This window comes from Morganella psychrotolerans (assembly GCF_965118875.1).
GTDB classification, from domain to species: domain Bacteria; phylum Pseudomonadota; class Gammaproteobacteria; order Enterobacterales; family Enterobacteriaceae; genus Morganella; species Morganella psychrotolerans_C.
Genome location: NZ_CBCPJD010000007.1, coordinates 1 through 57,671 on the forward strand (window position 1 = coordinate 1; position 57,671 = coordinate 57,671).

Sequence of the window (57,671 nt, forward strand, 5' to 3'; positions counted from 1 at the left end):
TCCCCGGTTATCCTCCTCCTGACCTGATTCAGTAAATCCCGATACTTTTCATGAATGAAACAAGAGTTTCTGTTTGATGTCACTGGCAGTAAATTAAATATATGCGGGGTAATGATAGATCTAAGAATAGATAACTTATTGAATGAATAAGTATAATATTCATTTATTAATGTCCGGGGGATTGTATTTTAATGCGGATAAATATATGTATGTCTTTGTATGTATGAGCGGAGAAGATAAAAGAATATGGCACCGAAGTGCCATATCATTATGTAATTATATTACCATTTATAGGTGATCCCGAGCTGGCCACCGAGGTTACTGTAATCCATCTTTCCTTTTTCGCCCTGAATTTCAGCGCGGATTAAAATATTATCATTCATATTTGCCTGTAAACCTAAGCTCATCCCGACAGCCGATTTCGGCATTTTATCTTTAGCACGATCAGCGCCAAACTGTATTGTCTGACTGTCCGGATAGTGCAGATAATTCAGCTCTGTGAATGGACGGAATATCACACCGGATTCAGTTTTAATATCCCCCGCCAGACGCGCACCAATCCGGGTTGTAAACTGTGATTCATCATCCCAGACCACTTTATCCTTGTTCACGTTACGTGTGTAATCGCTGGTCGAGGATTTAGACCAGATAATCTGAGCTTGTGGTTGCACAGTCCAGCGAACATTCTCTGCCTCATAAATCGGCTGGCTGTAACCGGCTTCAACAGATAATGAGAGGTTGCCGGAATTGTATTTATCTTTGTCCTGACCGCTGCCGCTGACTTCGTTACGGCTCCATCCCTGAAGTAACCAGGTATCGACGTACGTACCGGCCGCACTTTGCGGATACTGCTGCCAGGTTGCATAAGTCCCTATATTATAACTGTTTACATCACCATTTCCGTTTCGTGTGGAGACGTTCCCTTTTGCGTCACGTGTACTGACTGTTATTTTATTGGAAGCCTTGCCGATGAGTGCCATTGCACCTAATGTGATGCGGCTGTTATTACTGAAGTTGTGGCGGTAAACATCACTGCCTAAATGCAGCACCTGTGTATTTGTTTTACGTTTGTCCCCGAATTCATCTTTAAACGAGCTGGTATCTGCAACAATCCGCGCCCAGCCTGCCGGTGTACCATCAGTATCATCTGCATTAAGACGGGAGCCGGCTCTGTCCTGCCACGTATGGCGTTGCATGTCCCGTGCCGCTTGTGCGTTGGCAAAATACATGCTGATTTCAGGTGGGCGTATTACTTTCGGCGGGAGAATCGGAGGTATAATTTCATCTTTCTTCTTGAGAGACGTCAGATACCAATTACTTTCATTTTTACTTATATCGGAACCACGGGTCAGTTTGTATTCATATGCACCCGATACAATAGTACCGTAGCCCTGACGATAGCCATCTGAGCCACCATCGATATGGAAAGCGTCTGTTGTGGTTGTTGCTTTCGGGCCGCCGTAACCGCTGTTGTCGGCGGCATCAACAATCAGTATTCCATTTTTTGTTAATGCTCCTTCGCCACCAGCTTTACGGAAACGCAGCCCTGTCTGACCAGTGGCAGATTCATTTACTAATACCTGATCAGATTTTGAATCATCACCGGCAAAAACCGTCCACAATTCAATCACCCCATTTTTTGAGGCAAGCGTATCAACTTCCAGCCGGTTAAATGTGTCATTAACGGGTTTCAGCATCCTGACCAGACTGTTATCGAGATGCAGTTCATTCATAGTGGAAAGTGCCCCGAATGACCAGATTGTGTTATTGGTTAGCGTAATATTCGAGTGACTGCTGCCCGGAAATCCACCCTGTGATTGTATCCGCCCGGATAATTGACTGTTATCGGCGGTGAAATTTACTTCCACATTCGGACCACCGCGCAGCAGCATGTTATCTGTGGCAAGGATAGAGTTTTTAATATTGATATTATTGGCGGGAGTATTTTCAATATTACCGATACTGATTATGTAGTCAGTGGCTTTGATGAGCGAATTATCAACATTCAGCGTGCCGGATAACATACCCACCGCAGAGGCGTTATTTCCGCTTATATCAAACTGGCTGTTTTTTAAATTAACGACTGTTTTTTTCTCATGTAACCGGATTCCTTCTCCTCCGGCTGAGTTGCTGGTTAATTTAACATTGTCAGCATTAACTTTTGCTCCGCTGTCAGCATAAATACCTATCATCCCGGATGGGGAATTATCAAGAGAGTCGTTAATTCTGACATTATTAAGCTCAGCAAGCGTCCCTTCTTCGCGCACGGCAACGGCGGCGAAACTAAATCCTGCACTGCCGTTGGGTCCGCCTTTTAAATTGATATCGACATCATTCGCTTCTATTATTCCGCCTTTGCGTGCCAGTAAGCCAAATCGGCTACTGTTACGGTTAATGATAGAATGGTTAAGCACTACTTTTGCGGGTTGTTTAGCGGAATCACCTGTGCCGATGGCTTCAACACCCGTTGATGACGAATTAATAATACTGTTTGATATTGTCAGTGTTGTATTTTCACCGGATGCTTCTATAGTCGGCTGATCAGTCTTTGTTGTGGTGATATTTAAAATATTAAAATTACCTTGCGCGCCTTTACCTATGACCAGAGCAAGATAGCGGCTGTCGATGGTTATATTTTTTCCGGTAACAGTTGTTTGTTTTGTTTTATCGGCACTGCTGTTTCCGATAATATCCAGACCAATACGTCCTTCTGTGCCCCCTACAGGGGTAGTGGTATAAAGATATTCTTTTAAGATATAATCGAAATCCTCGGGGGTATATTTTATAGTGATATCGGAAAGATCGACCTTACTTTGACCACCGGCAGAATTATCTATTACAATTGCGGTTTCCAGTGAAGAAATATGACTATCTTTTAGTGTGAGATTGCCGTTATTAACTTGTATACCATTCTGATTTGAATAAACACCTACACTATCAGCATTAAAATAAGGGTTGGCTGTACTATTTCCTGATCCTAATATAATTGAGGCTGTATCACTGTTGTTGGATGTGAATGCAAAAATGTTATTATACAGGATCTTATCTTCCCGGTTACCGTTATCACCAAGATCGATCCCGCCATTATCTGTAATAAATAATGCATAATTTTCATCAACAGCGGCTCGTTCATCATTGACAATCCACAGTTCAGTGCCTGAGGTAGTATTACTTACCTCAATGGGCATTCCGCTGAATACTTCATTAAATGAACCGAGCGGGCCGGTAATGCCGGAATATGCCTGGGTTGATATACCTAATCCAATAATGACGGATGCGGAAAGAAAACTGCGTTTTAGAATAAAGTTCTTCATACCGATATTCTCCAATATTTATGGCTGGCCATAAATCCATACAAGAAAGGTGGATAGAATTTAAAAAACACTAAAGGGATTATTAATTACATTTATAATGAGTTAGTTGCATACCATAAGGTAAATTCATTTAGCTGGATATACAGAATTCATATTTATTTTATCCGGGATATATTTAAAGATTGTGAAATAGAAATAAATATCAGGTAATGATTAATTGGATTTATTTTATTTCTAATGTGCTGTAATGAGATGATTAAATAAGTGAAAAAATAAGGGGTAGTACAGGGGGTTCGATAACTGTTACAGCAAATGATAAGAGTGAACAGAATAATGGTATCCGGTTCACTCAGTGTAAGGTTTATTCAGCCTGAAGTTGCTGAATACGCCATTCGGTCAGTTCAATCTGACATGCTTTCATAAAATCACCTGCACCACTGCCACCAAGCGCTGCATCATACCGGCGCTGACATTCTGTATCACGGAATGCGGTAAAGGCTGTTTGTGATGCATTCAGTGACTTAATCGCTTTTTTGCTTCCTGCTGATTTTAGTGATGCTAATTGGTTTTTTTCCTGCTTCACCACACTTTTCAATTGAATGTCAGCCGTATTGAATTTGGCCGTTAAGCAACCGGCAAGTTCTGTCACGGGGGCATCACCAATAGACTCATAGCACTGTTTCAGCGGGTTTGTTATTTTTTCACCGGCTACAGATGCGGCAGAAAACGTAAAACTTAAGCCGATGAAACCGGAGATAATAACGGCACGAAGGTATTTCATACGGATCCTTAATATAAGTGATGTAAAAAGACATTTTCAGCAGGAGAGTAGCATGTACAGCGTATTTAAATGTAAATGCTTACCTGAAACAGATGTTTTTCCTGTCCATAAAAAAAGCTGCCCGAAGGCAGCTTTCAGAGATAATCAGTTATCATCAGAAATTATAACGGACACCAATCTGACCATTAATTGGTGAATAAACTGCATCACCGGCAATGTGCTGTACTTCCATATACAGATTGACATTGTTATACAGCGCATTGAAGCCCAGCCCGAATTTGCCTGTGCTGCCGGATAAGTCCATATCGATAGTATTAAAGCGGTTGAATTCTACTTCATTACCGTTTTCATACTGATGGTTCCATGCCGCTTTCAGGTACGGAGAGAATTTCAGCCCGTTATTGAAGGCAAAATCTTTACCGACGTTAACCCCTAACTCACTGGTGAATGAACGCTGATTTTTGATTTCTGCATCCATCTCGTTGCTCAGGGTGATATTTTTGCTACCCATGGTGTTATAGGCTAACTGACCGTATGGCGTGATAAATGCCTGGTTACTGAAGCTGAAGGTATAGCCTGTTTCCAGCGCCATTCCCCAGACAGAGGTGGAGTAATTATCACTGCTCACGTCATAGCCGTTGGTGGATGTGGTATGCAGCTTGTTGTCGAAATGGTTATATTTCAGTAAACCGTCAGCATACCAGCCATTTGTATTCATATAAGTGGCGTAAGCACCGAAGGTATAGCTGTCTAAATCACTGGTACCTGCCCAATCATTTTTTACATTCCCTTTATCAAACCCGGTAAAGCCGCCCAGTACCAGTTTGCTGTCGCTGTTTAACGCTAACTGGTAATCTGCACCGAGTTCCAGGCCTGCATGGCTGAGTTTGTATTGGATCTGATCTTTATCGACTTTAGTATTGCTGCCGACACCCTGCATCCACAGACCGTTCTGAATAGCATCATTGGTGCGCAGCATTTGCAGACGGGCACGCATATGATCAACTTCGTTATTAAACATCAGTTGTGGTGCACCGGATAATGCAAGGACTGCACGCGCACTTGGTGTCAGACGATCTGTTGCGGTGAATGACCATGTGGTGTCATTGTGGTTGCCCTGACGGGTCTGAATATTATGAATGTAAGTCCCCGCATCCATCAGATCCAGAATTTTGCCGTCAGCATCTTTCATGCCAAAAACAGCATTACTGTCACCGGCTGAGTTATTTATATAGGCAAAGTCGGCAGACTGAGGACGCATCAGAACTGCTTCTTTACCGGTATCCCGCTCGATGATGGTGACATAATGCTGACCATATGCATTATCCATATTGATATAATCAGAATTACCATTGAGGATATTGCTGTTCATGGTGAAATTTAAGGTGGTATTGTCATACTGCGTCGGATCATTATTACTCAGAGTATTGATGTTCATCTGAGTGTGACCGGCAGGGTTTTTTGTATGGACAAACGCGACATCGCCTTTACCGTTTAAGGTGCCGACTGTCACAGCATCGTGCTCTTTTGTACCTTCAAAGATATCAATGGAGCTGTTGCCTTTGGTCTGGCTCAGTGCGAGATCTTCCACATACGCGCCATTGACGGTTGCCGCATACAGATCCAGGTTATTTTTGCCGTTAAACTGCGTTTTGCCGGTTGCTTTGCCGTTAACCTCAACAACCATATCAACACTGTCATTCAGGGTATTATTTTTAGCTTCACCGCCATTTTCAACGGTTAAATGTGAATTACCTGACAGGGTATTATCTGTTGCGAGCCCGCCATTTTTGATGACTTGCTTAACATTGGTCAGAATATTAGTGGTTGCTGTGCCATTGATGATTTGCTCACCCGGTTTAGCTGCATCAGTATTATTAATAGTGTTATTTTCTGCGAAACCATCAACATACTGATTACCATCAGTGATGTTATTTTTGACACTGGCAACGCCGTCTTTTGTCACTGTCTGATCAGTATTGGTCAGTGTGTTATTTTTAGCTGTACCACTGATTACCTGTTCACCGCGTTTAGTGGCACTGTTATCAATAGTGTTATTTTCAGCAAGACCTGCGACGTATTGATTACCATTGGTGATGTCATTTTTGACACCGGCAACGCCGGTTTTTGCCACTTTCTGGTCAGTATTGGTCAGTGTATTATTTTTCGCTGTACCAGTGATTACCTGCTCACCGCGTTTTACTGCACTGTTATCAATCGTATTATTTTCAGCAAGACCTTCGACGTATTGGTTACCATTGGTGATGTTATTATTAACCGCAGTTCCTTTAACATCCTGATAGCCATTTTTAATGATGTTATCTGTGGCTGTACCACCAATATCAATGTGCTGGTTTGAATCAGTCAGGTTATTGGTTGTTGCTGTGCCGCTGATATACTGATTTGAGCCACCACTCAATGTATTATTTTCTGCTGTACCGGCAACATATTGGCTGGATTTGTTTGTGAATGTATTACCTTTGGCAACACCACCGCTGTTTACATGTTGTTCTGCGTAATCAAATGTGGAGTCAATTGCCAGCCCGTTGTCACCAATGGTTTGTTTTGCCCGCTGGCCGGTTGCTTCGTCGCCGGTAAATACCGCATCAAGGGAGATAGCTTTGGCTCCGGATTTCCCTGCCAGAATTTGTTCACTGGCACCGTTGAATTTGGCATTCTGAGAAAGTGATTTTTCACCAACTACCTGTTTGGCTTGGTTGTTAAAGGTGTCACCGGTTGAAACCAGATATTCACCCCGATCAGCCGGGTCTAAACGGGCATCCTGAACGTCAGTTCCCTTAATTGTCAGTGTTGCTCCATTCGTATTATTTGTTTTTACATCACCGATATGAGAACCGTCCAGATACTGTTTGGACGCATCATTATACGTTCCGTTTGCAGTGCTGATAGTGACGTCATCTTTTCGGTTATTTTTATAGTTATTGCGGTGTAGCGGTAATGATGACTGAGGATTTGACGGATTCTCGTAGTCGGCACCGCGATAGTTATCGTAAGCATCACTTCCGGTAATAGTGACAATGGAGTCACCGCTGACAGTTAAATTATCAGCCTTACCATTGATACGAACGCTTGAATCGGTAATCGTTAAGTCTTTTACTTCGACAGGAGAGTAAAAATATTCATAATCATAGTTAACACCTACGGGGATATTATTACCTAAGTTATCTTTTCCATAAGTGGTATACAGATTACTTTCAGTTGCAGATTCTTTTCCGATAAACGTAGTCGTATTCGGACTGTTTTTTATTGAACCGGTATATTCAACTGTATTATTTTGTTGATTTGAACCCGTAAATTCAGTTTGAACAGTTCCTGTTCCGCCATTAACTTTATTACCAACAACATCAATGTTTGTTGCCGCCACAGCAGCAGATACAGAAAGGGCACTCACTACCAATATGGTAATTTGTGATAATTTGAATTTCATATTTTGACCTATATCCGGAATAGAATTAAAAAGAGAAAAAAGAAAATATAATGTTTATTATTATCAGGTTATTATGAGTTATTTACTACTCTCTAAATAAGTAAATTCCTATTGCAGGCAGGTAATGATATGAAAAACGTCCTTTTTTATTTTTAATTTAGGTGTTTGTAACTAGACATTTTATTTTCATTTAATAGAAGAAATCAAAAGGCATGTGTTTTATCTTTAACTGAAAATGAAAGTTGTATATTCATTATTATTTTATTTTTAAATGCTTATGGCTTATTTTATTTGTATTAGCGAGGGGGTTTATTGACTTTAAATATTTAAGGCTGATGCGGGTGTGTGTGTTTTTTATTTTTATTTTTATATTTAATTAGGTATTAATATGTAACAAAATAAGTTGATGTGAAAATATAATGTTCTTGCAATGATTCAGGCATCCCGGCTAAGTAACTATCCCCGTGCATCAGATTTTTATTTCAGCGATTGGTACAAACTGTAACCGGCAACGGCGCCGGCAACATCATACGCAAAATCTTTAACACTCCAGCCGGTGCCGGCAGGGCGGCTGTCATAAAATTCTTTCGCGGCACCCAATGCCACAGAGAACCCGATACCGAATTGCGCGCTTTGCCGGTGTGACCAATTCTGATGGTCACCATAAGCATTACCGGCGATGGCGGCTGCTGCGGAAAAGGCAAAATGCTGTGCTTTGTCCCGTCCGGTCCAGCTGTCATTTGCAAGATGCATGGTGCAACCACCTGAAAGCAATAAGATGGTAGTAAGAAGGATATGGGCAATATGTTTAAGCGGCATGATTAACTCCCTGTCAAATCCGCAAAAAAATCCCGGACAGTGCCGGGATTGGACGATATTATAAAATTCGGCTGATCAGGCGATCCAACCGGATGCGGCGCAGGCGCCGTAACAGTTTTTTGATCTTAACCGGATAGTCACTGATAATGTCCAGATCACGGAAGCTGTTGATAACCATCGTATTCGTACGGATATTAGTTAACTCTTCCTGACGCTGAGATTGCAGTTCCTGTTTAGGATCGTGAATCAAAATTGCATTTTCCAGATCCAATCCCCAGGCTCTCGGGTTCAGGTTGTTCCCGGTTATCAGCTGCCAGTTATTATCCACCCATATTCCTTTCAGGTGGTAAGTATTGTCGCTGTCTTTCCACAGGCGGACAGTCAACTGCTGACTGTCAATAAACCTTTGTAACCGCTGCATAAAGCGGCGAAGATTTATTTCATACAGGTAAGGCAGCCCGCCGATAATTTTAAACGGCTCTTCCGGCGGGATATAGAAATCGTTTGCCGTTTTATCACCGATAATAATTTCGACCTGTTTCCCGTCGCGAAGCAGGCGGCTGATAATACGTACCAGCGTTGACGGCAGATTAAAATAAGGTGTGCAGATAACCAGTTTTTCCTGTGTTACACACATCAGATGCTCAATGGTGTTATTGAGCATATTTTTCTTGCCCAGACCAATCAGTGGTGTAACAGCCAGTTGTTCAGCACCGGCAGCAGGTGCGGTAAGCCGGTATGCGGCATGGCGCAGTCCCATGCGGAATTCACGGATCTGATTTTTAATTTCCGGCGTCCGCACACGGGTTTCAGTATCCAGTTTTTGTACCGCAGCGTCAGAAAGCAGTGTTTCATCTATAAACTGCTTCATGGTGGCAGCCAGTGCCGGGTTACGCAGGAAGTGATAGCGGTCATAGCGGTATTTATCATGACGGTACAGATAAACGTCATTGATGCTGGCCCCGCTGTAGATGACGGTGTCATCAATAATAAAGCCTTTCAGATGCAGCACACCCAGGGCTTCGCGGGTATTGACCGGAACACCAAAAATCGGGACCGTGAGGTCAGGGTGCGTTTTTGCCAGTGAGTGATACCAGTCTGCATTAGTGGCATTTGCAGCCGCACCGATGCGCCCGCGCTGTGCGCGGTGCCAGTCAACAAACACCTTAATATCTAAGTCAGGATTCGCCTGTTTGGCAGCATAAAGTGCATCAAGAAAATCCCGGCCCGCATCATCATGTTCGACATATAACGCAGGGATATAGATGGATTTCTTTGCACCGGCGATTTCTTTTAACAGACGCCCTCTGAAGTCGCTCGTGTGAAACAGGGTTTCAACATCAGCCACTGACTGTGGCAACTTCGGCAGTAGTGCAAGCTGCTGTTGGTGTTTCGCGGATTTGAATTTTGACAACATCACAGTGCGAATAATCTCTTTAGTTATAGGCGGCGGTTATGAAATACTCTGCGCCGTGCCGGTAATGAAAAGATGAAAAGATCAGAGGATTATAACATCAGTTTGTCGGATTGTGCGCAGCAATTCACTTTCCGCTTAAGTGATACCTAAGTCTGTGCCGCATATCACGTTGTCCGGTTTTATACCCTTATACCCTTATTCATTCAAACTGCAGGTTCGTTGGCCGCACTCATCCAGCCGGGTCACATACTGATGTATGCTCCCCGTCTATCTTCCCTTGCCGACTGCCTGCATCCTGAATGACGTTGGGTATATTCATTCAGACTGCAGGTTCGTTGGCGGTAGTTTGAATGAATAAGGGTATAGAATCAGGTATTTTCGGACGTCAGATGCAAGGTCAGGTTAACTATCCCGTCTTCAAACTGTGTTTCCACATTAAATCCCAGTTTTTTTGCCAGTTGGATCATATTCCGGTTTTCCGGCATGGTGATGGCGGTCAGCTGTTGGATCCCGCGTGATTTTGTGTAGCTGAGCAGTTTACGCATCAACTGATACCCCAGGGTATTCCCTTTCAGATCAGAGCGCACCAGAACAGCAAATTCCGCTTCCCGGTTATCCGGGTCAGACATTGCACGGGCGACACCAATAATATCGCCGGTGGTATTAATCGCGACGAATGCCATCTCCCGGTCGTAGTCTATCTGGGTCATTTTTGCGAGGTCATCATGTGTGAACTCACTGATTTCACTGAAATAACGATAATAAAGATCTTCTTTGGTCACCCGGCTGATAAAGGCTTTCAGCAGGGGTTCATCTTCCGGCAGAATAGGGCGGACGAGCACGGCGGCACCATCTTTTAATTGCAGGCTCTCTTCCAGTGACGCCGGATAAGGGCGGATAGCTAACCGCTGCTCACCATCACCGGCAAACGGAGCTAATGTCATGGTGGCATCCAGTATGGTAAATTCCGGACCGGATGCCAGTAACGGATGAAGATCCAGTGCCGTTATCTGTGGGCAATCAATAATCAGATTAGAAACCTGAACCAGAACGCGGCTCAGCCCCGTGATATCCAACGGGCTGAGTGTACTGCCGCCTGCCAGTTTGCGGGTTTTGATTGCCTGAATAACCAGGTAGCGCGCCAGTGCCATATTCAGCGGCGGCAGTGCGGCAGCAGCAGGGGATTCATCACTCCACTCCCGGCTGGCATCACCCAACATGATCACCGGACCGAATACTGGATCCTGTACAACGGCTATCCGTAACTCTTGTGCTCCGGCACGGTTTGCCATGGATTGCACAATCAGCCCGCCTATCTGTGCATCGGGAAAATTTTGGCTGACGCGGTTCATTATTGCGGCAGCCGAGACTGCGACTTCCTGTTTATCGCGCAGGTAGAGCATAACGCCCTGAATTTCAGATTTATGAGCAATATCCGGCGAGCGCAGTTTCAGCGCGACAGGATAACCCAGAGTATCGGCAACGGTAACGGCATCCTCAGGTGAACGGGCAATCCGGGTCGGCAGAATATTCAGCCCGCAGGCTTTCAGCAGCGGCTCCACCTCATAAGTGTCCAGTACCGTATTCTGATGGCGCAGGGCGTTATCAATACAGAGATGTATCTGTTGGCGGTTAGTCATCAACCCCTCTGAGAGCGCGGGGGTTTCTGTTAACTGTTTCTGGTTGCGGCGGAACTCCACCATGTGCATAAAAGCTGTCACCGCACCTTCCGGCGTCCGGTAGGTCGGGATTCCTGCTTCGCTGAACAGACGGCGGGCATCTTGTGAGGAAAACTCACCGCACCAGTTAGTGAAAATTGTCAGCCAGCGGCTGCGCGGATGCTCACGGATGGCACTGATAATCCTGGCTGCCGTTTCCTGACCCGGCGCGGTTGCCGCCGGAGAATGGATTATCAGCAGAGCATCATGATCATGGCTGTCAAGCAAGGTGTTAAGTGTGGAGATGTAGCGATCAACCGTGGCATCATCACGCAGATCCAGCGGATTGTTTATCACGAAATCATCAGGCAGCACAGCAGTCAGCGCGCTGCGGGTTTCATCACTGAGCCCGGCAATTTTACCCTGACGGCGGAATAGCTCATCAAGTGCCATGGCAGCAGGTGCTGCGCCGTTACTTATCATTGCCAGGCGTTCACCGCGCAGCGGTTTCATAAAGGTGAGTGTTTCCACGGCTGAAAACATTTCGTGGGTATCCTGCACCCGTAGCAGTCCCGCCCGCTGGATAGCGGCATCATAAGCAATATCGAGACTTGGTGTTTCGCCTGTCAGCAACTGGGCGCGTTGTGTCCGTCCGCTTTTAACCACCAGAATCGGTTTATTGCGCGACGCACTGCGGGCGGCAGACATAAAGCGCCGGGCATCATGAATGTGTTCAAGATAAAGCAGGATCGCACTAGTTTTGCTGTCACGGGCCAGAAAATCAAGAATATCGTCGATGTCGATATCCGCACTGCTCCCGAGTGCAATAAAGTAAGAAAAGCCGATAGCCCGCTGCTGTGCCCAGTCCAGAATAGTGTTTGAGACAGCAGCAGATTGTGAAATAAAGGCGAGCTTTCCTTTCAGCACCGGAATGGGTGAAAAACTGGCATTCAGCCCCTGCCATGGTGCGAGGATACCCAGGCTGTTCGGTCCTAACAGACGGATATTATAATGCTGACAGGTCTGTTTCAGTTCCTCTGTCTGAGCGACGGGGGCCGAAAGAATAATCACGGTACGGCAACCCCGTTCACCTAAATCGCGGAGCAGGGCAATATTACGTTTGTAATGGGTACAGATGATGGCCAGATCCGGCACCAGAGGCAAATCAGCCACACAGGCATACGCGAGCACCCCCTGAACAGAACTGCGGGATGGAGTTACCGGCATGACCGGACCGGCAAAACCGCCTTTAAGCAGATTACTCATCATCCGGGAACCGGCACGGTGTGGTTTTTCAGACGCGCCGATAACGGCAATTGATTTAGGCCGGAGTAATGCCTCAAGGCTGCGCTGGCTCATGGTGTTTCCCTCAGTCAGGTTCCCGTGAGCTTTAATTTAGCCTAAAAGTTGTTCCTGCGCTGCAATTTGTGCCACCGGAAGATGTGACTTGCCCTTCAAATACTGATACCGGAAGTAGATAAAGTGATCCAGCAACTGTTTTCCGGCAGCCGTGTCGTCCGCCATCATTAATGCTGCTGCCGCCACTTCGGCAGTACAGTGCTGATCTTCCCGCGCCGCGACCCGCAGCAGATAATCCTTTTGCGCAATATCATTGATCGACAACAGCGGGATATCATTGAGATACGGGCTTTTGCGGAACATTTTACGCGCTTCGGGCCAGGTACCATCAAGCAGAATAAACAGAGGTGGTTTGGTATTTTCCGGCACATCTGTGAATACCCTGCGCGGTGGTGTGGCATACGCCTGCGGGAAAATCAGGTACGGCTGACGGGACGGGTCACGCAGAAGTGTCAGCAGAGACTCATCGGGATCGGTTCGTGACCACATAAAGGCTTGTGTGTCAGGCAATATATCGGCAATAAGTTTTCCGGTATTGCTGGGTTTGAGCGGCTCGGTATCATACATCAGCAGACAGAACTGACTGCGTGCCGGCTGTATTTTTATGGTGTCACACAAACAATTTTTTTCCGGTAACAGGCAATCATTACAACGTGTTACACGGCATCCCCGGGCGCGGAACGGGCGGGTGGATTGCATCAGGCGGCGCTGACGTAACTGGTGAACTGAATTGGTCTTCATCTTTATCGGCTGGTCTTCACAAAAAACAGTATGCATTGTACTGTTATCGCTGCACAATAGCATGATTTTTCGCGGAGGTGCCTGAGTTCAGCGCCTCCGGCGGGGGCGGCCGGTTATGATAACTGGTAAGTCCGGCTGACATCGGGTAATCTTCGCCCCCGGAATGGCGTGGGAGAGAGACATGAACGATTCTTATAGTGGTAAAAACGGCAAAGTTAAAGTGATGTATGTCCGCAGTGAGGACAAACCGGATAGTCAGAAAAAATCTGACGGACGTGGCGGCAGAGGATCTGACCGTGGCGATCGTAATAACCGGGGTCAGCGCAATGACCGTAATGATCGCGGTGACCGCAATGATCGTGGTGATCGCAGAGGGCAGAGTGCCTATTCTGAAGATGAACGCTCACCATGGAAAACGGTTTCCCGTCAGCCTAAAGAGGGTGAAGAGGGACTGGTTCCGGATCACGGTGGTATCAGTGGTAAAAGCCAGATAGACCCGGCTCAGCTGCGTCGCCAGCGTCAGGAAGAAACCCGGATCTACGGTGAAAATGCTTGTCAGGCTATGTTCCGCAGCCGCCCTGAGCGCATTGTCCGAGCCTGGTTTGAGCAATCCGTTACGCCGCGTTTTCGCGATGCACTGATATGGATGGCAGCAAACCGCAAAGCCTATCATGTGGTTGAAGAAGATGAACTGGCGAAAGCATCCGGTACAGAACATCACGGCGGCGTTTGCTTCCTGATTAAAAAACGCAGCGGTGTGAGCGCAGAAACTTATCTGCAAACCGCCGGTGAACAGGATTGCGTGCTGGCACTGGAAAATGTTGCTAATCCGCATAACCTCGGCGGGATCATGCGCAGCTGTGCGCATTTCGGTGTTAACGGCGTGATTTTACAGGACTCGTCATTGCTGGAGTCCGGTGCGGCTGTCCGTACTGCTGAAGGCGGCGCTGAACATCTGGTCGGGATTGATGCTGATGGTTTAACCGGCACATTGGATACTTTCCGCAAGCAGGGTTACGCCATCATTACCACCTCCAGCCATAAAGGCAGCACTGATCTGGCGAAAGCCGACCTGCCTGCAAAAATGGTACTGGTTCTGGGCGAAGAGAGTGACGGCCTGAGCGATTCCGTCTGGGAAGGCGGTGATATGCGTCTGTCCGTCGGCGGTACAGGTAATGTGGAAAGCCTGAACGTCTCTGTTGCGACCGGTATTATTCTGGCGCGCTGGTGGCAGCAAAATAAAGTCTGTTAATGTCATATTACGGACTATCAGCCCGGTCATTATGACCGGGTTTTTTAATTGATTAAATGCACGGTAAGCAGATTTTTAACCGCACCTGAATCCAGCGCCTTATGATACGTATATGAATTTTCAGAATAAATATCAAGAGGACGCCATTTTCTGATTCGCCCGTCATCCAGCGTGATTTTTCCTGCCATCAAAATTCGGTGTTGACGATCAATTAATCGTTCAAATACCTTTTCCGGAATGTAATGTTGCAGGTTATTGGTCGGTAACGACGGCAGTATACAATTTACCATTTCCGGCTTTTTATTATGAATATAAAAATACACTTCACCTGTAACGCACAGGTAAATATCACGTGTTTTGTTATGACGAAAATAGTAGTGGTCATCGATTTTAGTCAGATGATAATCTGTTAATGCATTATCACGCAGCTTAGCATGTCCTCCCGGCAGATAATTATGAATATCCCATTTAGGAATATTAACTCGGTTTATTAGTCTATCTAGCAATTCAGATATGGACACCCTTGCTGCCTATTCCTTAAAATTTTAATGGCGTACTTTACATTTATTTCATTATTACACTATATAATAAATCGTTTGTTTATTTATAAAAAACAAAAAAACCATGCCAAAGCATGGTGCAAATTTGCAATAAAAATAAAATAGGTATGGCAGGCAGTTATTAATACATCTACATCATGACGTTCTCCTTAACGAATTAAATACAGTGGTAATAAACGGTTAATGGATGGTGATTTTAATATGGACATATGGAACTCATTCTGTGAACTATATTTGTCGGATAAATACCAATGGGTCATTCGTCCATGACAAAAATATGCAGCACCCGCCAGCAGGATATCATTTTCGGATTCTATCCGTGATAACTGAGTGCGCAGGCTCAGGTCTGTTTCTGTGATATATTGACCATCGGTCTGAGCCGGCAGCATGCGGTTCATCACGCTCTGATGACGATGGCTGATATAAAAACAGATAACGCCGTTTAAAGCCGGATAATGAATGCTAGTGCTGATATTAATAATGTAATAACGATTACCCTGACGGTTTAATATAAAATAACCAGTTTCACTGATTGTTGTTTCTTTGTTTTTTACTGTTGACAGTAATGTGAGTAATTTATTTTCTGAATCTGATAATATATTTTGGTTTTCTGTTGGCATTATCATAAACATCCTTGTTTATATCTGTTTTCTGTCCGTGAAAAAAGAATAGCAGGATGATCGTTTTAGGTGCAAGTAAATAATGTGCTAATAAAATATTGTTTCCTTTTTATTTAATTAGTTATATTCTGAATTTATTGCTTGTTTTTATTTCCTTTCTGAATATAAAAAGGCACCGAAGTGCCTTATTTATACCCTTATTCATTCAAACTGCAGGTTCGTTGGCTGCGCTCAGCCCGCCGGGTCACATACTAATGTATGCTCCCCGGCAGCCGGAGCTTGCCGCCTGCCTGCATCTTGAATGACGCTGGGTATATATACTTGCTAATGCGCACCACCGCCACCGCCACCCGCGGTAAAAGGCGGTCTGGCGAACCAGACCAGCAGTGTCAGTACCAGGAATACCCCTGCGGATAACCAAAAGATCTCATTAGCCGATATTATCAGCGCCTGATCGGTGATGATTTTTGCGATATACGCTGATGATTGCTGCTGTGTCATCCCCATTTCGCCCAGTGTGTGGTACATCTGTTGCGAATTAGGGTTAAACGGGTTGATGTGTTCCGCAAAATTGGCGTGATGCATGGATTCCCGCTGAGTCCACATGGTGGTGGTTATCGAGGTTCCGATAGCCCCGGCCAGTGTTCTCAGGAAGTTAGACAAACTGGATGCCGATGCCATTTTCTCCGGCGGCAGACCGGAGAGTGTAATGGTGGTCAGCGGCATAAAGAAACAGGCAATTGCCAGCCCCTGGAAAAACTGTGGCCAGGCGGCGGTGGCAAAGTCCATTCCCGGCTCAAATGTATATGCCCGCCAGTAGTAGCAGACGGTATACATAATGAAGCTGAATGTCACAATGATCCGATAATCAATTTTATGGGCATATTTGCCAATAATCGGTGTTATCAGCAGTGGCAGTATCCCGATGGGTGCGGAAGCCAGCCCGGCCTGGGTCGCGGTGTAACCGAAGACTCCCTGTAACAGCTGCGGTAACAGGACAATTGTCCCGAAATAGAGCATATAGGCAAGGCTCAGGCTGAGACAGCCGATGGTAAAGTTCCGGCTCTTAAACAGTGACAAATCCACGACCGGGTGGTCATCAGTCAGCTCCCAGACAATCAGGAAGATGATGGCGATAACGGCAATAACCGTAAGGACTATTATCTCTGTAGAGTTAAACCAATCCAGCTCTTTGCCCTGGTCGAGCATAATTTGCAGGCAGCCGATACCAAGAACCAGCAAAATCAGCCCGACGGTGTCAATCGGACGGATTTCTGTTTTTGTTTCGCGGCCTTTCAGTGTTTTTGCTGTCAGCATCATTATCGCAATACCAAAGGGTACGTTGATAAAGAAAATCCAGCCCCAGTGATAGTTATCACTGATATAACCGCCGAGAATAGGTCCGCAGATAGGGGCGACAACAATCGTCATCGACCAGAGCGCCAGTGCCATTGCGCGTTTTGCAGGGGGATAGTTATTCAGCAGCAGGCTTTGCGATAACGGAATAAGGGGACCGGCAACCAATCCCTGGATAATCCGGAAAAAAATCAGCATGCCTAAGCTGTTGGAGATACCACACAACCAGGACGAAATGGCGAACAGGGCGGTAGACCACATAAACAGTCTTACTTCCCCGAACCGTTTTGCCAGCCAGCCGGTGATCGGGATAGAAATGGCGTTTGCGACACCAAAGGAGGTAATCACCCAGATGCCCTGTGAGTTTGATGAACCCAGGTTACCGGAAATGGTCGGGATTGCCACATTGGCAATGGTGGAGTCGAGTACCTGCATAAAGGTTGCCAGCGACAGGGCAATCGTCATCCAGGCCAGTTTTGCTCCGCTCAGTGGCGCTTGCATAGCCCTGACTCCTTACTGACCGGCATTGTGTTTAATAATGTCAGCGATTATCTGATCCGCAGGCTGCATATCAATGCTCAGTGCATTGGTATGATACGCCGGTGTTGTGCGTACATTTTGTGACAGCACCGGACCTTGCGTATTTTGTGTGTCGACAGTCACCTCACCGGAAAGTCCGATACGCAGCGGGTATTGCTCCAGTTCTGCCGGGTCCAGTGAAATACGGACAGGCAGACGCTGAACCACTTTTATCCAGTTACCGCTGGCATTTTGTGCGGGGAGCAGTGAAAAGGCGCTGCCGGTTCCCATGTCCAGTCCGGTAACGGTGCCGTGAAAGACAATGTCATCACCGTAGAAATCGGTTATTACCTTAACGGGTTGCCCGATACGCATGGCGCTGAGCTGTGTTTCTTTGAAATTGGCATCAATCCACATTCCTTTTGCCGGGACGACGGCCATCAGCGGAGTGGATGGGCTGATTTGCGCCCCGACCTGCACACTGCGGCGGGAAACATAGCCATCTACCGGGCTGCGGATATCGGTTCGTGCCAGTGCCAGCCAGGCATTGCGTACTTCTGTGGCAGCTTGTTTTACTGCCGGTTGTTCATTCAGTGGTGTATCCAGAATAAATGCTTTGTTGGCATTAAACAGTTCAGTGGCGACATCCAGCTGTGCTTTGGCGCTGATAACGGCTTCACGGGCGTGTTGCAACTCTTCTTTGCCGATCACGTTCTGCGCCCCGAGGACTTCACGGCGCTTCAGATCGTTTTGTAAGCGGGAGAGTTCTGAGCGGCGCACTTCAATCCCGGCCTGTAGCTGGCGGCTGTTAACCATCTGCTGGCGGGTCTGGCGGACACTGTTTGCCAGACCAATCTGTGCTTTATCCAGTGCCAGTTCTGCATCCCGCTTATCCAGCTGAACCAGCAGTGATCCTGCGGTGACATAGTCTGTATTATCAGCACTCACGGTGGTGACACTGCCGGAAACCTGAGACATAACAATCACCTGATTACCGGTGATATAAGCATTATCCGTAGATTCGTGGTGACGGAGTACTGTAAACCAATATGCAGTATATGCCGCACCAAGCAGGATGAAGAGTAACGTCAGTAACATCAGGGTATTACGGCGTTGTCGTTTTTTGTTACGGACCAGGGGTTTTGTAGCCTGAGTTTCCTCACTGACACTCATCAGTTTTCTCCGGATATGTTTCTTTTTTTAAGGTGTTTTTTATGGCATTTCAGGTAACTGATCCGGCAATTGAGCCGGTAACAGGAACAGGCTTGCGGTTGTCGTAACTGTTGTATACGACAACCGCAAGCCCTGATGGCAGTACATCAATTGATGTCAGGAAATGTCAGCCTGTGAAGAATAAAGGATCCGGGCCAACAGGAAAGGTTTTTTTGCGCATCCGTGTTGAGAAAAGCTCGTATTCATTAACCTTAAACAATAAAAGGTTATTTAGTTATCGTTCTTATCCAGCTGGATGAGTAATTTGCGCATCAGTTTCTCCAGGCTTTTTTGCTCATCTTCTTCCAGAGCTGACCAGATATGGCGCAGTGCATCATGCTGAGGCGGCAGCAGACTGTGCAGAAAATCGGTTCCTTTATCTGTCAGATGCAGATGCAGGCAACGGCGGTCATTGTGGCTCTCTTTGCGCTCAATCCAGCCGTTTTTTTCCAGTTCATCCGCAATGCGGGTTGCATTTGTGCGGGAAGAGCCGAGTGCGGCACTCAGTTCGGATGGCTGAATACTGTGTGATTCTTTAGTATCAAGGATCATCAGTGCCATAAATAATGTTTCGTTTATGCCCTGAGATTTCAGCATACTGTTACGCTTTTCTAATAATTTGCTCTGAACGTGCATTGAGAGCCGGGTCAGTAAAATTTCCTGATACGGTAAGTCTGCACCCAGGCTTTTTTGCTGTGATATACGGCTGTTGAGCAACTCTTCTGTCGGTGTAAATGAACTTTCCATTATTGAGATACCTTATTAGTTTCTGTTGGTACGATAACTTAGCTATCACCCGGCTGAATGGTCAGCTAAAAGATTAATTTAACAATTATAGCAGGTTAATATCACGATGTTTCGTTTGATAATGATAACTGATTCATAAATTTTGTGAATGTTAATTATAAAAAATACGTATTTTTTAGCAAATCACTTACATTGTTGCTACAGAGTGATTGATCTCAATTATGCGTAATTTCCGCGACATAAATGGCGTCAATTTTTATTAGCGACCTATTGCATTGAATAAGATGTAATGGGTCACATTGCCGTTATGGTAGTGATTATTGCTGTGGTATCTATTTTACGTGGTCGAAAATTATTTTCTTTGATTAACTGTGTTATTTGTAACTTTTTATGAAGGGATAATCTACAGACGGTAGATTATTATTCGAGATTCGTTCAATTTTTGAGTGAAAAAAAACACCCGAAGGTGTTTTTTTTAGAGGGAAGTGTTGTCAGATGCGTGTTGCCTGCATGTCGTATCGGTTATCTGAGGAACATCATGTTTTTTCCCGGCGAGCCAGACAACCAGTCCTGTCACACTTAGCGCACCGCCGCTGTAACAGACACCCATCCAGCCGTAGTGGCTGTAAGCATAGCCTGACAGCAATGAACCGAGTGCGCCGCCTAAAAAATAACAGGTCATATAACCGGCGGTCAGGCGGCTGCGTACCTCCGGCATCATTCGGTAGAGGGTACTCTGGTTGGTGACATGGATTGCCTGTACGGCGAGATCAAGAATAACCACACCGGCAATAAATGCCGCGACCGAATATCCGGCAAAGGCAATCGGGATCCACGAGAGCAGAAGCAGCAGCAAACCCGCGCTGGTGGTCTGACGACCTTTTCCTTTATCCACAAAGCGTCCTGCCTGTCCTGCCATCAGTGCGCCTGCCGCACCCGCCAGACCGAACAGACCAATGGTACTTTCTGAGTAATTAAACGGGTCTGATGACAGCAGAAATGCCATTGAGGTCCAGAGCAGACCAAATGACGCAAATGCGATTGCCCCGAGCGCTGCACGAACCCGCAATACAGGTGTGCGGACAAACAGCACAACAATGGATACCAGCAGTTGTCTGTATTTCAGATCAGACACCTGTTTGTATTGCGGAAGACGGAACCAGAGGGTAAGCGCCAGCAGGACGAGCAGCCCGGATGCGACCCAATAAATCGTCCGCCAGCCACCGAATTCAGCCAGAGCACCGGCAACGGTCCGTGCCAGCAGGATCCCGAGCAGCAGCCCGCTCATAATAATCCCGACTGCTTTACCGCGGTGCTGCGGTTTTGCCAGGGTCGCGGCAAGCGGGATAAGCACTTGTGCCACAACAGAGAACATTCCGGCGAGTGCCGTTCCCAGCAGTAATTGCCAGAGTGTCTGTGACAGTGCCGAGATAAGCAGCCCGATTGCTGAAAGTAGTGTCATGGTGACTACCAGGTTGCGACGCTCAAATTTGTCGCCGAGCGGAACAATAAACATCAGACCGGCGGCATAACTGAGCTGTGCTGCGGTGACAATAAAGCCCGCCATACCGGCAGTGACGCCGAATTGCGTGGCGATAGTATCGAGTAACGGCTGTGAATAGTAATTGCTTGCCACTAATAAACCGGTGGCAATTGCCATCAGGCAGATAAGTCCCGGGGTCAGGACGGCATCAGGTGTCTTTTTTTTCATTATGTCCGGATTTTCAGATGTGCGGATTACAGTGATAAGGGCATATACCCAACGTCATTAAAGATGCAGCCAACGAACCTGCAGTTTGAATGAATAAGGTTATTACGGGGCGCTACTATATAGAAACCCACCGGGAAGGGGTATTCATTTTGTGAGTTAAATCACATTTAATTGAGCAAAAAAACGGCCATGCAGAGCATGACCGTTTTTTGATTCTATAGAGAATGGTTTATTTTTCAGCTGCCTGACGCGCACGGTTAATCCATCCGTCAAATGTGGACTGATTCGCTTTAATCCAGGCATTGGCATGGCGCTCAATATCAGCCTGTGAATTTTGTCCGTCATGCATACGCAGGTTCTGGGCATTGATCGCCGCCACCGGCAGTTTCATGATGGCAAACAGCTCAGCCGCTGCCGGGTTTTTCTCAGCCCAGGCTTTGTTTGCTGTAATATGCATGGTGCTTGGCGGGAAACCGTAGTTTTTACCGTTTGGTAATTTTGTCTCGATTTTCTCACCGTCCGGCATAGAGGAGAACGGCACCTGCAACCAGACCACATCGCGACCCGGTTTAAGTTCGTCACTTATCCAGTACGGGGTCCAGGTGTAATACAGGATAGGTTTTCCTTCTTTATAACGCGTGATGGTGTCAGCCATCATTGCGGCATAGTTACCCTGATTATGTTCAACCGTATTATTCAGTTTGTATGCTTTCAGATGATTGTTAATGGCGGCCTCGCAGCCCCAGCCCGGATTACAGCCGGTCAGGTCAGCTTTGCCGTTGCCGTTGGTATCAAACAGTTTGGCGATTGCCGAGTCTTTCAACTGCTCAATATTGGTAATGTTATATTTTTCAGCGGTTTTCTTATCAATAAGATACCCCTGAGCGGCATTCACGACATAATCCCCTTTGCGGTAAAATTTGTCGTCGCCACCGGCGGCTTTGTACTGTGAATTATGCAGCGGCACCCAGCTTACTGCCATAAATGTGGCATCGCCGTTGGCAATAGAGGCATACGCCACATTGTAATCCACTTCCTGAATCGGCTGTACATCATAGCCGAGCTCTTCCAGGGCTTTATTGACGATAAGGGTCTGAAATGTCTCTTCAGTAATGGTGCTTTGTACAGGCAGCACTTTGATCCCTTTGCCGGGCAGCGCTGTATCCGCAAGCGCCTGAGTACCAATGAGTGCCGATAAGGCGATTGCCATAATTGCTGTCTTACGCATCGTTTTCCCTCTTGTTGTGCCTGCCGCAGACCGGGGTGATGTGCAGCAGGGTGATAATTCGCCGGGAGCCGGGCTCCCGGGATGGTGTATTACTGTGTGCGGCGGAACGGGCGGGTGATAAGACCGGCGGGTCCGGTGTGATACCAGCAGCGTCCGGCTTTGGTACGGGAGTCTTTCCCGAGCGACTGGGTCAGGCGGTCAAGAATGATGGCAAGGATAACAATCCCCGCACCGCCGACAGACGCCAGCCCCATATCCAGGCGACCAATACCGCGCAGAACCATTTGTCCCAGTCCTCCGACGGCTATCATCGAGGCGATAACCACCATAGACAGTGCCAGCATCAGTGTCTGGTTAATCCCCGCCATGATGGTCGGCATCGCCAGCGGTAACTGTACTTTGAATAACATCTGGCGCGGATTGGCACCAAATGATTCAGCGGCTTCAATCAGATCAGCGGGCACCTGTTTTATCCCCAGAATAGTCAGGCGGATAACCGGTGGCAGTGCAAAGATAATGGTCACCACAACGCCCGGCACGTTACCGATACCAAACAGCATGACAATCGGCACCAGATAAACGAAGGCTGGTGTGGTCTGCATGGCATCAAGCAGCGGACGGATTATTTTTGCCGCGCGTTCATGACGCGCCAGTGCAATACCTGTCGGCAACCCGATAAGAATACAGAACATCAGAGCGGTCAGAACCAGCGACAGTGTCACCATAGCCTCTGTCCATGCACCAATTGCACCAATAAATGTCAGTGAGAAAAGGCTCGTAATACCCAGACCTTTGCCGCTCATCTGCCAGGCGATCAGGGCAAAAACCACAATGGCAACGGGAGCCGGTATGGCGGTTAAACCCTGCTCAAAGTTGCTGAGAACAAAATCAATCGGAACACGTATGCCCTGAAATACCGGGCGGAAGTGTAGTACAACCCAGTTGATGATATCAGTTACCCAGCTGTCAAACGGGATCAGCGAGTGGTCAAACGGATGTGTCCAGTCAAAAGCGGGACCCGCTGCGTCACCGGCAGCGCCGGCATCAAGCCAGTCTGTGCCGCTGTCCGGGACATCGCCACCCCACGGGTCTGCGTCTGTACCGCTGCTGCCGGTGGTATCTGCCCACGGATCAGTACTGCCTGCAGTATCCGGCTCTGACGCCGCAGCCCACGGATCTTGTCCTGCGTCCGGCTGGTTATTCGGGTTCATTCGGCGTCTCCTTATCTAAAGCCTGAAGTAACATCCCTTTCGAGATAACCCCGATATATCGGTTGTTTTCACCGGTAACCGGCACCGCGCACGAAGACTGCCCGACAACGGTCAGCAGCTCATTGAGCGGCGTGTCGGCACTGACTGCCTGAGGTTCACTCAGGATGGCATCTGTAATGGTTTTTTTCGCTTTCAGCGCCGCTTCAAGTGAGGCGACAGAGACTATGCCTGCAAATTTCTGTCCGCGCTCAATCAGATAGCCGTATTCACGATCATCATCATTCAGTACTTTCAGCGCAGAGCGCGGTCCGAAACCGGGAGCCACATGCAGCAGGGCATCGGCACGGCGGCGGGCGATATCTTTGGCACTGAATACGTGACTGATATCGACACCGCGAAAGAAGGTGCGGACATAATCATTCGCCGGGTTATTCAGAATTTCATCCGGTGTACCGATCTGCACGACAATCCCGCCCTGCATAATCGCGATACGGTCGCCGATACGCATGGCTTCATCGAGATCATGGGAGATAAAGACAATGGTACGCTGCTTATCACCCTGGAGGCTCAGCAGCTCATCCTGCATTTCTGTGCGGATCAGCGGGTCGAGTGCGGAGAAGGCTTCATCCATCAGCAGAATATCCGGGTCATTCGCCAGCGCGCGGGCAAGACCAATACGCTGGCGCATTCCGCCGGAAAGCTCATCCGGGTATGAATTTGCCCATTGCTCCAGATTGACCTGTTTCAGGGAATCGAGCGCCCTCGTATGGCGTTCGGCTTTATCCATTCCGGCAAGTTCAAGGCCGAATGCCGTATTTTCGATAACAGACATGTGCGGCATCAGTGCAAAGGACTGGAATACCATACTAATTTTTTTACGCCGGACGTCGCGTAGTGCCTGGTCTGAGATAACCGCGATATCTTCGCCGTCTATCAGCACCTGGCCGCGTGTCGGTTCAATCAGGCGATTGAGAAGACGAACTAAGGTAGATTTCCCTGAACCGCTCAGTCCCATAATGACGAATATTTCGCCTTCTTCAATGGCCAGATTTACATCCTGTACCCCGATAGTGGCACCGGTTTTTTCAAATATCTGATCTTTACTCAGACCCTGATTTAATAATTCAAAAGCAAGCTTAGGGTGCTCGCCAAATATTTTATAAAGATTTTTAACTTCGAGTTTTATCGCCATGCATTATATCCATTCAGAATTAATGTGGATGTCAGATTCGTAAATAGGCTCTCCTCCCTGAAAAAAAACGTTATTTACCCTAACACACGAGATAATGCTGACAACCCCTTGATTATGATAATTAATCAAAAGTGTCCCGGATATTTGTATCTGACCGTAGTGTTATTTTAGTTATTTATCTTTTTCATTAATATGTTAATGATGTGGTGGGTATGGTGGTGAACATAGTGGTGAAAGTTAGCCAGCTCTTTGTTTTAACCCTTATTTACCGGATGTGCTGTAAGCAGGAAGAAAACAATAATCAAACATAATAACCGGGCTTTATCAGGCTATAAAAGAGGAGAAAAAAACAGGTAAAAAAATCACTCCGATTAAATGTTATTTAATAGTTTCCATTGGTTACTATCTGGGAATGTGTGGGTATTGCAGTTAAGTTTTGAAATAACTCGGTAAAAATAACGTAATCAGCAATAATAATGGTATTAAAAATTGATTATTCGGGTTGTTTTTTGAACTAAAAAAGCACTGATAGAAATACTCTTAAATATCAGTGCATTGATAAAATGTGCTGTAATACGATCACAGGTTAACAGAAGTTATTGATTTAAAAATCCCAGTCCTCATCTTCTGTGTTAATGGCCTTTCCTATGACATAAGATGAACCTGACCCGGAGAAGAAATCGTGGTTCTCATTCGCATCCGGTGATAATGCCGATAATATGGCCGGACTGACATCGGTTACACTGTCCGGAAATAAGGCTTCATAACCTAAATTCATCAGGGATTTATTTGCATTGTAATGCAGGAATTTAATCACATCTTCAGACCAGCCGACAACATCATATAATTTACGGGTATAATTAATTTCATTCTCATATAAATCAAATAACAGACTGAATGTGAATTCTTTTATTTCCTGCCGGGTTTTCTCATCATAATTAAGCAATGCCCGCTGAAATTTATACCCGATATAATAACCATGCACGGCTTCATCACGGATAATCAGCCGGATCAGATCGGCGGTATTTGTCAACCTGGCACGGCTTGACCAGTACATCGGCAAATAGAATCCGGAATAGAATAAGAAGGATTCGAGAAAGACGCTGGCTACTTTCTTTTTCAGCGGATGCGGGTCGCGATAATAGCCAAGGATAATATCTGCTTTATTTTGCAATGTGGGCTCTTCTTCACTCCAGCGGTAGGCATCATCAATCTCCTGTGTGGAGCAGAGTGTGGAAAAAACCGAGCTGTAAGAGCGCGCATGGACTGCCTCCATAAAACCAATATTGGAGAGTACCGCTTCTTCATGCGGGGTCTGAGCATCCGGGATCAGTGCCGGTGCGCCGACAGTATTCTGAATGGTATCCAGTAATGTCAGCCCGGTGAATACACGGATGGTCAGTTGTTTTTCATCCTGTGTCAGCGTCTGCCAGGATGGAATATCATTCGACAGCGGAATTTTTTCCGGTAGCCAGAAGTTGCTGGTCAGGCGGTTCCACACTTCCAGATCTTTGTCATCCTCAATACGGTTCCAGTTTATCGCAGAAACGCGGCTTAATGTTGTCATGGTAATATCCTGATTTTAATCTGTTTATACGGCGCAAGAAACACAGCCGGCAACTTCGGTGCCTTCCAGAGCAGACTGGCGCAGCCGCACGTAATAAAGGGTTTTTATGCCTTTTCGCCAGGCGTAAATTTGTGCGCGGTTAATATCACGCGTTGATGCCTCATCACTGAAAAAGAGGGTGAGAGACAGTCCCTGGTCGACGTGCTGTGTGGCAGCGGCGTAGGTATCAATTATTTTTTCAGGGCCGATTTCGTACGCATCGCGATAATATTCCTGATTATCATTAGTCATGTAAGCCGCCGGATAATAAACACGTCCGAGCTTACCTTCTTTGCGGATCTCAATACGGGCAACAATCGGGTGAATAGATGACGTTGCGTGATTGATGTAGGAGATAGATCCCGTTGGCGCAACTGCCTGTAAATTCTGGTTATACAGCCCGTGCTGCATCACGTTTTCTTTTAATTGCTGCCAGTCTGCCTGTGAGGGGAGAGCTATTCCGGCATTCGTAAATAGAGTGCGGACTTTTTCTGTTGCCGGTTCCCATTTCTGCGTGATGTATTTGGTAAAGTATTCACCGCTTGCATAGGTAGACTGTGCAAAGTTAAGGAAAGTCTGTTTGCGTTCTGTCGCCAGCTGGTTTGAGGCTTTCAGGGCATAATAGGCAATGGCCATAAAATAGATATTCGTGAAATCAATGCCTTCTTCTGAACCATAATGAATACGCTCCCGTGCCAGATAGCCGTGCAGGTTCATCTGCCCGAGCCCGATGGCGTGTGAGCCCTGATTGCCGTGGTCAATGGACGGCACACTGCTGATGTGGCTCATATCTGAGACAGCGGTCAGTCCGCGCACCGCAATATCCACGGAGTGGGCAAAATCCGGGGAATCCATCATTTTTGCAATATTCAGGGAGCCGAGGTTACAGCTGATATCCCGCCCGGTATGTAGGTAGCTGAGATCATCTTCATATTCGCTGGCACTGTTGACCTGCAAAATCTCTGAGCACAGGTTGCTCATATTAATGTAACCGGCGATCGGATTTGCGCGGTTGACGTTATCCTCAAACATAATGTAGGGATAGCCGGACTCGAACTGGATTTCGGCGAGAATGCGGAAAAATTCGCGGGCATTGATTTTGCGTTTGCGGATAGCTTTGTTATTCACCATATCAGTGTAATGTTCGCTGATACTCAGCTCTGACATGGGTTTGCCGTAAATTCGCGTCACATCATAAGGCGAGAAAAGATACATCGGCTCATTATTTTTGGCTAATTCAAAGGTAATATCCGGGATAACCACGCCGAGGGATAATGTTTTGATACGGATTTTTTCATCTGCATTTTCCCGCTTGGTGTCCAAAAATGTCAGGATATCCGGATGATGCGCATGAAGATAAACCGCTCCCGCCCCCTGACGCGCGCCCAGTTGATTGGCATAGGAAAACGCATCTTCCAGCATCTTCATTACCGGTACCACGCCGCTGGATTGGTTTTCAATCAGTTTAATCGGCGCACCGGTTTCACGCAGATTCGTCAGCAGAAACGCCACGCCGCCGCCGCGCTTGGAGAGTTGCAGCGCCGAATTTACACTGCGCCCGATGGATTCCATATTGTCCTCAATCCGCAGCAGGAAGCAGGAAACAAATTCCCCGCGCTGTTTTTTGCCGCAATTGAGAAAAGTAGGGGTAGCGGGCTGGAAGCGTCCGCTGATCATCTCTTCCAGCAGATGCTCTGCCAGCTCAGTATCGCCTTGCGCCAGGGTCAGTGCGACCATACAGACGCGGTCTTCAAAGCGCTCCAGATAACGCTGCCCGTCAAAGGTTTTCAGGGTATATCCGGTGTAATATTTTAGTGCGCCCAGGAAAGTCTGAAAGCGGAATTTCTTACTGTAAGCCTGCCTGAACAGGGATTTGATAAAATCGAAATCATATTGTTCAAGAACCTGTGTTTCGTAATAGTTTTCGTTAACCAGAAAATCGAGTTTTTCCCGCAGATTATGGAAAAACACGGTGTTCTGATTAACATGGCTGCGAAAGTAGTGATGGGCTGCCGTCACATCTTTATCAAACTGTATGTTTCCGTGTGCGTCATACAGGTTCAGCATGGCATTCAGGGCATGGTAGTCAGTGTGTTCAGTCGTCATAGTCTGTCTCAGAAGTCAGTTGAATGCGGGTGTGAGAGCTTGCTGCTGCCAGAAGCGGTGCAGACCGTCGCGGACACGCCCGACATCATGTTGTGTGCCGAGTAATTCAAAACGGTATAAAAAAGGAACGTCACATTTGGCAGCAATAATGTCGCCGGCAATGGCGTAAGCGGCGCCAAAATTGGTATTACCGGCAGCAATTACGCCGCGCAGTAATGCCCTGTTCTCCGGCTGATTAAGAAAGCGGATCACCGGACGCGGCACCGCACCATTGTCATGACCGCCGCCGTAGGTCGGCACCAGCAGCACATAAGGCTGTGTGGCGCAAAGCGGGCTGCCGTCTTCCGGCAGACGGGTCGCCGGGATCCCCAGTTTGCCGACAAAACGGTGACAGGTTTCTGAGCGGGTGGAGAAGTAAATCAGCGCCTGCGTTGTCATTGAAAGCCTCCTGTCTGTTTCTCAGCCGAGTGCGGCGAGTTTGTCAGGACGGAATCCGGCCCAGCTCTCCTGACCGGCAACCACCACCGGCACCTGCTGATAACCCAGGGTGCGGACATGCTGATACGCCTGCTCATCCTGTGTGATATCAATGACACTGAACGGAATGTTTTTGCGCGCAAGCATCTGGTAAGTTGCATTGCACTGCACGCAGTCGGGTTTGCTGTAGATAATCACTGTCATGATAATGTCTCTTGATTACATCTGCCGGTGATGAGCAGATATCGTGGGTCAATCGTATTTTAAATACTATATGTAGATATAAAATATATCAACCACACTATATATAGTGTTTATTTAATTTGAATGATTATTATTATTGAATATTGGTATCTGAGTTAAATCATGATCATTCATCCGGTCAGCTATACGGCGGCAGAGCTAAAATCCGCCGCGACAAATTTTGTTGTCAGGCGTACAATAAAAAAAGTTGATTTGCCGTTACCGGCGGGTCTTTTCACCGACATCTGAGTTGAAATCACAGTTTTTATTATGGAATTAACCCCGTCTCCCCAAACAATCCGTACTCTCCTTGCCACTGAAGTTCCGTTGATTGACGTCCGTGCGCCGGTGGAATTTAACCAGGGCGCGATGCCCGGTGCGCTTAATCTGCCGCTGATGAATGATGAAGAGCGGGCGGCGGTCGGCACCTGTTATAAACATCAGGGCTCCGAGAAAGCACTCGCGCTGGGTTATCACCTGGTCAGCGGCGAAAACCGTGCCCGCCGTCTGGCGGACTGGCAGGACTTTTGTACCCGCAATCCGCAGGGCTACCTTTGCTGTGCCCGCGGTGGTCAGCGTTCTCATATTGTGCAGCAGTGGCTGCATGAGTCGGGTATTGAATACCCGCTGATTACCGGCGGCTATAAAGCCCTGCGCCAGGCCGTGATTCAGGTAACCGCTGAGCTGGTACAGCGCCCGGTGATATTAATCGGCGGCTGTACCGGTAACGGCAAAACAACGCTGGTGGGTGAACTGGCAGACGGTATTGATCTTGAAGGGCTGGCACATCACCGTGGTTCCTCATTCGGACGAACCCTGGAAGCCCAGTTTGCTCAGGCTACCTTTGAGAACCATCTCGCCGCCGCAATGGTAAAAAAAGAAGCCGGACGGCCGCGCTGGGTTCTGGAAGATGAAGGCCGGGCAATCGGCGTCAATGGTCTGCCGGACTGTCTGCGGGCGCAGATGGAGCAGGCATCCCTGGTGGTGGTGGACGATCCGCTTGAGCGGCGCCTGGAACGGCTGAAAGAAGAGTATTTCGATCGCATGTACCGGGATTTTACGGCGGCTTACGGCGAAGAGCAGGGCTGGCAGGCATACAGTGAGTATCTGCATCACGGACTGTCCGCTATCCGCAAACGGCTTGGCACACAGCGGGCTGCGGATCTTACAGCATTGCTGGATGCAGCGCTGGCAGAACAATTGCGCACGGGTGTTACCGACGCGCATTTCTCTTGGTTGTGTCCGTTACTGGCAGAATATTATGATCCGATGTACCGCTATCAGTTGAGCAAAAAAACAGATCGGATCCTCTTTAGCGGCACGTATGAAGCGGTCGCGGACTGGCTCAAATAATTCGCAGGTTCTGCCCGTCATATTTCACATAATAATGCACCGGGGGATTTTTCTCCGGTGAATTGACTTGCATGAAATCATTTGCCTCGTTATTTTCTCTGTTGTGAGATGAATAACGTAAATGATGTTTGTCTCTTTATCAGAATTAGGTTCTTCTGTATATCCTTATTCATTCAAACTGCAGGTTCGTTGGCTGCGCAAAGCTCGCCGGGTCATATACTTGTGTATGCTCCCCGCCTGTCTTCCCTTGCCGCCTGCCTGCATCTTGAATGACGTTGGGTATAGAAAATCAGAACAAAGGGCAAACTTATGGCGACAACATATATTAAGGCACCAACCGGATTTCCCCGCCGTTATATCATTATCAGTGCAGATGAACAGGGTATTACTGAACTGGGGTTTAGCGATAACACCACAGAACAGACTGCGCCGGATAATCCATACATTGTTCAGTGTATTACAGAGCTGGATGAATATTTTTCCGGTAAAAGGCAGGATTTCAGCGTGAAGCTGAATCCGCACGGAACGGAGTTTCAAACCCGTGTCTGGTCACAATTGTCGACTATCCCGTTTGCAGTCACATGGTCGTATAAAGATCTGTCATTAAAACTGGGATCGGCAAACTACTGCCGGGCAGTCGGCATGGCTAACGGGCGTAACCCAATCTGCCTGATTATTCCGTGTCACCGGGTCATTGCTCATGACGGATCGATGGGCGGTTACAGTGGCGGGCTGGATATCAAACACTGGCTGCTGCGCCATGAAGGAATTATGTAGCCGGATCATGAGGATATTCCCGCTATATAGTTGAAATAAGTAAGACAAATCCTCTGGTGTATCAGTGGAATATCTCACATAATACCATTATCCGACGGGTAATTCAGATATCTGAACAGATTCCCCCGAAGGGTCAATACAGTCTGCTGAAGACTGGCCAAGTACTAATGAGTACAATCACTTGTTTAAAGGGTTTTTTTGAATGTCAAAGCGCAAAGGTAACGTGAAGTGGTTTAACGAAGCGAAAGGTTTCGGCTTTATCACTCCGGAAGATGGCAGCAAAGATGTATTCGTTCATTTCTCTGCGATCCTCAATGATGGTTTCAAAACACTGGCTGAAGGTCAGAAAGTAGAATTTGAAATCGTTGATGGTGCCAAAGGCCCGTCTGCCGCAAACGTTGTCTCAATTTAAGTTGTAATTTGCTATACCGTAGCCGTTATTTTAATTCGACATTACCGTGACGAAAACCCGTTACTCACCATGGTAACGGGTTTTTTTTATGCCTGAATTATATATATACCCAACATTATTCAGGATACAGACAACGGACCTGCAGTTTGAACGCATAGGGTATATTAGCGGTTAGCCACCTGGCTAAGCCAGACACTGCCGACAACCACCAGAACACCGGTGCATTGCAGCAGGCTCAGTTGCTGATCCAGTATAAACCAGCCCAGTAATACCGCCGTCAGAGGGCTGAGAAAACCGAGGGACGCCACTGAATTCGGTCCCAGAATGGCCAGCCCGCGAAACCAGAGCAGATACGTCAGTGCCGCACCAATCAATCCCAGATAAACCAGCCCGGTAATATTCAGCATGGTCAGTGGCGGCAGAGCCGGTTCCAGTAACAGGGAAACCGGCAGCAGAAGCAGTCCTCCGGCAGTCAGTTGCCAGGTGGTAAATGTCAGGGGCGAAACATCCGGCTGCCAGCGGCGGCTCAGAACAGTACCGGCGGCCATTGAAAATGCCCCGGCAAGCCCTGCGATAATCCCTAACGTGTCCGGTTTTGCCTGTGGCGTCAGTAACAGCAGCGCGACTCCGCCTATTCCGCACAACGCAGCAATTACCGCCAGCGGTTTCAGGATATTTCCCAGCACCATCCGGGAGAGCAGCAGTACAATCAGTGGCTGAACAGCGCCGACGGTTGCTGCCACGCCGCCCGGCAGGCGATAAGCAGAAACAAACAGAAGCCACCAGAATATGGCAAAATTCAGTGCTCCCAGCACAAGAATCCGACCCCACCATATCCCTTTCGGTAACTGTCTGATAAACAGCATCAGTAATAATCCCGCAGGTAAGGCACGCAGCATCGCAACTGTCATCGGATAACCTGCCGGTAACATTTCAGTTGTCACCAGATACGTACTGCCCCAGACAGCGGGAGCGAGTGCGGTCAGAAGTAAAACACCACCACGTTGCATAATTTACTCATTAATAATGTGTTATGGCGCACATCATAATCCGCATCAGAGCAGGTGGGAACAGTAAGCGGCAGGGCAGAGCACAAAAGACATATACCCTTATTCATTCAAACTGCAGGTTCGTTGGCGACATGAAGCCAGCCGGATCACATACTGATGTATGCTCCCCGTCTATCTTCCCTTGCCGCCTGCCTGCAACTTGAATGACGTTGGGTATAGACCGGGGATAAAAAAAGAGCGGGACACTAAATTTGGTCAGTTTGATGGTCAGGTAAAACGCAGGTGACAGGCAGAGAAAGGAAAAGCGTAAGCGCCATGGATGGCGCGTCCGGGCGCACAAGGATGTGTTTACAGCGTCTTTTCGTTTTGCCTGTTACCCGGGTTGGCACTGGTGTTACAAAAAACCGCCGTTTTTTCAAACAGCGGTATTGTAAAGACAGAACTGTATAGCGGTCTGATTACTTAACTTCTTCGCCTTTTGCCTGCAAATCAGCATGATAAGACGAGCGGACAAACGGGCCGCAGGCAGCATGGGTAAAGCCCATTGCCAGTGCTTCGGCTTTCATTTCGTCGAAATCTTCCGGGCTGACATAACGCTGAACCGGCAGATGATGACGGCTCGGTTGCAGGTATTGCCCCAGAGTCAGCATGGTGACACCGTGACGGCGCAAATCACGCATAACATCCAGAATCTCTGCATTGGTTTCACCCAGCCCGACCATCAGTCCTGATTTGGTCGGGATATCAGGATGTGCTTCTTTAAAGCGTTCAAGCAGTTGCAGTGACCAGTCATAATTCGCCCCCGGACGCACCTGGCGGTAAACGCGCGGTACGTTTTCCATGTTGTGGTTAAAGACATCCGGCGGTGTGGCGATAAGGATATCGAGTGCTTTATCCATACGTCCGCGGAAATCCGGCACCAGAGTTTCAATTTTAATTGCCGGGCTGTGTTCCCGGATAGCCTTAATACAGTCAGCAAAGTGCTGAGCACCACCGTCACGCAGGTCATCACGGTCAACAGACGTTATCACCACATAACGCAGCCCCATATCTTTAATGGTCTGCCCCAGTTTTTGCGGCTCATTGGCATCCGGTGCATTCGGGCGTCCGTGGGCAACGTCACAGAACGGACAGCGGCGGGTACAGATAGCGCCGAGGATCATAAAAGTGGCAGTACCGTGGTTAAAACATTCGCTTAAATTCGGGCAGGATGCTTCTTCGCACACTGAATGCAGGCCGTTGCGGCGCATTGCATCTTTTATTCCCTTGATTTTATGGGTATCTGCCGGAAGTTTAATTTTCATCCACGCGGGCTTACGCAGCCGTTCGGTCGTTTCTGATACCAGGTTTTTGACCGGGATAAGCGCCATTTTATCGGCATCACGATATTTAATGCCGCGCTCCATCTGAATAGGTTTGCTCATGTTTATGCTGTTTCCGGTTAGATTCATCGGATAATGATTGATGAGTGCCTGCAGAATGTAACGGAATCATCAATCTTTTAAAAAATATTTTAAATATGTTAAAAAATTATAACACTATTCTGTTGCGAGTTGGAATCCTAATTGTTGGCAAAATTGTACGGTCAGTTCAGGCTGAACATCCGCTAATGTGATACCGGGAACAAAATCAGACATTTGAGTCATTGCCAGACCGGCGTAGCCACAGGGATTAATCCGGTGAAAAGGTTCAAGATCCATATTAATATTGAGCGCCAGTCCGTGAAAGGAGCGCCCGTTACGGATACGCAGCCCGAGGGAACAAATTTTATTACCGCCCACATACACACCGGGGGCATCCGGGCGCGGGTAAGCATCAATATTCCACTGCTTCAGTGTCTCAACAACGGTATTTTCCAGCGCTGACACCAGTTCACGCACACCGATTTTGTCGCGTTTCAGATCAATCATCACATACATAACCTGTTGTCCCGGACCATGATAAGTCACCTGTCCGCCGCGATCTGACTGAATAACAGGGATATCGCCGGGAGCGATAACATGCTCTGCTTTGCCCGCCTGACCTTGTGTGAAAACGCGTTCATGTTCAACCAGCCAGATTTCATTGCCGGTTTGTGTGTCGCGTTGTTCAGTAAATTGATGCATGGCGTCAGAGACGGGGGAATAGGGGCGCAGACCCAGTTGATGTAATGTGATGGTGTTATTTTGCAAAATCATATCTTCAATCCGGTATGCCGAACCCGCAGTATAGCGCGCGTGACAAAAGCGTACCAGCAATGTGCACATACCCTTATTCATTCAAATTGCAGGTTCGTTGGCTGAATTCTGAATTACGTTGGGTATAGAATGTTCAGAAGCATAAAAAAAGACCGCCGATTCAGGCGGTCTTCATAATGAATGATAAGGTAATAATATTATTACAGAACCATTCTTACGCGTTCTAATGCACCCAGTTCTTCGTACAGGCTTTCAACCTGGTCGATGTGGGTTGCGTCAATTGTGACAGAAACAGAATGATATGTTCCTTTGCTGCTCGGCTTGACGGACGGACTGTAATCACCCGGCGCATGGCGCTGAATCACTTCCAGAACATCTTCCAGTAACTCAGGTTCAGCAGCACCCATCACTTTGTAAGTAAATGAGCAAGGGAACTCTAACAGTTCATTCAAATTGGTTTTCATGGGTGCTCCTTAATAAAGCAAATCTCAGATGAACTAAATATGGGGATTATTCATCTGATTTCAAGCCTCAGCCGAACCAGCGGTGAAACAGCAGGCGGATGTAGTCTATCAGGCGGCTGAAGAAGTTACCTTCCGGCACAGCCTGCGCCACAACCAGCGGGCGGCTTTCAATAATCTGGTTATCCAGCTGGAAATTAATGGTACCGACGACCTGGTTTTGTGCCAGTGGTGCATGTAATTCCGTGTTATTCAGGACAAATGCGGCTTTTAAATCTTTCAGACGGCCACGGGGAATAGTGAGGTACACATCATTTTCCACGCCTAACTGCACTTTATCGGTATCGCCGAACCAGACAATTTCAGAGGCCAGCGGATTATCTTTCTGCATCGGTTTTACGGTTTCAAAGAAACGGAATCCCCATGTCAGTAATTTTTTGCTTTCCGCATTACGCGCAGAGGCGGATTTGGTTCCCATAACAACAGAGATCAGACGCATATCGCCTTCTGTTGCAGAGGCGACCAGGTTGTAGCCCGCACCGTTGGTGTGTCCGGTTTTGATCCCGTCCGCATTCAGGCTTTTATCGCCGAGCAGGTCATTGCGGTTCTGCTGGGTAATATTATTATAGGTGAATGAACGCTCTTTATAGATAGCGTATTCATTCGGCACATCACGGATCATTGCCTGCCCGATCAGCGCCATATCGCGCGCGGTACTGTACTGACCTTCCGCATCCAGTCCGTGAACTGTTTTAAAATGCGTATTTTTCAGTCCCAGTTGTGCGACATAGCTGTTCATCTGACTGACAAATGTACTCTGATCACCGGAGACAAATTCTGCCATTGCGACACAGGCATCATTACCGGATTGCAGGTTGATTCCACGGGTGAGATCCGCCACGCTGACGAGATCACCGGGCTTGAGGAACATCAGGGAAGAACCACGGAACACCGGATTGCCGGTCGCCCAGGCATTTTCCCCGACAGTCACCATGCTTTGTGGCGTGAATTTACCCGCCTGCATCGCCTGACCGATGACGTAGCTGGTCATCATTTTCGTCAGACTGGCTGGATCACGGCGGACATCTGCATTTTTTTCAGCAAGAATTTTGCCGGAATGGTAATCCATCAGAATATAGGATTCTGCTTCAATCTCAGGTACGGCGGGTATGACAGTATTCTGGTTCGGGATGTCGGCGGCAGAAGCGGCGGCGCTCAGCGCCAGTGCAAAGCCGAAAGCAGCCAGACGGGTGGCACGGTAACAATAAGTGGTTGCGTATTTCATGAGTGTTAAAACAATATTGATGATGCCGGTGGAAAAGAAACGCTATCATAGCAAAAGTGCTGTGATAGCGCGTTATTTTACGTAAGTTTTATGCCCTTATTCATTCAAACTGCAGGTTCGTTGGCTTCGGTCAGCCAGCCGGGTCACATACTTGTGTATGCTCCCCGGCAATCGGAGCTTGCCGCCTTCCTGCATCCTGAATGACGTTGGGTATATAACGTTGGTTTTACAACACCGGGCGCATAAAAATCAGATTATGGCGCCAGGATAAACGAATTCATATTCAGTTGCTGACGTAACCGTCCCTGAATCTCGGTTGCCCGTTCGCGGCTGGTGAACGGCCCTAACTGAACACGGTAAACATCACCGAAAGCTTCTGTCATGCCGGGAACGCCCAGTTTGTCGCTGAGCTCTTTCTGCCACTGTGCCGCACGATCGGCATCACCCACAGCACCCACCTGGATACGGTAACCCGTCGTAACGGCAGGCGCAGTAGTTGCCGGTTGTGTCACTGTGACAGGAATTGACGGGATATCAGACGTGGTTGCAGGTGCTTCAGGTGTTTCCTGCACGGCGGCGGATTTATTACCCGCAGGGATCAGAGCTGACTCCGGCTGTGGTTGTGCCATGACCGGACGGCTGTTCACCGGCAGTGCCGGCGCATTTTCCATTACCGGCGTTCCCATCGCACTGGTTTTTCCGAGCTCAGGGCGACCCGGCAGGGCATAGCTCTGCTTGGCAACAACCGTGCCGACAGTCCCGGGACCGCTCAGAGAGCCATCCTGTGAAACAATAATCGGATCAATTTTAATACGGGTATTCGGCAACAGGTTCAGGCGATCAGCAACCGCGCGTGACAGTCCCATTTGTTTGCCGGGCATGTACGGTCCGCGATCATTAATGCGCACGACCATCATCCGGTTATTCGCCATATTTGTTACGCGGGCATAGCTTGGGATCGGGAGTGTCGGATGTGATGCGGTTAATTCCGCACTGTTAACCTGTTCACCGCTGGCCGTCGGATTCCCGTTTTGCGCCTGGCCGTAGGTCCATGCGTAGCCTTGCTGAGTAAAATTTTCCGGATCACGGACAATCTGATATTGCTGCCCGTTGCGGGTATAATCGTCATTGGCTCCGGGGTGCAGAGGTTCAAACGTCGGCACTGCACCTAAAATTTCTTTTGCCGGACCGGCGGGCGCTGTGTGTTTAATCTGCGGGGTCGTTGACGGACATCCCGCAAGCAATACGGCCATAATAGTGACCGAGATCCATTGTAAACGCATGAAAAACCTCATTATAAGCTTTTTGATAACATCTTACGGTGCGTATGAATTGACATGACAATACCAAATCCCGCCATTAATACAATTAAGGCGGAACCGCCATAACTCATCATCGGCAGCGGTACGCCTACCACAGGCAGGATCCCGCTCACCATTCCGATATTCACAAACACATACACAAAAAAGATAAGCATCAGACCACCGACCATAACCCGGCCAAAGGTGTTCTGCGCCCGGGCTGCAATAACGAGCCCGCGCATAATAATCAGAAGATAAATAACCAGCAGGAATATCACACCAATCAGCCCTAACTCTTCTGCGAGGACGGCAAAAATAAAGTCAGTGTGGCGTTCCGGCAGGAATTCCAGCTGGGATTGTGTACCCAGCAGCCAGCCTTTCCCGGCAAGTCCGCCGGAGCCGATAGCGATTTTTGACTGAATGATATGGTAGCCGGCACCGAGCGGATCGGTCTCCGGATCCAGCAGCATCATCACGCGTCCGCGCTGGTAATCGTGCATCAGGAAAAACCAGAGCAGCGGAATAAAGGCCGCGAGAAGGAGTACTGCAACACCAATGAGCCGCCAGCTCATACCGGCGAGAAACAGCACAAAAACCCCGGACGCAGCGACCAGAATCGACGTTCCCAGATCCGGCTGCGCGGCAACCAGCAGTGTCGGTATAATCACCAGCAGCAGGGCGATTGCGGTATTTTTTAGTGTCGGCGGGCACTGATCACGATTCATAAACCGCGCGACCATCAGCGGAACGGCAATTTTGGCAATCTCTGACGGCTGAAAGCGGATAATCCCCAGATCCAGCCAGCGCTGTGCGCCTTTACTTATCTGCCCGAAAACATCCACAAACACCAACAGGATCACACAGACGATATACAGGTGCGGCGCCCAGGTTTCATACACGCGGGGCGGAATTTGTGCCAGTATCAGCATGACGACAATACCGGTAAAAATCTGTCCGAGACGGCGTTCCATCATTTCCGGATCCAGACCGCTGGCGCTCCACAGGACAAAGGCACTGTAGACCAGCAGGATCATCAGCAGCACAAACAACGGAAAGTCGATGTGCATGCGGGTCATTAAAGATACTTTGCGTTGATTCTCAGTCATGGGCATTACTCAGTTTCACTGCCGGGCGGCGAAGGTGGCGCATCGGGTAAGTCAGTATTATTATCCCCCAGCAGAACGTGATCCAGAATCTGGCGGATTAATGTTCCCACCGCAGGACCGGCTCCGCCGTTTTCCAGAATGATAGTAACCGCAACAGTCGGGTTATCATAAGGTGCGTAGGCGATCATCAGCTTATGGTCACGAAGCCGTTCGGCAAGTTTGCTGGCATTGTAGGTTTCATAACTGAAGACCTGGGCTGTACCGGATTTCGCTGCTGCTTTATACGGCGTTCCGGCAAAAAATTTCCGCCCGGTACCGTTCGGGGCATTAGCAACACCGTACATACCTGATTTTGCCAGTTCCCAGTACCCGGAATGGATATCAGCGATAGCCGTGGTGGTTTTTTGTTCATACGGCAGCATTCCGTCACCTTCTTTGGTGCCCAGTAACAGATGCGGTGTTTTAACCACACCGTCATTAATCAGGATATTGAGTGCTTTTGCCATCTGAATGGGGGTTGATGTCCAGTAACCCTGACCAATTCCGACCGGAATGGTATCACCCTGATACCACCGTTTTTTATAGCGGCGCTCTTTCCATTCACGGGTCGGCATCACCCCGTTGTACTCTTCTATCAGGTCAATACCGGAATACTCACCATAACCAAAGCGGGTCATCCAGGCGGAGAGGCGATCTATACCCATGTCATACGCCACCTGGTAGAAGAAGGTATCCGCAGATTCAACAATGGCTTTCACAACATTCAGATTACCGTGGCCATAACGTTTCCAGTCGCGGTAACGTTTTTCTGAGCCGGGCAATTGCCACCAGCCGGGATCAAAGATAGTTGTATTGCGGGTGATGACTTTCTCGCTGAGTGCGGCGACAGAGATAAAGGGTTTGACGGTTGATGCAGGCGGATAAAGCCCCTGAGTGGTACGGTTGATAAGCGGGCGATCCGGATTGCCGAGTAAATCACGGTAATTCGGTCCGGAAATCCCGTTAACAAACAGGTTCGGGTCGTAACTCGGGTTAGAGACCAGGGCGAGAATTTCACCGTTACGCGGATCACTGACAACCACAGCAGCACGGCTGGTGGTCAGCAGTTTTTCAATATAAATCTGTAACTCAAGATCAACCGTGAGATAGATATCTTTCCCGGCTTGCGGTGCCTGTTCATGCAACTGGCGGATCACGCGCCCGCGGCTGTTGACTTCCACTTCTTCATAGCCGGTTTTTCCGTGTAATACGGATTCATAATAGCGCTCGATTCCCAGCTTGCCGATATCATGAGTCGCTGCATAGTTTGGCAAAATACCGTCTTTTTCCAGACGTTCGACATCTTTATCATTAATTTTTGCCACATAACCAATAACATGCGTCAGTGCAGAGCCATACGGATAAAAGCGGCGCTGATAGCCTTTGATTTCCAGTCCGGGAAAACGGTACTGATTGACAGAAAACCGGGCAACCTCAATCTGGTTCAGCGGGGTTTTCAGTGCAATAGAAGTAAAGCGGCGTGAGCGTTTGCGCTCTTTTTCATAGTTGGCGATATCCTCGTCTGTCAGGTCGACAATATCCCGTAACTCATTCAGTACTGCCGGCAGATCAGTCACTTTTTCCGGCACAATTTCCAGTTGGTAAATGGTGCGGTTAAGCGCAAGCAATGTGCCTTTGCGATCATAGATAAGACCCCGGCTCGGCGGAATAGGCACGAGTTTTATCCGGTTATCATTTGACCGGGTCTGATAATCCTCATGGCGGTTTATCTGTAAATTATAAAGATTGGCAATCAGAACGGCAGATAAAACGATCATACCGATAAACACCACAACGGCGCGGCGGATAAACAGAGCTGATTCCGCAGAATAATCGCGGAAATCCATCCGTTGTTTGCGTTTTTTCTTATCGCCGTCGGGCGAGTTAAAACCGGGCACCGGTGTTATTCCCTATGATACGGATGGTTAGCGGTAATACTCCATGCACGGTATAAACTTTCTGCTACCAGCACACGCACGAGCGGGTGAGGGAGTGTCAGCGGGGAGAGCGACCAGCTCTGCTCCGCAGCAGTTTTGCAGGCAGGCGCTAATCCTTCAGGTCCGCCGATAAGCAGGCTGATGTTACGCCCGTCCTGTTTCCAGCGTTCCAGTTGTCCCGCCAGTTGTGGCGTATCCCAGCGGTCGCCGGGAATATCCAGTGTGACAATCCGGTTGCCTTTACCCACTGCCGCCAGCATTAATTCACCTTCTCTCTCGAGTATCCGTTTGATATCGGCATTTTTTCCCCGCTTCCCTGCAGGGACTTCGGTTAATTCAAATGGCATATCTTTCGGAAAACGATGAAGATAATCCTGAAATCCGGTTTCGACCCAATCGGGCATTTTAGTACCGACGGCAATGAGCTGTAACTTCAAAACTTAGCTCCAGAGCTTCTCTAATTCGTACATACGGCGGCTCTCTTCCTGCATAACATGCACGATGACTTCACCGAGGTCGACGACGATCCAGTCAGAAATACCCTGACCTTCCACGCCGAGTGGCATCAGACCGGCCTGACGGCAGTCTGTTATCAGGTTATCCGCCACAGATGCCAGATGACGGCTTGATGTGCCGGTACAAATGAGCATGTAATCTGTGACACTGGACTGGTCGCGGACATCAATGGTAATAATATCCTGTGCTTTGGAGTCTTCAAGTTTGTCGATAATAAACTCAAGTAATTCTGTGCCTTGCAAAAGGTTCACCTTATTCTGGATAAATGGATAACAAAAACGGCCCCCCGGAAATGTTACCGGCAGTACAATGCACTGCATACGGGGTTACTGTGTGCCGGAAAATAGTCACTATTTTACGTTACGCGGGACGATTTTGCGAGGCTCGCCCGGATGTTGTCACCGGCACGGCAAGAATACCAGCGAACCGGGGGAATACAAAGAAGTAAAGATTAAAGAAATATGAGTAAAGGTGCTGACAGAAAAACAGAAATCACCCGTTTTTGTACTATTATTATGTTTTACAAGCGCGGGTATTCTGTTTTACAGGCACAGGAGAGGGAAAATGACATACCGGGACGTTCCTGACGGCAAATGGTCACTGCCGGACGATGAGGCACAGACTCTGCAACCGCCTGTCCGGGCCGCAGCGCTTATCCGCCTCCAGAGCCGCTATAAATATGCACTGATGGCATATTCTCCCGCATTGTATAAAACGACAGGGCGTTTACTGGCTCAGGCCGGAACCTTATCACCGGCAGCACTGTGTGACACAGCAGAAACCTGGACGCAGGCATTAGTGAGCGCATTTTCACAGCCGGCGACCCGCGCCAATATGACCAATGCGCTGATGCATATGCAGGGCTATTTTAAGCGTTTGCTGACAACGGAAGAAAAACAGCAGATGACAGACATGATCCTGGCTTACCGGCAGGGAACGGATACCCCGGAGGCAGCAAAAGCGATGCTGCTGCATTACGCGCAGCTCCACGATGTCCGCTATTTGTGTGATCAGGCGCTGTTACAACCCGTGGCGGCAGATGCGTCAGTTAGTCACACTCAGGTCTGAGCAGAGTGTAGCGGTCACCCATATTGTTATATCCCCAGTCACACATCAGCATCAGAATGGGGATCAGTGAGCGGCCTTTGTCCGTAATCGTATATTCAACGCGGGGCGGTACCTCGGCAAATATTTCCCGGGTAACCAATCCGTCGGCTTCTAATTCGCGTAATTGATTGGTTAAAGTTTTTTGTGAAATATTGGCAATGTAAATTCGTATTTCACCGAAGCGCTGAACGGTTTTATCAGATAATAGATTTAAAATTAATGGTTTATATTTTCCACCGATAACGGAGAGTGTTACTTCTATTTCACTGACTACTTCAATTTTATTCATTTGGCTACCCATTAGTTACCCTGAGGTAACTTTGTGAAATAAATCTGCCTACTTGCTATATGTAAAGCAAAGGATAGAATTATGCAAAATCTATTTATCCCCTTATTCATTCAAACTGCAGGTTCGTTGGCGGTACTCAGCCAGCCGGGTCACATACTAGTGTATGCTCCCCGTCGGTCTTTCCTTGCCGCCTGCCTGCATTCTGAATGACGTTGGGTATATACAAACAAGGTAAATACAATGAAAAAATTAGTCGTTATCACAGGCGCAAGTTCCGGTATTGGTGAAGCTGTTGCAAAACGCATGAGTCAGGCCGGACATCCGGTATTATTATTAGCGCGCCGTGAACAAATCCTGGAGAGCTTTAATCTGCCCGACAGTCTTTGCAAACGTGTTGATGTGACAGATCTCAATGCCATGAAAGCAGCAATTCATGAAGCTGAAGCGCTTTACGGAAAAACAGATTTATTAATTAACTGCGCGGGTGTCATGTTGCTGGATAATCCGTATGACCAGGATTTCAGTGAATGGCAGCAAATGGTGGATGTTAATATTACCGGTGTGCTGACAGGCATTAATGTTGTATTGCATGATATGGTACAACGGGAAGAGGGCACGATTATTAATATCAGCTCGATTGCCGGAAGAAAAACATTCCCTAATCATTCTGTTTATTGCGGAACTAAATTTGCGGTTCATGCCATTACAGAGAATATCCGTGAAGAAGTTGCTTCAGCCAATGTCCGCTTAATTACCATTGCACCGGGTGTGGTTGAAACACCGTTATTAAGCCACACCACAAATGAAGAAATTAAGCAGAACTACCAGACCTGGAAAAAAGAAATTCAGTCAGGACTGGCACCGGAAAAAATAGCAGACTGCATTGAATTTGCATATAAACAGCCGCAGGATGTGTGTATCCGCGAAATTGTGATTGCGAAAACAAAACAGGCAAGCTGATATAGCCAACGAACCTGCAGTTTGAATGAATAAGGGTATACTATCAGCGGTAAAGACCCTGAGTAAGGATATAATTCTGAACGGCGGGGGCGAGCTGATCACGGCAATCCTCGCCATTTTTCAGGCGCTCACGGATATTCGTGGCTGAAATAGGAAACAGCGGGGTATCAGCCAGGAAAATATAACCACACGGAGACTGATGCAGGCTTTCCGGCGTGGTAATCAGATGCTCCACAAACCAGTCAGCCAGTCTTTCCGACGGAAAATCCAGTGAATAACCAGGGCGTTTGCACACCAGCAGATGACACAAGGTTAAGATTTGATCCCATTCATGCCAGGTATCGATGCTGAGTAACGAATCCTGCCCGATGATAAATGCCAGCGACTGTTGCGGACCAATCTCAGCCCGGTACTGACGCAGCGTTTCGACAGTATACGAAAGTGCATCCCGGCGCAGCTCGCGATCGTCCACCCGGAAAAGCGGATCACCCTGTACCGCCAGTGTTGCCATCATCAGACGCTGACGTGCATCAGCCTTTGGTTGCGGGCGGTGTGGCGGGACATTATTCGGCAGTAAAATAACCTGCTCCAGCCCGGCAACGGCAGCCATCGCTTTTACGGTATTGATATGCGCCTGATGGACCGGGTCAAATGTTCCGCCATAAAGCGCGAGAATGCTGTTATCCGCGTTGTTCATCATAGAGGAGTTGTCCTGTCTGTGCTTTACCACTCAGAAGCAGTGTCAGTGTCAGGAAATCATCCCCGACAGGCTGACCATAGTCTTGTTTAAGGCGGATTTCAATACGGGTGATCAGGGTTATCGCAACCTGCAATGTTTGTGCGGAGAGCCGCGCCAGTGCGTCACTGAGCAGTGTCCGGCGGTTCTGCCAGACACGGTGCTTATCAAATAAGGTGCGCAGCGGCTGGTGGCGGCTTTCCCGCTGTAAGGTCAGTAACTGCATCACTTCCCGCTGAACGGTACGCAGCAAAATAACAGGTTCACTGTCTTCCGCCAGCAGTTGTTGCAGGATATGGCAGGCGCGCTTACTTTTTCCCGCCAGCAGGGCATCAGTCCAGTGATACGGCGTAAAATGCGCGGCATCATTGACCGCTGATTCCACGCGGGGCAGTGTCAGTTTTCCGTCCGGATAGATAAGTGCGAGGCGTGATAATGCCTGGGAGAGCGCCAGCAGATTTCCCTCATAACAATAGCAAAGCAGGCGCACGGCCTGTTCATCCGGCTGTAGCCCAAGCAGTGCAGCCCGGGTGGTTACCCACTGCGGCAGCCGGCTCAGTTCCGGTGTCATGCAGGTAATATAGGCAGCATCCTGCGATATAGCTTTAAACCAGGCGCTGTTTTCCTGTGCTTTGGTCAGTTTATGGCCGCGCAGGATAAGCAGCAGATCAGGATGCAGCAGCCCGGCGAGTTTCAGAAGCTGTTCGCCCATGGCGGCATTTGCACCATTTTCCGGCAGATACAGTGTCAGTGTTTGCCGCCCGGCAAACAAACTGAGTGACCGGCAGACAGAAAAAATTTCATCCCAGTCAGTATGTTGTTCGAGGCTGAAGCTGTAGTGTTCATCAAATCCCTGCTCCTGCGCTGCATGGCGGATAGTATCCCGGGATTCCTGAAGTAATAAGGGTTCGTTACCCCAGAGGAGATAACGTTCACGCAGCCCCGAACGGAGCTGCGTTATGAGTTGCTCAGGTGAAACTTTTATCATGCCTTGGGTGTGACAATCTCAGCAGCTTCAGCGTTTTCATGCTGCTTTTGCTGCTCAGATGGCTGAATAACCAGAAGTTTACGGATAAGACGGGCGGCGGCCTGCTCACGCATTTCGTCACGTACCATATCTTTTTCCGCATCTTTTGCCAGTGCTTCCAGCGGGTTATCAAAGAATGAACGCTCTACGCGGACACTCAGCGGATACACTGAACCGTTCGGCATAATGACCTGGGCATTCAGGAAATAGACCAGTTCTTTTTCAGCGGCTTTACCATCCTGGAAAACAGAGACGGTTTCTTCCGAGCCTTCAGAAGAGCTGACAATTTTCAGTACAGGAATTGATGCGTCACCGCTTTCAATAATCTGCACGTTGTTCAGCCGTAACTGCTGGCGGATAGCACGGGTCTGTGCGCCGTACGGATCACCGGTGCTGATTTGCAATTTTTGTAACTCAGCCGGAATTTGCGTGGTACCACGCAGCTGGAAGCCGCAGCCTGCGGTGACCAGCACCGCAAACCCGAGCAACAGCGTCATAATGCGATGTCGCACGATATCTCCTTAAATTAACCTACAACCAGGTTCAGTAATTTACCCGGGACATAAATGACCTTGCGAATACTCACACCTTCGAGGTATTTCACGACATTCTGCTCTTCCGACGCCAGTGCTAATACCGAATCCTGTACCGCATCAGCAGCAACAGTGATACGACCGCGGACTTTACCGTTGATCTGGATAACAATCAGTTTGGTATCATCAATCATTGCGTCTTCGCTGGCAACCGGCCACTGCGCATCATCCACATCCGTTTCATGTCCCAGTGCTTTCCACAGGGTGAAACCGGCGTGCGGGATAATCGGGGACAGCATCAGAATAATAGCATCCAGCGCTTCCTGCATCAGGGCGCGATCCTGCTCCGTTTCCTGAGGTGCCTGCAGCAATTTGTTCATCAGTTCCATAATCGCGGCGATAACCGTATTGAACTGCTGACGACGACCTGCATCATCACTGACTTTTGCAATGGTTTTATGCAGCGCGCGGCGAAGATCTTTCTGCTCCGCAGTCAGCGTGGTCAGATCCAGCGTAGCTGTTTTGCCTTTCTGCGTGTGCTCGAACACCAGACGCCAGATACGGCGGATAAAGCGGTTTGCGCCTTCCACACCGGACTCCTGCCATTCCAGTGTCAGCTCCGGTGGTGCGGCAAACATCATAAACAGACGGACGGTATCCGCACCGTATTTTTCGACCATGATCTGAGGGTCAACGCCGTTATTTTTCGATTTCGACATTTTACTCATGCCGGTGTAAACCAGCTCACGGCCTTCATTATCAGTCGCTTTGATAACCCGGTTTTTATCATCACGCTCAAGGATGGCATCTTCCGGAGAAACCCAGACGCGGTGACCATCAGTATCGGTGTAATAGAATGAATCTGCCAGTACCATTCCCTGACATAACAGGCGTTTAGCCGGTTCATCAGAATTAACCAGACCTGCATCGCGCATCAGTTTGTGGAAGAAACGGAAATACATCAGGTGCATGATGGCATGTTCAATACCACCGATATACTGATCGACCGGCAGCCAGTAGTTTGCCGCAGCCGGGTCCAGCATACCTTTGTCGTAATCCGGGCAACAGTAACGGGCGTAATACCAGGAGGATTCCATAAAGGTATCAAAGGTATCAGTTTCACGCAGCGCCGGCTGACCATTGATGGTGGTTTTTGCCCACTCAGGATCGGCTTTAATCGGGCTGGTAATACCATCCATAACCACATCTTCCGGCAGAATAACCGGGAGCTGGTCTTCCGGAACCGGGACTACTGTTCCATCTTCCAGTGTTGCCATCGGGATTGGCGCACCCCAGTAACGCTGACGGGAAACACCCCAGTCACGCAGGCGGTAGTTTACTTTGCGCTGACCGGCACCCAGGGCAACCAGTTTGTCAGCAACCGCATTGAACCCGGCGGTATTACCCAGACCATCAAATTCGCCTGAATTAAACAGGGCATTTTTGCCGGTCATAGCAGCAGCACTTAAATCAGGTGCATTGCCGTTATCATCCAGGATAACCGCTTTCAGGGCTAAATCGTATTTACGGGCAAATTCCCAGTCGCGCTGGTCGTGGGCAGGAACAGCCATTACCGCGCCGGTGCCGTATTCCATCAGAACAAAGTTCGCGACCCAGACAGGTACTTTTTCGCCGGACAGCGGATGGACAGCAAACATGCCTGTTGCAACGCCTTTTTTCTCCATAGTGGCCATTTCAGCTTCAGCCACTTTGGTATTACGGCATTCATCAATGAAATCTTTCAGTGCCGGGTTATTCACCGCAGCCTGTTGTGCCAGTGGATGACCTGCGGCGACAGCCAGGTAAGTCACGCCCATAAAGGTATCAGGGCGGGTGGTGTAGACACTCAGTTTTTCGTCGCTGTCAGCCACATCAAAGGTGATTTCCACGCCTTCTGAGCGGCCAATCCAGTTACGCTGCATAGTTTTGACCTGCTCCGGCCACTCATCCAGCTTATCGAGGTCATTGAGCAGTTCTTCCGCGTAAGCGGTGATTTTAATAAACCACTGCGGGATCTCTTTGCGCTCAACCGGGGTATCACAGCGCCAGCAACAGCCGTCGATAACCTGTTCGTTTGCAAGGACTGTCAGGTCATGCGGGCACCAGTTGACGGCGGACGTTTTTTTATACGCCATTCCCTTTTCAAACAGTTTGGTGAAGAACCACTGTTCCCAGCGGTAATATTCCGGCGTACAGGTGGTGACTTCGCGATCCCAGTCGTAAGCAAAACCCAGTTTTTTCAACTGATTTTTCATGTAATCAATATTGGCGTAAGTCCACGGTGCCGGAGCAGTTTTATTTTTTACCGCCGCACCTTCAGCCGGAAGACCAAACGCATCCCAGCCGATTGGCTGTAACACATTTTTTCCCAGCATCCGCTGGTAACGTGACATCACATCACCCAGGGTGTAGTTACGTACGTGGCCCATGTGTAGTCGTCCGGAAGGATACGGTAGCATAGACAGACAGTAATATTTTTCTTTACTGTTATCTTCAGTCACTTTAAATGTTTGTTTTTCCTGCCAGTGACTCTGGACTTGTTGCTCTATGTCTTCGGGACGATATTGTTCTTGCATGGCACCGGTATTCCTGTGGTGAGTAACTGCCGGACGCGCTGCATTCAATGTTGCCGCGTGTTCAGCTCGGGATATAGGATTTTATTAATATCAGACCTGTTAGCATAGCCGATATGCCCCTGAGGGAACAACAGTTAAGCTCGTTAAGGGGTGAAAAAAGCAGGGGAAGTGCGGTGACGGGAAAAAAAGGCCGGTACGAAACCGGCCGTTCTGAACATTAATGCAGGATTTTGGCGAGAAACTCTTTGGCGCGCTCCGATTTCGGGTTGACAAAGAAATCCTCTTTTTTACTGTCTTCGACGATCTTGCCTTCATCCATAAAAATCACGCGATCCGCCACTTTGCGGGCAAATCCCATTTCGTGGGTGACGACCATCATCGTCATTCCTTCATGAGCGAGTTCAACCATAACATCCAGCACTTCATTGATCATTTCAGGGTCAAGGGCAGATGTCGGTTCATCAAACAGCATTGCAACAGGGTCCATACAGAGTGCGCGGGCAATCGCCACACGCTGCTGCTGTCCGCCGGAGAGCTGTGACGGAAATTTGTCCGCATGACTGGTCAGCCCCACGCGCTCCAGCAGTTTCAGTGCTTTCTCTTTTGCTGCGGCTTTGTTGCGGTTCAGCACTTTAACCTGAGCCAGAGTCAGGTTTTCAATAATAGAGAGATGAGGAAACAGTTCAAAGTGCTGGAAGACCATCCCGACCTTTGAACGCAGTTTTGCCAGATTCGTCCGTTTATTATTAACCTGTGTGCCATCGACAAAAATTTCACCTTCCTGAACCGGCTCCAGACCATTAACTGTTTTTATCAGTGTGGATTTACCGGAGCCGGACGGACCGCACACGACAACCACTTCCCCTTTTTTGACATCGGTCGAGCAGTCGGTTAAGACACGGAACTGACCGTACCATTTGGATACATTTTTCAGGGAGATCATGACACAGTCCTTTTCTTGAGATAATTAACCAGCATTGACGCCGCAAAACTGATAATAAAGTACACAGCACCGGCAAACAGCACCATCTCTATTTGTGTTCCGTCACGCTCGCCGATATTGCTGGCGGTACGGAAGAAATCCGTCAGACTGAGGACATACACCAGAGAGGTATCCTGGAACAACACAATGCCCTGGGTCAGCAGCAGCGGGATCATTGCCCGGAATGCCTGGGGCAGAATAACCAGACGCATGGTCTGCATTTTGGTCATGCCCAGCGCCAGTGAGGCGGAGGTTTGTCCCTTAGAGACGCTCTGGATACCTGCGCGGATGATTTCAGCATAATAGGCGGCTTCAAACAAAGAGAACGCTATCATAGCGGAGATCAGACGGATATCTGTTTTTGGTGATATGCCAAGAACATTTTGGACTAAGTTAGGCACTATCAGATAAAACCACAGCAGCACCATTACCAGCGGCACGGAACGGAAGGCATTCACATAGAGAGCGGCTATCCATCTTATTGCTTTTACAGAAGAAAGACGCATCATCGCCAGCACGGTTCCCCATAGGATCCCGATAACAATGGCGGTGATGGTTATTTTAGCGGTGATAGCCAGCCCCTGTAACAGGAACGGCATACCCGGCATCACTGAACTCCAGTCAAATTCATACATCAGTGACCTCCCGTCCCGGGCAGACGTACCCGTTTTTCCAGTAAATGCATTGCTACCATAATAATGACGTTAATGCCGACATATGCGAGGGTGATGGCTGTGAATGATTCATACGCACGGGCGGAGTAATCGAGCAATTTTCCTGCCTGTGCCGCCATATCAACCAGACCGATAGTGGAGGCGATAGCTGAGTTTTTCACCAGGTTCAGCATTTCCGACGTCATCGGCGGAATAATCACGCGGTAAGCATTCGGCAGCAGGACATAGCGGTAAGTTTGTGGCAGTGTCAGTCCCACCGCAAGACCGGCGGCTTTCTGACCGCGCGGCAGTGACTGAATAGCGGCGCGCACCTGTTCTGTCATACGGGCTGCGGTAAACAGACCCAGACAAAGCATTGAGGAAATAAAGAACTGGATATTCGGATCGAGATCCATCTTAAACCAGTCGCGGGCAGCAGGTGGCAGGAATTCCGGGATAACCAGATACCAGGTAAAAAACTGGACGATCAGCGGCACATTACGGAAAATTTCCACATAAATAGTGCCGAGCGAAGAGAGAAACCGGTTCGGTACGGTACGCAAAATGCCGAACAGTGACCCCACCAGAAAGGCGATTATCCAGGCACAAATTGACAGCATTACCGTCACTTTCAGACCGGACAGGATCCAGCCGAAGTAGGTGGTATTGCCGAAGGGGGCGGGCTGAAAAAAAATCCCCCAATCCCAGTTAGCAGACATAGCGCGGCTCCCGATAAAAGAACGAACTCCCTGTACAAGAAAAATACTCTGTGGTGACTGCGGATTTATATCCGACGGATAGCGGTATTATCGTCTGCGCCCGCAACAAATAAGGCAAGCGGGCGCAGCGGTCTTATACCCTTATTCATTCAAACCGCAGGTTCGTTGGCTGCGGGAAGTCAGCCGGGTCACATAGCTTATCTATGCTCCCCGGCGGCCGGAGCTTGCCGCCTGCCTGCATCCTGAATGACGTTGGGTATGGTTATATCCTGCAATCCGGACGGGTTAACAGTCTTCGCTGTCAGCCCGTCATATCCGGCGCGGACGCCGTATTATTCAAAGGCTTTGTCGTTCGGTGCTTTGAACAGCCCTTTCATTTCATTGGATAATTCAAATTTCAGGTTAAGATTTTTAGGCGGAATCGGCTCATTGAACCAGCGGGTATAGGATTTCTCAGCTTTACCGGAAGTCTGTGCATCAGCGACTGTTTTGTCGATCAGCGCCTTGAATTGCGGGTCATCTTTACGCAGCATACAGCCGTAAGCTTCTTCGGACTGAGGTGTGCCGACAATCACCCAGTTCTCCGATTTTTTCGCTTTGGCGCGTTCACCGGCGAGCAGGGCATCATCCATCATAAACGCAACAGCACGGCCGGACTCCAGCGTGCGGAAAGCATCCCCGTGATCTTTGGCGCTGATAATGCGCATTTTCATCTGTTTCTCATCATTGAGCTTATTAAGCAGCATTTCAGAGGTCGTACCGGAGGTGACCACCACGTTTTTACCGGCGAGATCGGCAAAATCTTTGATGCCGGAATCTTTACCGGTCAGCAGGCGGGTACCGACGACAAAAATAGTGTTGGAGAATGCAGCCTGTTGCTGGCGGGCAAGGTTGTTGGTGGTGGAGCCGCACTCAAAATCGAACGTACCGTTCTGTAATAACGGAATTCGGTTCTGTGAGGTGATAGGGATCAGTTTTACCTGAAGATCCGGTTTGTTCAGTGTTTTCTTAACGGCATCAACAATATTGTTGGAGTAATCCTGGGAATACCCGACCACATTTTGCTGATTATCATAATAAGAGAAGGGAACGGATGATTCACGGTGACCGACGACAATGACACCGTTATCATTGATTTTTTTTAGTGTACCGGTTAACTCTTCGGCAGAAACGGCGGCACTGGCGAGTGCGGCACTGGTGATAAGTACCGACAAAAGTAACTTGCGCATAAACAACTCCTTTTTTGGGAAGAGGTATAACGACGTGTACTGCTCATGTGACTGTGTTGTTAAAAATAAAACACAACTGTTAATTAATGAAAGCGAATTTGTTTTAAATCGGGATATCCCTCTCACTCTGTCTGATAAAGATATGCAAGTTGCAATGTAAATAACTATTCGTATTAAATTATGTTATTTTTACTATATTCAGGCTTCTATGCTGCTTTTGTTTGGTTTTTTATCCTTATAATGGCAGGTTTGGCTGTCATGCCAGTTTATTATTTATTCGGATAAGTGGTTTTGTGTGATATTCCGCTGATATAACAATTTTCCGCAACTTTGAGCGAAAAAGAGAGGGTTGCGGTAAAATGTGTAAAGTTGTGGTTATTAAGTTGTCTGAAATTGCAGGCTGTGTAAGATAAGCAGCAACTATCGGGGAGTGGGCTATGCTGAAGCAACGCAGGCAGGGATATCTGCTGCTGTTTTTCACATTATTCTTTATCTTGTTGTGTGTGACACAACGGATGTCTGGCGCAAATCGTGTCAGTCAGAGCCCGTCTGCGGATGTTGTATCACAGGTGCTGATGAGTGACACCGGGACAGAAAAAGCCGTGTCCGGCAGTACCTGCGATATCAGTGCCAAGTCTCTGAGTACGGTACCGCCGTTCTCAGCAGAACCCCTCTTTTTTGCCTTTCTTTTCTTCGTCATTACCGCGAATATCGTCCCTGTGCGCTATCGTTCGCGTTCCTGGCGGCAACACACCCCGCTTATGCGGCTGCGCAGGCATCTCCATTTTTGCGTCCTGAGGATTTAGCGTCCGGCAATTCATATTGTTGGTTTTTCGCTTATTCGGAGATAAAAAAATTATGCGTTCTGTATTAACAGCATTTGTGCTGTTTCTGTTCACGTTAACAAACGTGCATGCGGCTGATACCGGCTGGACAGCGATGCCGCAAAATACTCATGCCCGTGTGAAAGTCACATCAGATCAGTGGAAAGACGGAAAATTACGTCTGCTGCTGGCGGTCGAATTACAGCCCGGCTGGAAGACGTACTGGCAATCACCCGGGGAAGGTGGTGTTGCCCCCGAGCTGACCTGGCAGCCGGAAAATATCCGTTCTCAGTGGTTCTGGCCTGCGCCGCAGCGCTTTGAGGTTGCCGGGCTTTCCACCCAGGGCTATGGCGGCAGTGTGGTGTTTCCGCTGGAAGTGACGGCGGGTGAGCCGGTGTCAGACCTTAACGGGACGCTGACATTATCGACATGCAGCAATGTCTGTATTCTGACGGATTACCCGGTTTCCCTGGATACCTCACAGCCTGCTCCGGCTGATTTTGACCGGCAGTATAATATTGCTATGCAGCAGGTACCAAAGGCGGACGGTAATATCACCATTGAAGGCAGCCGGATAAACGGTGGCACGCTGACAATGTCACTGCACAGCCCGGATGGCTGGCAGTCACCGCAGCTTTTCTTTAATGCAGCTGAAGATACCATATTTGGAGCGCCTTCCTTTAAGGTGTCCGGTGACAGCCTGACGGCATCGGTGAAAGTTACGGATGACTGGGGAGAGACGCCGGGTGACCTGAACGGGCAGCCATTGTCTGTAGTGGTAACTGACGGTGCGGTAGCACAGGCGCTGACGACGACAATTGGTGCGGGTATTAATACACCATCGGACAGTGGCACGTCTTTTGCCCTGTTACTGCTGTTTGCCCTGCTTGGCGGGCTGATACTCAATGTGATGCCGTGTGTGTTACCGGTGCTGGCGATGAAACTCAGCTCTGTATTGTATGTGGAGAACCGGGATCGCCGGGCTCTCCGCACGCAATTTCTGGTTTCCTCATCGGGGATTATGGTGTCCTTTTGGATACTGGCGGGGCTGGTTTCAGTGCTGCGCCTGACACAAAGTGCGGTCGGCTGGGGTATTCAATTCCAGAATCCGTGGTTCCTCGGTTTTATGGTGCTGGTCACATTACTGTTCAGTGCTAATTTGTTCGGTGTGTTCTCCATCAGTCTGAGCAGTAACGCATCCACTAAGCTGGCAACAGCAGGCGGAAAAGGAATGCGCGGACATTTTATGGAAGGCGTGTTTGCCACACTGTTGGCAACGCCTTGTACCGCGCCTTTCCTCGGTACAGCGGTCGCATTTGCCCTGGTTGCACCCTATTCTCAGTTATGGCTGATTTTCACCGCTCTCGGGCTGGGTATGAGCTTGCCGTGGCTGCTGATCGCCGCTTTTCCGGGTGTGGCAAAAGTACTGCCGAAACCGGGCCGCTGGATGAACGGGCTGCGCCTGGTACTGGGCGGCATGATGTTTATCACCACATTGTGGCTGATAAGCCTGCTTATCCCGCATATTGGTATACTGACGGCAACGGCGATAGTGGCGGTTGTGCTGCTGGTGTTAGTCCTGCTGGCGTTCCGCCGCGCAGGTCTGAAGCGCGGTTCAGCGGCGCTGGTGGCATTACTGGTAACCGGCGGCGTCTGGGCGGGTATCAATATCACTGATTCGCCGCAGGACAGTCTGGTCAAAGACAATGTTGACTGGCAGCCATTAACTGAAGAGGCCATCACAACGGCGCGTGCTCAGGGTAAACGGGTCTTTGTGGATGTCACCGCACAATGGTGTGTGACCTGTAAAGCCAATAAATACAATGTATTATTGCGTAAAGATGTTCAGAATGAATTGAGTGAACCGGATGTTGTCGCGCTGCGCGGAGACTGGACAAAACCGTCTCCTGAAATCACGGCATTTCTGGAAAAACGCGGACATCTGGCCGTGCCGTTCAATCAGATTTATGGTCCTGCTTTACCCGGCGGCGAAATATTGTCACCATTACTCGACAGAGAAACCCTCTTACACTTATTAAATCAGTCACAAGGAATTGAACCATGAAAAAAATACTCGCGGCGTTAATTATCGGCTCGCTCTTTTTCACCGCTACAGCAAACGCCGCGGCGTTAACAGCCGGCCAGGAAGCGCAGGTGCGTGAATTGGTTCGTGATACGCTGGTTAAAAACCCTGAAATTCTGGAAGAAGCGATTGCGGCATTGCAGCAAAAACAGAATGAAAAGCAGAGCGCACAAGTCAAAGATGCGGTGAAAGCGAATGCTGCCGCTCTGTTTAATGATAAATATACGCCGCGCATCGGGTCAAAAACACCAAAACTGACGATTGTCTCTTTTACCGATTATAACTGTCCGTATTGCAAACGTTTTGATCCGCAGTTAGAAGCCGCTGTTAAAAATAACCCGGATGTTGCGGTCGTATTTAAGCTGCTGCCGTTTAAAGGTGAAAGCTCGCTGAACTCAAGCCGCGCGGCGCTCTCTGTCTGGGAAACCAAACCGGAAGCCTTTGCTCAGTTGCATAACCGTTTTATGCAGAAAAAAACGGCGCTGACGCAGGATGATATCAACAAAGCAATGAAAACCGCCAATGTGGGTGATGTAAAAATCACAGAAAACAGCATGAATACTATGCGCATGAATATGATGCTGGCAGAGCAGTTAGGCGTGCAGGGAACACCGGCGACACTGATTGGCGATGTGATGTTGCCTGGTGCGGTTGATGATGCACAGTTAGATGCAGTCATTAAAGAAGAACTGGCTAAGGTCAAATAATGAAATTACTGCGCAGATGGGGAAAGGAATTTCTCCTGCTGCTGGTACTTTTATTTATTGCGTCACAGGCGATGGATTACTGGCGCAAGCCGGATATCCCGGATTTACAGAGCATTGCTGCGCTGACACTGACCGACGGCACACAGGTGTCAATCGCACAGCTGAGTGCAGAAAAGCCGCTTCTGGTCTATTTCTGGGCATCCTGGTGCGGGATCTGCAAACTGACATCGCCGTCCGTCAGTGAATTATCGGCATCCGGTTATAATGTGATGTCGGTGGCTATCCGCTCGGGTGATGATGCCCGTCTGGCAAAGGGAATGGCGGTAAAAGGCTATAATTTCCCGGTGATAAACGACCCTGACGGTAAAATCTCACAGCAATGGGGCGTGAATGTAACCCCGACCTTTGTGATTTATGATAAGGGTGAGATGGTGAGCTACACCAGCGGCTGGACAAGCAAAGCAGGCTTACTGCTCCGCCTGTGGCGCGCTGAATATCTGTAATTTGTGTTAGCTGTCAAATAAAAATCCCGCAGTGATCTCTCATCTGCGGGATTTTTTTATCAGAAACGTATCAGCGGAAGCTCAGACGCCGTTCATTTGTCTGGCGTCGTTTGGCTAACGCGAGTACAAGGAACAGTGCGGTAGCACCCCAGACCGGCCATGAGCCCATACGGTAGTAAGGTGTGAAGCCGGAAGCGGATGTGATTGTCGCGCTCAGTGTGCCCTGCGTGAACTGCGGCAGTTGCGCGGTCACGGAGCCATCCGGTGCGATCACCGCTGTAATACCGTTATTGGTTGCCCGTAACAACGGACGCCCCAGTTCCAGTGCCCGCATACGCGCCATCTGGAAATGCTGCCACGGCCCGGAAGAACGCCCGAACCAGGCATCATTGGAGACAGTCAGCAGGACACCGGTTTTGTCTGTCATGTTTTGGCGTACCTGCTCGCCGAGGATGATTTCGTAACAGATCTCTGCCGTCAGTGTCATTTTTCCGGCAGTCAGCGGCGGCTGGGTATAACCACCCCGGCTGAAGGAGGACATCGGCAGGTTAAAGAATGGCGCCAGCGGGCGCAGTAAATCTTCCAGTGGTACAAATTCCCCGAACGGCACCAGATGATGTTTGTAATAACGGTTTTTATCACCATAGCGATATTCACTGTTATTCCCCAGCACAATCAGGCTGTTATAAACATCATACTCCGTACTGTTTCCTTTGCGGGTTGCATCCACCACGCCGGTTATCAGGTGAGCGCCGCTGAGGGTCAGCAGTCCGTTGAGCTGTTCCAGAAACG

General features: G+C 48.5%; 49 protein-coding genes (1 of these 49 running past the window's edge). 10 read left to right on the forward strand and 39 right to left on the reverse strand.

Translation table 11 applies throughout. The features are described from left to right. Nucleotides 1–281: 281 nt before the first annotated feature. From ACMHKJ_RS09185 to ACMHKJ_RS09215, 7 genes are all read right to left on the reverse strand, one after another. Nucleotides 282–3,314, reverse strand: coding sequence for an autotransporter family protein (locus ACMHKJ_RS09185; RefSeq protein ID WP_413493326.1), 3,033 nt, complete (start codon nt 3,312–3,314; stop codon nt 282–284). A 361-nt stretch (nt 3,315–3,675) separates the two neighbouring features. Then, nucleotides 3,676–4,095, reverse strand: coding sequence for a UmoC family flagellar biogenesis regulator (gene umoC, locus ACMHKJ_RS09190; RefSeq protein WP_413493327.1), 420 nt, complete (start codon nt 4,093–4,095; stop codon nt 3,676–3,678). Between the two features lie 154 nt (nt 4,096–4,249). Continuing rightward, on the reverse strand, nt 4,250–7,543 hold the full coding sequence (locus ACMHKJ_RS09195; protein ID WP_413493328.1) for an autotransporter outer membrane beta-barrel domain-containing protein: 3,294 nt from the start codon (nt 7,541–7,543) through the stop codon (nt 4,250–4,252). Nucleotides 7,544–8,020: 477 nt separating this feature from the next. Next, complete coding sequence (locus ACMHKJ_RS09200; RefSeq protein ID WP_413493330.1) at nt 8,021–8,362, reverse strand: YfiM family lipoprotein; 342 nt, start codon at nt 8,360–8,362, stop codon at nt 8,021–8,023. Nucleotides 8,363–8,420: 58 nt separating this feature from the next. Next, on the reverse strand, nt 8,421–9,779 hold the full coding sequence (gene pssA, locus ACMHKJ_RS09205) for a CDP-diacylglycerol--serine O-phosphatidyltransferase (protein WP_413493568.1): 1,359 nt from the start codon (nt 9,777–9,779) through the stop codon (nt 8,421–8,423). 368 nt (nt 9,780–10,147) lie between these two features. Then, nucleotides 10,148–12,796 carry a bifunctional acetate--CoA ligase family protein/GNAT family N-acetyltransferase gene (locus ACMHKJ_RS09210; RefSeq protein ID WP_413493332.1) on the reverse strand — a complete coding sequence of 883 codons (2,649 nt, stop codon included), beginning with the start codon at nt 12,794–12,796 and terminating at the stop codon, nt 10,148–10,150. Nucleotides 12,797–12,832: 36 nt separating this feature from the next. Then, complete coding sequence (locus ACMHKJ_RS09215; RefSeq protein ID WP_413493334.1) at nt 12,833–13,537, reverse strand: tRNA-uridine aminocarboxypropyltransferase; 705 nt, start codon at nt 13,535–13,537, stop codon at nt 12,833–12,835. A gap of 181 nt (nt 13,538–13,718) precedes the next feature. On the opposite strand from ACMHKJ_RS09215, the gene ACMHKJ_RS09220 reads away from it, so the two are divergent. After that, on the forward strand, nt 13,719–14,789 hold the full coding sequence (locus ACMHKJ_RS09220) for a tRNA/rRNA methyltransferase (RefSeq protein ID WP_413493336.1): 1,071 nt from the start codon (nt 13,719–13,721) through the stop codon (nt 14,787–14,789). Between the two features lie 44 nt (nt 14,790–14,833). Here the strand turns inward: ACMHKJ_RS09220 and ACMHKJ_RS09225 are convergent, their stop codons facing one another. The 12 genes from ACMHKJ_RS09225 to nrdH form a co-directional block, all read right to left on the reverse strand. After that, the gene (locus ACMHKJ_RS09225; RefSeq protein ID WP_413493338.1) at nt 14,834–15,310 is read right to left on the reverse strand and encodes a hypothetical protein; all 477 of its coding nucleotides are present in this window, start codon (nt 15,308–15,310) and stop codon (nt 14,834–14,836) included. Nucleotides 15,311–16,293: 983 nt separating this feature from the next. Beyond that, nucleotides 16,294–17,826 carry a multidrug efflux MFS transporter permease subunit EmrB gene (emrB, locus tag ACMHKJ_RS09230; RefSeq protein WP_413493340.1) on the reverse strand — a complete coding sequence of 511 codons (1,533 nt, stop codon included), beginning with the start codon at nt 17,824–17,826 and terminating at the stop codon, nt 16,294–16,296. Between the two features lie 12 nt (nt 17,827–17,838). Beyond that, the gene (gene emrA / locus ACMHKJ_RS09235) at nt 17,839–19,017 is read right to left on the reverse strand and encodes a multidrug efflux MFS transporter periplasmic adaptor subunit EmrA (protein ID WP_413493342.1); all 1,179 of its coding nucleotides are present in this window, start codon (nt 19,015–19,017) and stop codon (nt 17,839–17,841) included. A 270-nt stretch (nt 19,018–19,287) separates the two neighbouring features. Continuing rightward, nucleotides 19,288–19,803, reverse strand: a complete 516-nt coding sequence (gene mprA / locus ACMHKJ_RS09240) for a transcriptional repressor MprA (RefSeq protein WP_413493344.1) — start codon at nt 19,801–19,803, stop codon at nt 19,288–19,290. A 475-nt stretch (nt 19,804–20,278) separates the two neighbouring features. Continuing rightward, nucleotides 20,279–21,514: an MFS transporter gene (locus ACMHKJ_RS09245; RefSeq protein WP_413493345.1), complete on the reverse strand. Its 1,236-nt coding sequence runs from the start codon at nt 21,512–21,514 to the stop codon at nt 20,279–20,281. Nucleotides 21,515–21,743: 229 nt separating this feature from the next. Continuing rightward, nucleotides 21,744–22,742, reverse strand: a complete 999-nt coding sequence (gene proX, locus ACMHKJ_RS09250) for a glycine betaine/L-proline ABC transporter substrate-binding protein ProX (RefSeq protein ID WP_413493346.1) — start codon at nt 22,740–22,742, stop codon at nt 21,744–21,746. 89 nt (nt 22,743–22,831) lie between these two features. Further along, entirely contained in the window at nt 22,832–23,953 is a 1,122-nt protein-coding gene (gene proW, locus ACMHKJ_RS09255; RefSeq protein ID WP_413493348.1) for a glycine betaine/L-proline ABC transporter permease ProW, read from the reverse strand. After that, nucleotides 23,940–25,145: a glycine betaine/L-proline ABC transporter ATP-binding protein ProV gene (gene proV / locus ACMHKJ_RS09260; RefSeq protein WP_413493350.1), complete on the reverse strand. Its 1,206-nt coding sequence runs from the start codon at nt 25,143–25,145 to the stop codon at nt 23,940–23,942. Before proV ends, proW begins: the two co-directional genes overlap by 14 nt. A 604-nt stretch (nt 25,146–25,749) precedes the next feature. Then, nucleotides 25,750–26,712 carry a class 1b ribonucleoside-diphosphate reductase subunit beta gene (nrdF, locus tag ACMHKJ_RS09265; RefSeq protein ID WP_413493352.1) on the reverse strand — a complete coding sequence of 321 codons (963 nt, stop codon included), beginning with the start codon at nt 26,710–26,712 and terminating at the stop codon, nt 25,750–25,752. A 24-nt stretch (nt 26,713–26,736) separates the two neighbouring features. Continuing rightward, nucleotides 26,737–28,857: a class 1b ribonucleoside-diphosphate reductase subunit alpha gene (gene nrdE / locus ACMHKJ_RS09270; RefSeq protein ID WP_413493353.1), complete on the reverse strand. Its 2,121-nt coding sequence runs from the start codon at nt 28,855–28,857 to the stop codon at nt 26,737–26,739. A gap of 15 nt (nt 28,858–28,872) precedes the next feature. Further along, entirely contained in the window at nt 28,873–29,295 is a 423-nt protein-coding gene (gene nrdI / locus ACMHKJ_RS09275; RefSeq protein ID WP_413493355.1) for a class Ib ribonucleoside-diphosphate reductase assembly flavoprotein NrdI, read from the reverse strand. Nucleotides 29,296–29,316: 21 nt separating this feature from the next. Beyond that, on the reverse strand, nt 29,317–29,538 hold the full coding sequence (nrdH, locus tag ACMHKJ_RS09280) for a glutaredoxin-like protein NrdH (RefSeq protein WP_413493357.1): 222 nt from the start codon (nt 29,536–29,538) through the stop codon (nt 29,317–29,319). Nucleotides 29,539–29,847: 309 nt separating this feature from the next. On the opposite strand from nrdH, the gene mnmH reads away from it, so the two are divergent. The 3 genes from mnmH (at nt 29,848) to cspE (ending at nt 32,119) form a co-directional block, all read left to right on the forward strand. Next, entirely contained in the window at nt 29,848–30,930 is a 1,083-nt protein-coding gene (gene mnmH, locus ACMHKJ_RS09285; protein WP_413493359.1) for a tRNA 2-selenouridine(34) synthase MnmH, read from the forward strand. A gap of 309 nt (nt 30,931–31,239) precedes the next feature. Next, complete coding sequence (locus ACMHKJ_RS09290; RefSeq protein ID WP_413493361.1) at nt 31,240–31,707, forward strand: methylated-DNA--[protein]-cysteine S-methyltransferase; 468 nt, start codon at nt 31,240–31,242, stop codon at nt 31,705–31,707. A 202-nt stretch (nt 31,708–31,909) separates the two neighbouring features. After that, nucleotides 31,910–32,119, forward strand: coding sequence for a transcription antiterminator/RNA stability regulator CspE (cspE, locus tag ACMHKJ_RS09295; RefSeq protein WP_004235583.1), 210 nt, complete (start codon nt 31,910–31,912; stop codon nt 32,117–32,119). 164 nt (nt 32,120–32,283) lie between these two features. Here the strand turns inward: cspE and ACMHKJ_RS09300 are convergent, their stop codons facing one another. The 10 genes from ACMHKJ_RS09300 to rsfS all read right to left on the reverse strand — a co-directional run bounded on the left by ACMHKJ_RS09300 (nt 32,284) and on the right by rsfS (nt 42,202). Further along, entirely contained in the window at nt 32,284–33,129 is an 846-nt protein-coding gene (locus ACMHKJ_RS09300) for an EamA family transporter (RefSeq protein WP_413493363.1), read from the reverse strand. A gap of 458 nt (nt 33,130–33,587) precedes the next feature. Further along, nucleotides 33,588–34,553, reverse strand: a complete 966-nt coding sequence (gene lipA / locus ACMHKJ_RS09305; protein WP_413493365.1) for a lipoyl synthase — start codon at nt 34,551–34,553, stop codon at nt 33,588–33,590. Between the two features lie 114 nt (nt 34,554–34,667). After that, nucleotides 34,668–35,306, reverse strand: coding sequence for a lipoyl(octanoyl) transferase LipB (gene lipB, locus ACMHKJ_RS09310; RefSeq protein ID WP_413493570.1), 639 nt, complete (start codon nt 35,304–35,306; stop codon nt 34,668–34,670). Between the two features lie 200 nt (nt 35,307–35,506). Next, on the reverse strand, nt 35,507–35,770 hold the full coding sequence (gene ybeD, locus ACMHKJ_RS09315) for a DUF493 family protein YbeD (protein WP_413493367.1): 264 nt from the start codon (nt 35,768–35,770) through the stop codon (nt 35,507–35,509). Between the two features lie 67 nt (nt 35,771–35,837). Beyond that, nucleotides 35,838–37,052 (reverse strand): D-alanyl-D-alanine carboxypeptidase DacA, encoded by a 1,215-nt coding sequence (gene dacA, locus ACMHKJ_RS09320; RefSeq protein WP_413493369.1) that lies wholly within the window; start codon nt 37,050–37,052, stop codon nt 35,838–35,840. 254 nt (nt 37,053–37,306) lie between these two features. Then, on the reverse strand, nt 37,307–38,335 hold the full coding sequence (rlpA, locus tag ACMHKJ_RS09325; protein WP_413493371.1) for an endolytic peptidoglycan transglycosylase RlpA: 1,029 nt from the start codon (nt 38,333–38,335) through the stop codon (nt 37,307–37,309). 11 nt (nt 38,336–38,346) lie between these two features. Next, nucleotides 38,347–39,459 carry a peptidoglycan glycosyltransferase MrdB gene (gene mrdB / locus ACMHKJ_RS09330; RefSeq protein ID WP_413493373.1) on the reverse strand — a complete coding sequence of 371 codons (1,113 nt, stop codon included), beginning with the start codon at nt 39,457–39,459 and terminating at the stop codon, nt 38,347–38,349. A 5-nt stretch (nt 39,460–39,464) separates the two neighbouring features. Further along, a complete protein-coding gene (gene mrdA, locus ACMHKJ_RS09335) occupies nt 39,465–41,345 on the reverse strand; it encodes a peptidoglycan DD-transpeptidase MrdA (protein WP_413493572.1) in 1,881 nt (626 codons plus the stop codon). Between the two features lie 56 nt (nt 41,346–41,401). Beyond that, the gene (gene rlmH / locus ACMHKJ_RS09340; protein ID WP_067370152.1) at nt 41,402–41,872 is read right to left on the reverse strand and encodes a 23S rRNA (pseudouridine(1915)-N(3))-methyltransferase RlmH; all 471 of its coding nucleotides are present in this window, start codon (nt 41,870–41,872) and stop codon (nt 41,402–41,404) included. 3 nt (nt 41,873–41,875) lie between these two features. Then, entirely contained in the window at nt 41,876–42,202 is a 327-nt protein-coding gene (gene rsfS, locus ACMHKJ_RS09345; protein WP_413493375.1) for a ribosome silencing factor, read from the reverse strand. 313 nt (nt 42,203–42,515) lie between these two features. Here rsfS and ACMHKJ_RS09350 point away from each other — a divergent pair, with 313 nt between their 5' ends. After that, on the forward strand, nt 42,516–43,019 hold the full coding sequence (locus ACMHKJ_RS09350; protein ID WP_413493377.1) for a DUF1722 domain-containing protein: 504 nt from the start codon (nt 42,516–42,518) through the stop codon (nt 43,017–43,019). On the opposite strand, the gene ACMHKJ_RS09355 is transcribed toward ACMHKJ_RS09350, so the two are convergent. Further along, nucleotides 43,000–43,347, reverse strand: coding sequence for a winged helix-turn-helix transcriptional regulator (locus tag ACMHKJ_RS09355; protein ID WP_413493379.1), 348 nt, complete (start codon nt 43,345–43,347; stop codon nt 43,000–43,002). The genes ACMHKJ_RS09350 and ACMHKJ_RS09355 overlap by 20 nt on opposite strands. A 240-nt stretch (nt 43,348–43,587) precedes the next feature. Here ACMHKJ_RS09355 and ACMHKJ_RS09360 point away from each other — a divergent pair, with 240 nt between their 5' ends. Next, nucleotides 43,588–44,307, forward strand: coding sequence for an SDR family oxidoreductase (locus tag ACMHKJ_RS09360; RefSeq protein WP_413493381.1), 720 nt, complete (start codon nt 43,588–43,590; stop codon nt 44,305–44,307). A 43-nt stretch (nt 44,308–44,350) separates the two neighbouring features. On the opposite strand, the gene nadD is transcribed toward ACMHKJ_RS09360, so the two are convergent. The 8 genes from nadD to ACMHKJ_RS09400 all read right to left on the reverse strand — a co-directional run bounded on the left by nadD (nt 44,351) and on the right by ACMHKJ_RS09400 (nt 52,762). Next, nucleotides 44,351–45,007, reverse strand: coding sequence for a nicotinate-nucleotide adenylyltransferase (gene nadD, locus ACMHKJ_RS09365; protein ID WP_413493383.1), 657 nt, complete (start codon nt 45,005–45,007; stop codon nt 44,351–44,353). Beyond that, nucleotides 44,988–46,031, reverse strand: a complete 1,044-nt coding sequence (holA, locus tag ACMHKJ_RS09370) for a DNA polymerase III subunit delta (RefSeq protein ID WP_413493385.1) — start codon at nt 46,029–46,031, stop codon at nt 44,988–44,990. Before holA ends, nadD begins: the two co-directional genes overlap by 20 nt. Then, nucleotides 46,028–46,582 carry an LPS assembly lipoprotein LptE gene (gene lptE, locus ACMHKJ_RS09375; protein ID WP_202906396.1) on the reverse strand — a complete coding sequence of 185 codons (555 nt, stop codon included), beginning with the start codon at nt 46,580–46,582 and terminating at the stop codon, nt 46,028–46,030. The genes holA and lptE overlap by 4 nt, the downstream gene beginning before the upstream one ends. A gap of 14 nt (nt 46,583–46,596) precedes the next feature. Further along, nucleotides 46,597–49,179, reverse strand: a complete 2,583-nt coding sequence (gene leuS / locus ACMHKJ_RS09380) for a leucine--tRNA ligase (protein ID WP_413493387.1) — start codon at nt 49,177–49,179, stop codon at nt 46,597–46,599. Between the two features lie 217 nt (nt 49,180–49,396). Continuing rightward, the gene (locus ACMHKJ_RS09385) at nt 49,397–50,122 is read right to left on the reverse strand and encodes an amino acid ABC transporter ATP-binding protein (protein ID WP_067370172.1); all 726 of its coding nucleotides are present in this window, start codon (nt 50,120–50,122) and stop codon (nt 49,397–49,399) included. Further along, complete coding sequence (gene gltK / locus ACMHKJ_RS09390) at nt 50,119–50,796, reverse strand: glutamate/aspartate ABC transporter permease GltK (RefSeq protein ID WP_067423017.1); 678 nt, start codon at nt 50,794–50,796, stop codon at nt 50,119–50,121. The genes ACMHKJ_RS09385 and gltK overlap by 4 nt, the downstream gene beginning before the upstream one ends. Beyond that, nucleotides 50,796–51,533, reverse strand: coding sequence for an amino acid ABC transporter permease (locus ACMHKJ_RS09395; RefSeq protein WP_413493390.1), 738 nt, complete (start codon nt 51,531–51,533; stop codon nt 50,796–50,798). Before ACMHKJ_RS09395 ends, gltK begins: the two co-directional genes overlap by 1 nt. A gap of 332 nt (nt 51,534–51,865) precedes the next feature. Then, nucleotides 51,866–52,762: a glutamate/aspartate ABC transporter substrate-binding protein gene (locus ACMHKJ_RS09400; protein WP_413493391.1), complete on the reverse strand. Its 897-nt coding sequence runs from the start codon at nt 52,760–52,762 to the stop codon at nt 51,866–51,868. 437 nt (nt 52,763–53,199) lie between these two features. On the opposite strand from ACMHKJ_RS09400, the gene ACMHKJ_RS09405 reads away from it, so the two are divergent. Genes ACMHKJ_RS09405 through ACMHKJ_RS09420 form a run of 4 tightly spaced genes read left to right on the forward strand, consistent with a single transcriptional unit; the run spans nt 53,200 to nt 56,879 of the window. Then, nucleotides 53,200–53,568, forward strand: a complete 369-nt coding sequence (locus ACMHKJ_RS09405; RefSeq protein ID WP_413493393.1) for a copper-binding protein — start codon at nt 53,200–53,202, stop codon at nt 53,566–53,568. 52 nt (nt 53,569–53,620) lie between these two features. Further along, the gene (locus ACMHKJ_RS09410; protein ID WP_413493395.1) at nt 53,621–55,651 is read left to right on the forward strand and encodes a protein-disulfide reductase DsbD family protein; all 2,031 of its coding nucleotides are present in this window, start codon (nt 53,621–53,623) and stop codon (nt 55,649–55,651) included. Next, nucleotides 55,648–56,376 carry a DsbA family protein gene (locus ACMHKJ_RS09415; protein ID WP_413493396.1) on the forward strand — a complete coding sequence of 243 codons (729 nt, stop codon included), beginning with the start codon at nt 55,648–55,650 and terminating at the stop codon, nt 56,374–56,376. The genes ACMHKJ_RS09410 and ACMHKJ_RS09415 overlap by 4 nt, the downstream gene beginning before the upstream one ends. Beyond that, the gene (locus tag ACMHKJ_RS09420; protein ID WP_413493398.1) at nt 56,376–56,879 is read left to right on the forward strand and encodes a protein disulfide oxidoreductase; all 504 of its coding nucleotides are present in this window, start codon (nt 56,376–56,378) and stop codon (nt 56,877–56,879) included. The genes ACMHKJ_RS09415 and ACMHKJ_RS09420 overlap by 1 nt, the downstream gene beginning before the upstream one ends. 70 nt (nt 56,880–56,949) lie before the next feature. On the opposite strand, the gene lnt is transcribed toward ACMHKJ_RS09420, so the two are convergent. After that, on the reverse strand, nt 56,950–57,671 hold the 3' end of the coding sequence (gene lnt / locus ACMHKJ_RS09425) for an apolipoprotein N-acyltransferase (RefSeq protein WP_413493400.1). Its footprint extends 832 nt past the window's final position; the window shows 722 of its 1,554 coding nt (coding positions 833–1,554); the start codon falls outside the window, past its right edge; it ends in the stop codon at nt 56,950–56,952.

Excerpts from the sequence above, each read along its gene's own strand:
- nrdE (WP_413493353.1), bottom strand. The coding sequence starts at position 28,857 with ATGACGACTGAACACACTGACTACCATGCCCTGAATGCCATGCTGAAC.
- proX (WP_413493346.1), bottom strand. The coding sequence starts at position 22,742 with ATGCGTAAGACAGCAATTATGGCAATCGCCTTATCGGCACTCATTGGT.
- ACMHKJ_RS09215 (WP_413493334.1), bottom strand. The coding sequence starts at position 13,537 with ATGAAGACCAATTCAGTTCACCAGTTACGTCAGCGCCGCCTGATGCAA.
- ACMHKJ_RS09290 (WP_413493361.1), top strand. The coding sequence starts at position 31,240 with ATGGCGACAACATATATTAAGGCACCAACCGGATTTCCCCGCCGTTAT.
- nrdH (WP_413493357.1), bottom strand. The coding sequence starts at position 29,538 with ATGACAGTGATTATCTACAGCAAACCCGACTGCGTGCAGTGCAATGCA.
- ACMHKJ_RS09245 (WP_413493345.1), bottom strand. The coding sequence starts at position 21,514 with ATGAAAAAAAAGACACCTGATGCCGTCCTGACCCCGGGACTTATCTGC.
- nadD (WP_413493383.1), bottom strand. The coding sequence starts at position 45,007 with ATGATGAACAACGCGGATAACAGCATTCTCGCGCTTTATGGCGGAACA.
- ACMHKJ_RS09350 (WP_413493377.1), top strand. The coding sequence starts at position 42,516 with ATGACATACCGGGACGTTCCTGACGGCAAATGGTCACTGCCGGACGAT.
- ACMHKJ_RS09300 (WP_413493363.1), bottom strand. The coding sequence starts at position 33,129 with ATGCAACGTGGTGGTGTTTTACTTCTGACCGCACTCGCTCCCGCTGTC.
- ACMHKJ_RS09415 (WP_413493396.1), top strand. The coding sequence starts at position 55,648 with ATGAAAAAAATACTCGCGGCGTTAATTATCGGCTCGCTCTTTTTCACC.
- proV (WP_413493350.1), bottom strand. The coding sequence starts at position 25,145 with ATGGCGATAAAACTCGAAGTTAAAAATCTTTATAAAATATTTGGCGAG.
- mrdA (WP_413493572.1), bottom strand. The coding sequence starts at position 41,345 with ATGGATTTCCGCGATTATTCTGCGGAATCAGCTCTGTTTATCCGCCGC.
- ACMHKJ_RS09385 (WP_067370172.1), bottom strand. The coding sequence starts at position 50,122 with ATGATCTCCCTGAAAAATGTATCCAAATGGTACGGTCAGTTCCGTGTC.
- lipB (WP_413493570.1), bottom strand. The coding sequence starts at position 35,306 with ATGATTTTGCAAAATAACACCATCACATTACATCAACTGGGTCTGCGC.
- emrA (WP_413493342.1), bottom strand. The coding sequence starts at position 19,017 with ATGAGTGTCAGTGAGGAAACTCAGGCTACAAAACCCCTGGTCCGTAAC.
- leuS (WP_413493387.1), bottom strand. The coding sequence starts at position 49,179 with ATGCAAGAACAATATCGTCCCGAAGACATAGAGCAACAAGTCCAGAGT.
- umoC (WP_413493327.1), bottom strand. The coding sequence starts at position 4,095 with ATGAAATACCTTCGTGCCGTTATTATCTCCGGTTTCATCGGCTTAAGT.
- ACMHKJ_RS09355 (WP_413493379.1), bottom strand. The coding sequence starts at position 43,347 with ATGAATAAAATTGAAGTAGTCAGTGAAATAGAAGTAACACTCTCCGTT.
- ACMHKJ_RS09410 (WP_413493395.1), top strand. The coding sequence starts at position 53,621 with ATGCGTTCTGTATTAACAGCATTTGTGCTGTTTCTGTTCACGTTAACA.
- ACMHKJ_RS09395 (WP_413493390.1), bottom strand. The coding sequence starts at position 51,533 with ATGTCTGCTAACTGGGATTGGGGGATTTTTTTTCAGCCCGCCCCCTTC.
- pssA (WP_413493568.1), bottom strand. The coding sequence starts at position 9,779 with ATGTTGTCAAAATTCAAATCCGCGAAACACCAACAGCAGCTTGCACTA.
- ACMHKJ_RS09195 (WP_413493328.1), bottom strand. The coding sequence starts at position 7,543 with ATGAAATTCAAATTATCACAAATTACCATATTGGTAGTGAGTGCCCTT.
- proW (WP_413493348.1), bottom strand. The coding sequence starts at position 23,953 with ATGAACCCGAATAACCAGCCGGACGCAGGACAAGATCCGTGGGCTGCG.
- mnmH (WP_413493359.1), top strand. The coding sequence starts at position 29,848 with ATGGAATTAACCCCGTCTCCCCAAACAATCCGTACTCTCCTTGCCACT.
- mrdB (WP_413493373.1), bottom strand. The coding sequence starts at position 39,459 with ATGACTGAGAATCAACGCAAAGTATCTTTAATGACCCGCATGCACATC.
- ACMHKJ_RS09185 (WP_413493326.1), bottom strand. The coding sequence starts at position 3,314 with ATGAAGAACTTTATTCTAAAACGCAGTTTTCTTTCCGCATCCGTCATT.
- ACMHKJ_RS09360 (WP_413493381.1), top strand. The coding sequence starts at position 43,588 with ATGAAAAAATTAGTCGTTATCACAGGCGCAAGTTCCGGTATTGGTGAA.
- emrB (WP_413493340.1), bottom strand. The coding sequence starts at position 17,826 with ATGCAAGCGCCACTGAGCGGAGCAAAACTGGCCTGGATGACGATTGCC.
- ACMHKJ_RS09200 (WP_413493330.1), bottom strand. The coding sequence starts at position 8,362 with ATGCCGCTTAAACATATTGCCCATATCCTTCTTACTACCATCTTATTG.
- holA (WP_413493385.1), bottom strand. The coding sequence starts at position 46,031 with ATGATAAAAGTTTCACCTGAGCAACTCATAACGCAGCTCCGTTCGGGG.
- nrdI (WP_413493355.1), bottom strand. The coding sequence starts at position 29,295 with ATGACAACGCAGGCGCTGATTTACTTCTCCACCCGCTCAGAAACCTGT.
- lipA (WP_413493365.1), bottom strand. The coding sequence starts at position 34,553 with ATGAGCAAACCTATTCAGATGGAGCGCGGCATTAAATATCGTGATGCC.
- gltK (WP_067423017.1), bottom strand. The coding sequence starts at position 50,796 with ATGTATGAATTTGACTGGAGTTCAGTGATGCCGGGTATGCCGTTCCTG.
- ACMHKJ_RS09400 (WP_413493391.1), bottom strand. The coding sequence starts at position 52,762 with ATGCGCAAGTTACTTTTGTCGGTACTTATCACCAGTGCCGCACTCGCC.
- nrdF (WP_413493352.1), bottom strand. The coding sequence starts at position 26,712 with ATGACAACATTAAGCCGCGTTTCTGCGATAAACTGGAACCGTATTGAG.
- ybeD (WP_413493367.1), bottom strand. The coding sequence starts at position 35,770 with ATGAAAACCAATTTGAATGAACTGTTAGAGTTCCCTTGCTCATTTACT.
- rlpA (WP_413493371.1), bottom strand. The coding sequence starts at position 38,335 with ATGCGTTTACAATGGATCTCGGTCACTATTATGGCCGTATTGCTTGCG.
- cspE (WP_004235583.1), top strand. The coding sequence starts at position 31,910 with ATGTCAAAGCGCAAAGGTAACGTGAAGTGGTTTAACGAAGCGAAAGGT.
- dacA (WP_413493369.1), bottom strand. The coding sequence starts at position 37,052 with ATGAAATACGCAACCACTTATTGTTACCGTGCCACCCGTCTGGCTGCT.
- mprA (WP_413493344.1), bottom strand. The coding sequence starts at position 19,803 with ATGGAAAGTTCATTTACACCGACAGAAGAGTTGCTCAACAGCCGTATA.
- ACMHKJ_RS09420 (WP_413493398.1), top strand. The coding sequence starts at position 56,376 with ATGAAATTACTGCGCAGATGGGGAAAGGAATTTCTCCTGCTGCTGGTA.
- ACMHKJ_RS09405 (WP_413493393.1), top strand. The coding sequence starts at position 53,200 with ATGCTGAAGCAACGCAGGCAGGGATATCTGCTGCTGTTTTTCACATTA.
- ACMHKJ_RS09210 (WP_413493332.1), bottom strand. The coding sequence starts at position 12,796 with ATGAGCCAGCGCAGCCTTGAGGCATTACTCCGGCCTAAATCAATTGCC.
- ACMHKJ_RS09220 (WP_413493336.1), top strand. The coding sequence starts at position 13,719 with ATGAACGATTCTTATAGTGGTAAAAACGGCAAAGTTAAAGTGATGTAT.